The following is a 54,522-nucleotide window of genomic DNA, read 5'->3' as shown; positions in this document are numbered from 1 at the left end:
TCCAGCACCGACCTGCGCATCGCGGCCGCCAACCTCAGCCGCGCCCGCGTGCAAATCGAGGAAGCGCAGAACGCCGGTGGCTTCACCACGACCGCCGAGGCGGGCGCGCAGCGCTTGCAGGAGTCTGCCGAATCCTACCTGCAGGGCGTGAAGATCCCGGTGGCCAACGTCGGCAGCCTGGCGTTGAGCACTTCCTACCAGTTTGACTTGTGGGGCACCTTGAAGCGCGGCGTCGAGGCCTCCCAGGCCAACGCCGACGCGGCCCAGGCCGCCGCCGACACCGCGCGCATTACCCTGGTGGCGGAAGTGGTGCGTTCCTACACGCAAATCTGCGCTGCCAACGAAGAACGGCACATTGCCCAGAAGTCTTTGGACCTGCAGATGCAGGGCGTGCAGTTGACCCAACGGCTGCGTGACGCTGGCCGTGGTGACGAAACCCAGGTGACGCGCACCCAGACGCAGTTCAAGTCGTTGCGTGCCGACCTGCCCAAGTTCGAGGCCCAGCGCCAGGCCGGGTTGTACACCCTGGCCATGCTGCTGGCCAAGCCGGTCAACCAGCTGCCGGCGGGCACCGCCGACTGCGCCGAGCTGCCGAAGATCGCCCAGGTGATGCCCGTGGGTGACGGGGCCGCGCTGCTCAAGCGCCGCCCTGACGTGCGCCAGGCCGAGCGCAAACTGGCCGCTGCCACCGCCGAGATCGGCGTGGCCACCGGCCAGCTGTACCCCAACATCAGCTTCGGTGCCACCGTGGGTTCGGTGGGCTTCCTCAAGGACTTGGGCGAAGACACCGCCAACCGCTGGGGCTTCGGCCCGCTGATCACCTGGACCATCCCGGGCAACCAGGCCCGCGCCCGCGTGCGTGAATCCGAGGTGGCCACCCAGGCGGCCCTGGCGCACTTCGATGGCGTGGTACTGAATGCCGTGCGCGAAGCCCAGACCGGCCTTGCCCAATACACCGCCCTGCTGGAGCGCCGCGACGCCCTGGCCGACGCCGAGCAATCGGCCCGCCAGGCTGCCGACCAGACCCACCGCTTCTTCCTGGCCGGCCGCGAATCCTTCCTGGCCGACCTGCAGGCCACCAAGACCTACACCGACGTGACCGCCCAGCTGTCCGCCGCCAATACCCAGGTGGCGATGCAGCAGATCAACGTGTTCCTGGCGTTGGGTGGCGGTTGGGAAACCCAGCAGCATCAAACCACCCCGTAGCAGCTGCCGCCAGGCGGCGTCCCAGGCTTACACCGTGGTGCTGCCGGACGCAGCCTTCGGCAGCTGCTACGGGAGGTGTTGCCCGCGATATCTCGTAGCAGCTGCCGCCAGGCGGCGTCTTGGGCTTGCACCGTGGCGCTGCCGGACGCAGCCTTCGGCAGCTGCTACGGGAGGTGTTGCCCGCGATATCTTGTAGCAGCTGCCGCCAGGCGGCGTCCCGGGCTTGCACCGTGGCGCTGCCGGACGCAGCCTTCGGCAGCTGCTACGGGAGGTGTTGCCCGCGATATCTCGTAGCAGCTGCCGCCAGGCGGCGTCTTGGGCTTACACCGTGGCGCTGCCGGACGCAGCCTTCGGCAGCTGCTACGGGAGGCGGCGTCTGGCGTGTCAGGGTTTGGCGGACAGGTCGGCCATGCCCTTGAGCAGTTCGATGGGCAGCGGGAAGACGATGGTCGAGGTCTTGTCGCCGGCGATGGCGCTCAGGGTCTGCATGTAGCGCAACTGCATGGCGCCCGGCTGGCGGCCGAGCATTTCGGCGGCCTGGGCGAGTTTCTCCGAGGCCTGCAGCTCGCCCTCGGCGTGGATCACCTTGGCGCGGCGCTCGCGCTCGGCTTCGGCCTGTTTGGCGATGGCCCGTACCATCGATTCATTGAGGTCCACGTGCTTGATCTCGACGTTGGCCACCTTGATGCCCCACACGTCGGTCTGTGCGTCCAGCACCTGCTGGATGTCCATGTTCAGCCGCTCGCGTTCGGCCAGCAACTCGTCCAGCTCATGCTTGCCCAGCACCGCACGCAAGGTGGTCTGCGCCAGTTGGCTGGTGGCCATCAGGAAGTCCTCGACCTGGATGATCGCCTTCTGCGGGTCCAGCACGCGGAAGTACAGCACGGCATTGACCTTCACCGACACGTTGTCGCGGGTGATGACATCCTGGGGCGGCACGTCCAGCACCACGGTGCGCAGGTCGACGCGCACCATCTGTTGCACCACCGGGATCAGGATGATCAGCCCCGGGCCTTTCACCTGCCAGAAGCGCCCCAGCTGGAACACCACGCCGCGCTCGTATTCACGCAATATCCGAAAGGTGGACAGCGCCAGCAGGAACAGCACCACCAGCACGGCGGTGTAGCCGATTTCGATGAACATGGTTCACGCTCCCGTGGGCGGTTTCGCCGCGGCCACTTCCAGCTGCACGCCGCGGCGGGCCAGCACCTTCACGGGCTCGCCCTGTTGCAGTGGCGCCTCGCAGCGTACCTGCCATTGCTCGCCTTGCAGCTGCACCCAGCCGGCGCAGGGGTTGTCCGATTGCAGCGCCGACACCGGCGTCACCTGGCCTACCAGTTCGCTGTCGCCACCCACCGGCCGCCGCCGTGCCGCGCTGATGGCCATGGCCAGCACCGTGATCACCAGCACCACCGCCACGGCTGCCATGGCCAACAACAGCGTGCCCGACACCGCGATATCCGGCCCCTGGGCATCCACCAGCACCACCACGCCCAGCAACAGCACCACCAGGCCACCCACGCCCAGCACGCCATAGGTCGGCAGCAGCGCTTCGATGGCCAGCATGACCAGGCCGAAAAGGATCAACCCGACTGCCGCCTGGTTGACGGTCAGCACAATCACAGCGCCCACATGAACCTCCGGGGTTGCCCCTCGACGCCAGCGTCAAAGTTACCTTTAATAAGAGTTTAGTTGACCCCGAGGGTACCCACATGGAATCGCCCAGCCATAGCCTGCCCGCCCTGTTCGATCAGCTGGGCCTGGCGTCCTCGCCGGTGGAAATCGAGCGTTTCGTCACCAGCCACTCGCCCCTCAAGCCCGGCCTGAAACTGCATGAGGCGTTCTTCTGGACACCTGCCCAGGCCGCCTTCCTGCGCGACGAAATCCTCGAGGACGCCGACTGGGCGGAAGTCATCGACCAGCTCAACGAACTGCTGCACAAAGTGCGCTGACCCTGCCGCTTATCCGCTGCCGCCGTGCTTTTGACTTTTGCAGGCAACACTCGCCGCAAGCTGTCCTATGCTCTGATTTATCGGGTTCCTGTGGTCTGTTCATGACCGCGCGGCGGTACTCACGCGGATTCTTTCAGTCATCACTGGCCCCGGGTCAATGGGATGATAATAACTATGAAAGATTCCTATGCTCCTGGCTTCTGGTGCGCCACCACGGCGCTCGGATTGATCACTGCCACCTACTTCTACGGGGTCGTCCAGGCCCATCAAATCGAGCAGGCCCTGGTGTTCTTCAATAGCGCGCTGGGCCTGATCGGCGTGCTGGCGATGGCGGTACTGGCCTGGTCGGCGCACGAAAACGCCCAGCTGAAAAAACGACGAGAAACCCAGGGCCACACCCTGGTACGCATCTGGGACACCAAGGTTGCCCTGCGCAAGGTCGAGACCGTGTTCGACCGTTATTTCTGGGGCAGCTACTGGCAACCCGGGCGCACCTTCCAGGAGGTGATGGGCGACCTGGCGGGCACGCCGCTGGAGAAATCCCTGGAGGCGCTGAAGCGCCAGTGCGAGGGGCTCGACGAGGAGATCCACGACAGCCAATGGCACTGGCTGGACAACGCCCGCGAGCTGTCCACCGTGGCCACGGCGCTGGCGCGCCAGCGCTACCTGCTGGACTTCTGCGACCCGCGCACCACCATCAAGGGCGGTGCGGTGGTGGACCGCGAGATGGAGACCCTGGTGTACACCTGGTCGGCCCGGTTGCGTGCGTTCGATCATCAGCTCGATGAGCTTGAGACCGAATATAACGTGTGATGCCTGACGCGGCCTTCGGCCGCTGCTACGGGGCGGGATCCGTATTGACGTTATCGCGACGTCATTATCTTACCGGCCCGTAGCAGCGGCCGCAGGCCGCGTCCGGGGTTCAGAACCGATAACTCAAGGTCGCCGCCACGTTGCGCTCCTCGCCCACGTAGCAGAAGTTCAGGCTGGCACAGGTGGCCACGTACTTCTCGTTGGTCAGGTTGTTGGCGTTCACCCGCAGGTCCAGGCCCTTGAGGCCCAGCTTGCCCAGGTCGTAGCCCACCGAGGCATCGTAGAGGGTATAGGCCGGCACCTTCGTGGTGTTCTCGGCATCGGCCCAGCTGTACCCCACGTACCGCACGCCAGCACCCAGGCGCAGGCCATCCAGCGCGCCTTCGCTGAATTTGTAGTCCGCCCACATCGACGCCATCTGCCGCGGCGCCTGGGTGGGCGAGTTGCCCTTGTTCTCGATGAGGTTGTCGGCGGTGCTCAGGGTGCTGATCATCGACTTGGTGTACTTGAGGTCGGTGAAGGTGTAGCTGCCCAGCAGTTTCAGGTTGTCGGTGAGTTGCAGGTGCGCTTCCAGCTCCACGCCCTGGGAACGCACGGCGCCGATGGCGCGGTAGAAGTTTTCCTGGGGCAGCTTGGTGGCCAGGTTTTCCTGGTCGATGCGGAACACCGAGGCGGTGTAGAGGTTGTCCGAGCCCGGCGGTTGGTACTTCAGGCCGGCCTCCCACTGGGTGCCGTCGGTGGGCGGCAGCGGGTTGCCGCTGGCGTCGGAGTAGGAGTTGGGGTTGAACGACTCCGAGTAGCTGAGGTACGGCGCGATGCCGTTGTCGAACAGGTAGAGCACGCCGGCGCGGGTGGTCAGCTTGCTGCGCTCGTCGCTGATGGTGGTGCCCAGCGGGCGGTTGTATTCGGCGATGCGGTTTTCATCCGAGGTCTTCACCCAGTCCTGGCGCACGCCCAGGGAGAAACGCCATTTGTCCAGCTCGATCAGGTCCTGCAGGTACACGCCGGTCTGCTGCAGGCGGCGCAAGTAGCTGGTGGGGCTGTAGTAGCTGATGGTGGAGTTGCCGTACACCGGGTTGAAGGCATCGATGGGCGCCAGCGAGCCGCTGGTCCAGTCGACCACGGTCTTGCGCCATTGATAGTCCACGCCCAGCAGGGTGGTGTGTTTGGCGGCGCCGGTGAAGTATTCGGCCTGCAGCATGTTGTCGATGATGAACGAGTGCAGCTTCTCGCTGGCACCCGAGTAGTAGCGGTTCAGCTCATTGCTGCTGGGCGACACCCAGCCGTAGCCGTAGACCTGGGCCAGGTCGACCTTGGAATCCAGGTAGCGGAAGTTCTGCCGCGCGGTGAAGACGTCGTTGAAGCGATGCTCGAACTGGTAGCCGAACGACTGCTGGTCGCGGCTGTAATGATCCACCCCAGGTTCGCCCTCGAAGAAGTGCTCGGAGATGCGCTGGCCATTGTGCTGGTGCAGCAGGCCGTCGGCAGGCAGGCCGCCGTGGTAGCCGCCCTCGGGGTCGTGCTGCAGGTAGGCCTGCAGGGTCAGCGAGGTGTCTTCGTCGAAGTCGATGCTCAGGGTGGGCGCGATGGCGTAGCGCTTTTCTTCGTTGTGGTCGAACTGGGTGTCAGCCTCGTGGGTGAGGCCGGTGACGCGGTAGGCAATGCGCTTGTCGTCATCCAGCGGGCCGCTGAAGTCGAAGCCCACGCCGTGCTGGCCCTGGGTGCCGACGGTGGCCTGGATCTCGTGGTAGGCCTCGTACAGCGGCTTCTTGGTGGTCAGCGCCACCAGGCCGCCGGGCGAGCTGCGGCCGTAGAGCACTGACGATGGCCCTTTCAGAATGTCGACCCGCTCGAGAAAGTACGGGTCGATCTGCATGGTGCTGTAGGTGCCGCTGTCGCCCATGGACTTGAGGCCGTCGATGTAGATGTTGTCCACCGAGCCGTCGTTGAAGCCGCGCATGGCCACGTAGTCGTAGCGGTGCGTGGCGCCGTAGGGGTTGGTCAGCACGCCGGGGGTGTAGCGCATGGTCTGCGACACGGTTTGCGCGCCCTGGTCGTCCATCTGCTGGCGGGTGACCACCGACACGCTTTGCGAGGTTTCCAGCAGGGCGGTGCTGGTCTTGGTGGCCACCTGGCTGTGGGTGGCGTTATAGCCGTCCATGCTGCCCAGCGCGTTGCCCAGGGCAAAGCCACGGACGTCGGTGCTGGGCAGGGTCATGGCCTGGTCCTGGGTGGCTTGCAGGATGAAGCTGGCACCGTCGGCGCTGCTGGCGCGCAGGCCGCTGCCGGCCAGCAGGGTGCTCAAGCCCTGTTCGATGCCGTAGCTGCCGTGCAGCCCAGGGCTTTGCTTGCCCTGGGTCTGCGCCGGGGTGGCGGCCAGGGTGATGCCGGCCTGGCGGGCGAACTGGTTCAGCGCATCCCCCAGGCTGCCGGCGGCGATGTCGTAGCTGCGGTTGGCGGCCTGGCGGGTGTCGACAGCGGCGGCGTGGGCCGCCAGGGGCAGGGCGGCCAGGCCCATGGCGGTGGACAGCAGCAGGGAGAGTGCGGGGGTTTTGCCGGTCATGGTGCGGTTCCAAAGGGGCATGAACAGGTTGATTACTGTCCAAGCCGGTTGGCGCGGCAAAACCCGCCAAAAATTTTTTCGGCGCTCACGCCGCTTCCAGCTGCACCCAGAACCGCGTGCGGGTGTGCACCTGCACCGGCAGGGTCTGTGGCAGCAGGGCCAGCAGCGCGTCGGTGTCGGCCAGGCGGAAGACGCCGGACAGGCGCAGGTCGGCGATCCCGCTGGCGCAGCCCAGGTAGCCGTGGCGGTAGCGCCCCACTTCCTCGAGGAACGCCTGCAGGCGCATGTCGCGGGTGACGATCAGGCCGTCGGCCCAGGCACCCATGTCCATGTCCGGGCGGGCGATGAGGCGCAGGCCCTGCTGGTCCAGCTGCCAGCTCTGGCCCGCCTGGGCCCAGGTCAGCGCGCCGCCCTGGGCCGGGTAGATCGCGACCTTGCCGCTGGTCACGCTCAGGCGCGTGCAGGTGCCCTGCTGGCGCACGCTGAAACGACCTTGCGCGGTTTCGAACAGGCCGTCGCGGTTGCTCACCTGGAACGGGCGCGAGTCGGGCTGGCAGCTGATCATAATTTCGCCATGCCTGAGGCTGACCAGCCGTTGCCGGGCGTTGAAGCGCAGGTCGGCGGCGCTGTGAGTGTTGAGCTGCAGCTGCGAGCCATCGGGCAGGTTGAAGCGGCGTTGTTCGCCGACGCCGGTGGCGAAGTCCGATGACCACTGTTGCCATTGCTCAAGGTCGCGGCCCAACCAGCCGGCGCTGCCCAGCAGCGCCACCACGCCCAGCAGCTTCAGCGCCTGGCGCCGGCCCAGGCGCTGGGCGCTGGCTTCCAGTGCCTGGCCGGCACCTGGCACGGCGCGGTAGTGGCTGGCCACTTCCTGGCTCATGGCCTGGATGCGCTGCCAGGCCAGCTCGTGGCGCTGGTCGGCCGCGCGCCAGTCGGCGCACTGGCGTTGCAGGCGCGGGCTGGCGCGTTCGCTGCCCATGCGCAGCATCCAGTCGATGGCCTGGCGCACCATCTGCGGGTCGGGCGCGGCGCCCGGTTCAGTGTTCATAGCGCAGCACGTAGCAGTGGTAGAGCGCGTCAGCGACGTAGCGCTCCACCGAGCGCAGGGAAATGCCCATCTGTGCGGCGATGTCCTGGTGGCGCATGCCTTCGCACTGGGACAGCAGGAACGCCTTGCGCACCTTGGGTTTCAGGCCGTCGAGCAGGCGCGCGATGCCTTCCAGCAGCTCCAGCAGCAGCGCGCGGGTTTCCAGGCACGGCACCTGGGCGGCGGGCAGGTGGGCGATGGTTTCCAGGTAGGCGCGGTGCAGTTCCTCGCGGCGCCAGTGGTCAATCACCAGGCCCCGGGCGATGGTGCGCAGGAACGCGCGGGGGGCGCTCAGCTCCAGGCGTTCGGTGCGCTGCAGCAGGCGCAGGAAGGTGTCTTGGGCCAGGTCCGCGGCATCGGCGGCGTTGCCCAGCCGGCTGCGCAGCCAGGCGTTGAGCCAGCCGTGGTGGTGATGGTAGAGCGAGTGCACGGCATTTTCTTGGGAGGGCATGAGGATGCGCTGCGCGAAACTGCATGAATGATAATTAGTCTTATTTTCATGAAGCTTTGCACATTTTGCAACAACCCGGACGCGGCAGGTGCCCGTAGCAGCGGCCGCCAGGCCGCGTCCGCAATCACCGCGTGCTATTCGAACAGCTTGCGGGCGTTACCCATGGCGTCATCGGCAAAGCCCTGCAGGAACTGCTTGAACCCAGGCAGGGCCTCGGCACCGCCCTTCGCAGGCTCCCCCTGGATGGTCCACAACGCCCGGGACCTGCCCGGGCCATCGGCGAATACCTCCATGGAGGCCCACAGGTTGCCGATGTCCAGGGTGGTGTAGATCAGGCTCCAGGTCATGCGCCGCGCCTGGCTGTCATGGCTGTTGAGTTGCTCGACGACAATGTTCTCGCCATCGGCGAAGTGCTTGATGCGCAGTGCGCGCGGCCCTTCGCCGAGCATGTCGATGCGCGCCAGCGCCGGGATGAACTTGTGGAAACCGGCAAAGTTGCCAACCAGCGCCCACACCGCAGCGGCATCGGCGTTGATGGCCACTTCGGCGCTGACGGTGCAGCCCTGGGGGTGACGGATCAGGGTATCGGGTACGAGTGCGTTCATGGTGCTTCTCCTTGGGGTGGGGATAACTCAGATGAACTGGATTTCCTTCAGGTACGCGCAACCCTTGCGCAGCAGCGCCGGGGTCTTGCTGGGGTAGCGCTCGCCCATGCGCTGCACGCCGTCGCGGGCGTTGCCGTGGTCGATGCGCGAGATGTCGCCGATGTCCTCTTCGAAGCCGTCGAGGTAGAAGCCCAGCACGCCGAACAGCGCGTTGTCGGCGTCCACCCGGCCCAGCTGCTGTTGCCACTGGGCCACGCTGACCAGCTCGAAGTCGCGCCCCGCCTCGCGGAACGCCGCCACGTAGCTGGCCCAGCTCAACGGTTCGGGGTTGTGCAGGTTGAACACCGCGTGGCGGGCCTGGTAGCGGCTGCTGTGGAAGGCCAGGAAGCGCGCCAGGAAATCCACCGGCATCAGGTCGAAGTTGAGGCTCAGCGCCGGCACCTGGCCCAGCTGCAGCGAGCCCTTGAGCATCAGCATCAACCGGTTGCGGTGCGGCTGGCACACCCCGGTGTGGCTGTTGAAGGTGATGTTGCCGGGGCGGTAGAGGTTGGCCCACACACCTTGCTCGCGGGCGCGCTGGAGGATGCGTTCGGCCACCCACTTGGACAGGTTGTAGCCGTTGCGGATGTAGATGGGCGGAGTGTCGGCCGGCGGTTCCTCGCGCACGTTGCCGTCGGCGTCGATGACGCTGGAGGCCGACAGGGTAGAGACGAAATTGAAGATTTTCTTGCAGCGCCCTTCGCACAGGCGCAGGCAGTGGAACACCGGCTCTACGTTGCTGGCCGCCAGCGCCTCGTAGTCGAGCACGTGGTTGACCACCGCGGCATTGTGGATCAGTGCGCCGTAGCGCTGGTCGATATCCGCGTACACCGCATCGCTCAAGCCCAGTTTTGGCTGGGTGATGTCGGCGGCGTGCACGCGCACGCGGCTGAGGTCCAGGTGCTGCAGGCGGTTCTCCTCCAGCGCCTGCTGGAAGCGTTCGCTGGCGCTGGCGCCGGGCTGCGCACGCACCAGGCACGCCACCTCGGTGGCGCCCCAGGCCAGCAGCGCCTCGACGATGTGCACGCCGAGGAAACTGTTGGCGCCGGTGACCACCACCTTGTGCACGTCGCCCAGGCGGTCCATGGGCAGGGCGCGGATATCCAGTTCGCGGAAGGCGTCGCTCAAGGCCTGGGCGCTGACCTGGCGCACCTGGTCCTGCACGCCGGCCACCAGTTCGGCCAGGCGCTGCAGCGTCGGCTGTTCGATGAAGCGGTTGATGGATATCCCCGTGCCGAAGCGCTCGCGAATCTGCAGCAGCATCTGCGACAGCAGGATGGAATGGCCGCCCAGGTTGAAGAAGCTGTCCTGGGTGCAGATCTGCTCGCCAGGCAGTTCCAGCAATTCGCTCCACAACGCCAGCAGTTTGGCTTCGGCGGCGTTGCTGGGCGCTTGTCGTGGCTTGTCGTGGGCCGCTGCCTGGGGTATCGCCAGCAGCGCACGGCGGTCGACCTTGCCGTTCGGGGTGGCCGGCAGCACGGCCAGTTCGCTGTAGTGCAGCGGGCGCATGTAGTCGGCGAGGTGGGCCTGGGCGTGAGCCGTCAGGTGCGCCAGCGCGTCGGCCTGGCGCGGCTGGGCGACGAACGCCAGCAGGCGCTTTTGCGCGTCCACCACCACGGCCACCTGGCCGAACTGGCCGCTGGCGCGCAGGCAGTGCTCGACCTCCTCGGGCTCGACGCGGAAGCCGCGGATCTTCACCTGATTGTCCCGCCGCCCGGCCAGGGCAATGCCGTCGTCGCACCACTGGCCGATATCGCCGGTGCGGTAGGCGGCCAGTCGCTGGCCATCGGGCAACGCCAGGCTAACGAAGCGCTGCGCGCTCAAGGCCGGGTTGTTCAGGTAGCCCAGGCCGGTGCCGGTGCCGGCGATGTACAGCTCGCCGGGGGTGTTGTCGGCGACCGGCTGGCCGTCTTCGTCGAGGATCAACACCTGCGTGTTGGCGATGGGCTGGCCCAGCAGGCGCGGGTTATCCCCCGGCTGCATGCGGCGGGTGGTCGCCAGGATCGTGGTTTCCGTGGGGCCGTAGATATTGTGCAACTGGCAGCGGCCGGCGAAGTTGGCCAGCACCGCCGGCTCGCACACGTCGCCGCCGGTGACCAGGTGCTGCAACGCCAGCGGCCGGTCGGCGGGCAGGATGCTCAGCAGCGCGGGCGGCAGGAACGCGTGGCTGACCTCCAGGCCATTGATGAGCGCCACCAGTTGCTCGGGGTCGCGGCGCTGGTCTTCGTTGGGCAGCACCAGGGTTACCCCGGCGATGAAGGTGGGCAGGATGTCGAGCAGCGAGGCGTCGAAGCCGATGGTGGAAAACTGCAGCACCCGGCTCTGGCTGCCCAGCGCCACATGCTGGCGGTACCAGGCCTGGAAGCTGTTGAGGTTGGCGTGGCTGAGCAGCACGCCCTTGGGCTGCCCGGTGGTGCCGGAGGTGTAAATGGCCACCGCGGGCACCTCGCTGCCCGGCGTTTGATCGAACAACAAAGTGCGCGTGGCCGCTGGCAGTCCCTCAACCCCCAGGCAGGCCATGCCTTGCGCTTGAAACGGAGCGCTGCCGCTGTGCAGCAACAGGGCGGCGCCGGCGTTTTCGGCGATCGCCTGCAGCCGCCGGGGCGGGTGGCTGGGGTCCATGGGCAGGAACACGGCGCCGCTACCCAGCACCGCCAGCAGCGCGGCATACAGCGCCGGCGACTTGCCCAGGCACACGCCGATCACTGGGGGCTGGGCGCGGTCCAGCCAGGGTTGCAGGGCACTGCGTATCGCCAGCGCCTGGGCATGCAGCTGCCCGTAGCTCAGACTGCCATCGCTCCACAGCAACGCTGGCTGGCGCGCATGGCGCAGCAGGCTGGCCTGTAGCTGTTCCACCAGTGCCGGCTGCGCGCTGTCCAGCCATTGCGGTTGTCGGGTCTGGTTGAAGGGGTGTTGGTAGGCCAGCACCTCAAGGGCCTGCAACCCCTGCTGGCCGGCCAGCCCCGCGGCGTCGCAGGCCGGCCAGCGGGCGAAGTGCTGCGGGTCGCGGGACAGGCGGCTGACCTCCAGAGTCAGCCGCTCCACCAGGCTGTCGATGACCTGCGCGCTGAGCATGGCGCCGTTGCCGCTGGGCGGCGTTGCCAGGGCCTGGCAAATAATCAGCCGCTGGGCCTGGGCGCTGCCCGCCCAGCATTGCCACTGCACGCTGGGCAGTGGCGCCGTACCGTTGGCCAGGCTGACCCGCAGGCCCAGGTGCAGGCAGCGGGCGCCAGCGGGCACGGGGGCGCTGCCGTCCTCGATCAGCAGGTCGGCGGGGCCGCCGGCTTCGTCCACCTGGTGCCCGTACTCGCGCAAGGCGGCGCCCAAGGCCTGCAAGGCCCGGCTGGAACCGCACAAGATGATCTGCAGACGTCTCATGATCTTCTCCTTGAATCAGCTCAGGTAAGCGGCCAGGGCATCGCGCACGCAGGGGCTATCGAGCATCGAACTGCCCTGGAAAAACCGCAGGATGTTGGCCAGCAACGGGTGCTGGTGGTTGATGGGGTAGGCCAGGGCCTGCACTTCCTCGGCCAGGGCCCGACGTACGCCGGTATCGGCATGCAGGTGCTCGATCAGGCTCAGGTCGAAGGCCTGCTGGATATCGTTGGTCAGGTAGCGCTCGATGAAGGTCGGCAGCATCCGCGCCAGGTGCGCCTGGTCGGCGGCGGGCGCCGCTTGCCAGTAGATGCGCACCAGGCGGGTCCAGAACGTCGAGTGCCGACCTTCGTCCAGCAGGTGGTCGGCCATCAGCCCCTTGATCGAGTCTTTCACCGTGGCGTCGCGGGCGAACGCGGCCACGTCGTTGGTCAGGGTGTTTTCGGCGATCGCCACGCAGATCAGCTCGCCGGCCTGGCGCAGCCCTTCGGGCAGTTGCGCCAGTGCCGCCGGGATGGCCCGGCTCAGTTCGATTTCACTGGGCAGGCCGATGGGCTCTATGCCTGTCAGCTCGATGGTCTGCTGCATGAAATCCATGGCCACCAGGGCGTGGTAGTCCTCGTCCACCACCACGGTCATGGCGTCGTAACGGCAGGCAAAGGGCAGCGCCATGGCGAACCGCCCGCGAGCGATGGCGCCGGCGGTATGGTTGACGATCTCGGTCTCGAAAATCACCACGTCGTGGATGAACTTGTACAGGCTCTGCACCAGGGCGAAGTCGCGCAACTGCGGGCACTCGCGCTCAAAGGTGGCGCTGAGCACCAGCGGCTGGCGGCTGACCGGGTAGATCAGCCGCTGGTCGTCCTCCACCCGCCGTCGCGGCCGGGTGCGGATGGTCGCCCGGCTCTCCCAGGCGTCGGCGAACGAGCGGTAGTCGGCGGCGTTCATGCGCTCACCCCGGCGCGGGCGTGCAGGGTCGCCCGCAGCCCGTTCCACAACGCCATGCGGCTTTCGATGGCCGCCAGCGCCGCCTCGTGCACTTCCTGTTGGCGCTGCGGGTCATCGTTAACCAGGCGGTCCAGCAGCGATTGCGCGGCCGGGCCGTGGTCGTCCGAGTCGACCTCGATGTGCCGTTGCAGGTAATAGTGCAGGGTAGGGGCCTGTTCCCGGGGTATTTGCCAGTCGTCCAGCAGTTGCTGGAACATCTGCGGAATGACGCTCTCGCGGCCATGCAGGAACGCTGCCGCGACCATGTGGGCCGGCGCGTGCAGGGCGGTGTCCAGGGTGTTGCAGACAAACCGTACCGCCGCCGGGGGGGCGTTGACGCTGTGCAGGGCGGTCAGGTAGTTGACGCCTTCGGCCTGCAGCTGCACGAAGCGCTCGATAGGCCCGGTATCGGCACCAATCTCGCGCATGGCGTCCAGGTACAGTTCGAAGTGGCTGTAGTGGCCTTCGAGCAGGTGGTCGTCGGTTTCTTCCCCCAGCACAATCTCGTTGATCAGCCTGGCGGCCTTGGGGTCTCGTGGTGGCAGCCAGGGCAGGCTGACGCAGGTCAGTTCACGTTGCAGGCGCTTGGTCAGGGACATGAAATCCCATACCGCAAATACATGGGTTTCCATGAAACGCTGCAATATGGGCAACGAGTTGATCTCGGCAAAGATCGGGTGGGCACCCAGTTCGTTTTTCTTTTGTTCAAGCACAACGTTTTGAAAGGTCATGGCACTTCCTCACTGTTTCGAACAGGTCGTCAACGGAATTAACTTTGTCTGCGGCAGTCAACTCGAAAGCGGCTGAATATCTCCTTTGTTTTCGTGGGTAAATGTAAAATATTGTTATTGGCTAAATGGGTGCTGTTGGGTGCTGCCCTCCAGCCCTTTCAACGCTAGACCATGAAGTTGTTTTTGTTCAAATAAAATCGTTAAAAAACAACAAGTTATGATTTTAAAAACAATAAGGTTTCGCTAAAACCGGCGTCGCCAGTTTTAGAGGCGCAAGCGCTCCCCTTTCAACGTTTTACGGTCAAAATCAATAACAGCGAGTGAATGCATCACTCGGAGCACTCGAAGTTTTGGGGTGGGGGGTTTTATTTAATCGAGGGACAAGCCCGGCGCGCGTTGCTCCTGCATGGGTGACTGTCGGCGGCCCATAGTTTGTATGGGCTGGTCACGGCCCTGAGGCCAAGGCAAAGAGTGTGCGTTAAATGGTCAGATTGCCATCAGGGGGCGATTACAGGAGGTAAGCAAGCGGAGAGTCAGGCGCTGAGCAGGCCCAGATGGGTATTGATGATATGTAGCAGGCGCTGGCGCTGGCTGTGCACGAAGAAATGGTCGCCCGGCAGCTCGATCAGCTCGAATTCACGCGCGGTAAAACCTTGCCACGGCAGCATGTTGGCCATGGGTTCCAACGGGTCCTCACTGCCGTACAGGGCCGTCAGTGGCACATGCAGTGAATGCCCGACGGTGTCTGACCAGGATTCAGCCAGTTGCAGGTCGCGGCGCAGCATGGGTTCGACCTGGGCGACAAAGTGAGGGTCGGACGACTGTTGGGGGGTAATGGCGTTCAGGGCTTCGAGGGCCCGGAACAATTGCCGGCCAGGCAATTGATGCAGCAACGGAGTGCGTGGGGAAGTGTCGGGGCTGCGGCAGGCGGCGATGAACAGGTGCCGGGTCTGGCGAGGGAAGGCGCGGATGGCCCGCTTGGCGATCTCGTAGGCAATGCTGCCGCCCAGGCAATGGCCGAACATGGCGTGGGGCTCGGCCAGCAGCGGCTTGAGCTGGGCGAAGGTCTGCTCAAGTAACCGCGGCCAGTCGTCCAAGGCCGGTTCGTCGGCCCGTGCGCCGTGGCCGGGCAGGCAAACCGTGACCAACTCGATGTGGTCTTCGAGGTCTTCGGCCAACTGCAACAGCTGCGCCGGGTCGGCCCCCGCGCACGAGAAGCAGATCAGGCGCATCAGCGTGGGCTGCCCGGAATTGGCGACCAGCAACCATGGGTTGTTTTGAACGTGCACGGCCTTTCCCCCGCCCGGGCCGTGCCGGGCATGTCTTACCGGGGCCGCGCCGCCTCCCTGGGCGCGGCGCCCGTTCAATCCGGCTGGCGAGTGTCGAGATAATGCCGGATGGTTGCGGATGCGTTGTTCAGGTGCCGTTGCAGCACGGTGACCGCGCGTTCGACGTCGCGGTCCTGCACGGCATCCACCAGTTCAATGTGGTCATCCTGGGTGGGCTTGCCCAAGCCCATGGACGACAGGTGGAAGCGCAGGAAACGTTCTTCCTCGTTCAGCTCCTGCTCGATCAGCCGCAGCAGCTTGCGGTTGCTGGAGCCGGCATACAAGGACAGGTGAAACAGGCGGTTCAGGCGGCCCAGCTCGCTGAGGTTGGTCTCGGTGTCGAGCTGATCGATGTAATGGCGCGCTTCGGCGATGTGCGCTTCGGTCAGGTTGGGCACCGACTGGCGCAGTGCCTCGGTTTCCAGCAGCAGGCGCAGGTTGTAGGTGTCCACGGCGTCTTCGCCGATCAGTGGCGCCACCACCGCGCCCTTGTGCATGACCACCTTGAGCAGTGACTGCGCTTCCAGCTGGCGCAAGGCCTCGCGCACCGGCATGCGGCTGACGCCGAACAGCGTGGCCAACTCCTGTTGGCGTACTGCCATGCCCGCGGGTAGTCGGCCGTCCAATATGGCGCTGCGCAGCTTCTCCTCGATAACTGACCGAGCCAGGTGGGCTGGAACCTGCTCGGTGCCCAGAATGGAGCTCAACGACTTTTTGGCTGTCACGATCGGGCTACCTGCATAAATGTAACGCAACGTGTAAAGGATCCAATAGAAGCTAGTGGGCCCCGGTGTTGCTGTCAAACGAGTGGCCAGATGGTTTTTTTGTACGGTCTGATTCGTACAGGCTGAAAACGTACCGTCACGTTCGAGTTTGTTATCGTGACGGAGTTTTCTCGACTTTGAAAGGTGGCGAATCGCCCAGTGTGTTGCCTGCTTAGACAGCCTGATAATTCGCCGATATGGCGTCTAAAAACCTTGTTTGGCGGGCAAAATCGTTAAAAAATGATTTTGTAGTGGTGCCGTGCGGCGATAGCGGTACACTGCTGCGTACCCTATTGATGATTTTTCCGAGGCGCGTACATGAAGTTTCGCTTTCTGCTCTGGGCCATGGGCATGTTGATGGCCCGGGCCAGCCGCACCAACCCCGCTTTCAGCCAGCAGCTCAAGGACCGCGACCTGGTGTTCCAGCTGCAGACCCTGGACGGCAAGGTGGCCCGGCATTTCATCGTCAAGGACATGCGCGTGACCAGCAAGGGCGGCACCGTGGCCGACCCGGCGTTCGCCATCGCCTTCAAGGACGCAGCCTTCGGCTATGAGACCCTGCAGGCCAAGAACAAGCAGCTGGCGTTCATGCAGGGTATCCAGGACAAGACCATCCAGATCAAGGGCAACCCGGCGCTGGTGATCTGGTTCCAGGGCATCATGAAATACCTGAAACCGAAGAAGAAATAAGCCCGTGGGAGCCGGCAAGCCGGCTCCCACACGGTCAGTGGTGGTTGAACTGCGAAGCCAGTTCGCGCAGCAGTACCTCGGCGTCCAGCACTTTGCTGACCACTTCCTCGGCCTTTTCGCGGCTCAGCCCCAGGCGCTCCAGCAGCTCGTCGGGAATGCCTTCGTCGGCGCCCGAACCGATGCCGCGGCTGCGCAGCAGGCGCACTGCCAGGCACACCAGGTTCGGGTACTGGGCGTAATCACCGTCGTAGCCTGGGTCGTGCTGGAAGCGCAGGGCGCTGGCCAACTCCTCGGGCATGTCCCAGAAACGCATCAGCCAGGCGCCGATCTGCTCGCGGGTGATGCCCAGCAGGTGCTGTTCCACGTAGCTGTGGCACAGGTGCGGGTTGACCTCCAGGTGGCGGCAGATCAGCGAGAAGTGCGGCGGGAACACGTGGGCCAGCAGCAGGTAGCCAAAGTTGTGCAGCAGGCCGGCCAGGTAGGTCAGCCCGGTTTCGGGGCGCTGCGCCCGCGGGATGGCGCGGGTCAGGCCTTCGATCACCGCAGCGGTGTAGATCGACTGCTGCCAGTATGGCGTGGCATGTTGCGGCTGGTCCTTGGGCAGGCTCAGGGTCTTGCCCAGGGCCAGGCCCAGCGCCAGGTTGATCACCAGGTCGAAGCCCAGCACGCGCACGATGGCGTCTTCCACCGAGCGAATCTTGCCCGGCGACGCGTAGTACGGCGAGGCCGCCCAGCTGACCACCTGCGCGGCCAGGGCCGGGTCGGTCTCCACCACGCCGGTGATGTCGTCGATGGTGGCGTTGGGGTCCACGCGCAGCTTGATGATTTTCTGCGCGGTTTCCGCCAGCGGCGGGATCTCGATGGTGGCTTCCAGGCGTTGCTGGATGCGCCGCGCGGTAAACGCCTGCACCGCCTGGGTGATTTCCTGGCGGTCGTCGTGGGGGCGGTCGAGGTTGGGGCGGATGCTGCCCAGCGGCTCGCCGAAGTTGCCGGCGCTGGCCTTGTTGAGCATCTTGCGGAAATCGTCGCGGGTGATTTCCAACAGCAGGCCCGGCTGGCCCGAATTGATCAGCAGGTCGCTGGCGTCCAGCAGCCGTTCGTCGTACAGGCAAGGCGAGCTGGTGAGTGCCGGCAGGCCGGGCAGCTGCTTGAGGTCGTGCTTGGCCAGCATCTTGTCCAGGCGATCAAGCGGCACGGCGGTGAGCCGGCGCCCGGTCAATTCCGCCAGACGGTTCAGGTCCAGCAGCTGATTCTGCGGGAACAACACCATGAGCGCGCCAACGGCATCGTTGAGCAGCACTGCCTGAACCTTGCGCGCAGGGTCCAGCTGCGGGTGGTCGAGCACCTCGCGATAGCTGATGACCAGCTTTCCCAGCATATCGTGAATGACAGACGGGGTGTGGGGGGTTGCGGTGTCCAGGGCAACTTCAGGCATGGTCTGTATCCATATTCCTACATGGCCGACAGTATACCCAGCTTGCAGGCGCTGCTGGATCCATCGTGCCAAGTCTTTTTTGAGCGTTACGTCGCAACCGCGGCGAAATAGCCGCGGTGGACGCGTTCCTAAACCTGTCCGTATTGCTGGCCGTGCCTCAGCCAGCGTTCCAGTAGCGGGTCGACGTGCGCAGGCCATTGCGCAAGCAAGGTCTGAGCCGCGTCCCGTACGGCTGGCAGCAGGTCGGCATCACGCATCAGGTCCGCCACCTTGAACTGTAGCAAACCGGTCTGGCGGGTACCGAGCATCTCGCCGGGCCCGCGCAGTTGCAGGTCTTTCTCGGCGATGACGAAGCCATCGTTTGTTTCGCGCATGATACCCAGGCGCTCGCGGCCGATCTGCGACAGGGGCGGGTGATACAGCAGCACGCAGTGGCTGACGGCGCTGCCACGACCTACCCGGCCGCGCAGCTGGTGCAATTGCGCCAGGCCCAGGCGCTCGGGGTTCTCGATGATCATCAGGCTGGAATTAGGCACGTCCACGCCGACTTCGATCACCGTGGTAGCCACCAGCAATTGCAGTTCGCCGGCCTTGAACTGCGCCATGATCTCGGCTTTTTCCGCCGGTTTCATGCGCCCGTGGATTAGGCCCACGCGCAGTTCGCCCAGGGCGCTGGTCAGTTCCTCGAAGGTGGTTTCGGCGGCCTGGCAGGTCAGCTCCTCGGATTCTTCGATCAGGGTGCACACCCAATAGGCCTGGCGGCCTTCGGCGCAGGCAGCGCGCACCCGCTCGACCACCTCCAGGCGCCGGCTGTCGGCCACCAGCACGGTGTTCACCGGGGTGCGGCCGGGCGGCAGTTCGTCGAGCACCGAGGTGTCAAGGTCGGCGTAGGCGCTCATGGCCAGGGTACGCGGGATGGGCGTGGCGGTCATGATCAGCTGGTGCGGGCACATGCGCCCGCCCACGCCCTTCTGGCGCAGGGCCAGGCGCTGCTGCACGCCGAAGCGGTGCTGTTCGTCGATGATCACCAGCGCCAGGTTGGCGAACTTCACTTCGTCCTGGAACAGCGCGTGGGTGCCGACCACCATGGGCGCGCCGGCCGCGATCTGTTCCAGGGCGGCGACCCGCGCCTTGCCCTTGAGCTTGCCGGCCAGCCAGGCTACTTCGATGCCCAGCGGCTCGAGCCAGCGCTTGAAGGTGATGAAATGCTGTTCGGCAAGGATTTCCGTGGGGGCCATCAGCGCCACCTGGTAACCGGCTTCCAGTGCTTGCAAGGCGGCCAGCGCCGCGACCACGGTCTTGCCCGCGCCCACGTCACCCTGCACCAGGCGCAGCATGGGCTCGCGCTGGCTGAGGTCGTAGGCGATTTCCTTGCCCACCCGTTGCTGCGCGCCGGTAGGGGCGAAGCCCAGGTTGGCCAGGTACTGCTTGGGCAGGCGCTTGGCCACGGGCAGCGCGGGCGCGCGCAGGGCCCGCAGGCTGTCACGCAGGCGTGCCTGGGACAGCTGGTGGGTCAGCAGCTCCTCGAAGGCCAGGCGGTGCTGGGCCCAATGGTGCCCCACGGCCAGCTCTTCCAGGTCGGCATCGGGCGGCGGGTGGTGCAGGTAGCGGATGGCCTCGTCCAGCGGCGCCAGTTGGTGCTCGCGGGCAAGCTCGGCGGGCAGCCAGTCGGGCAGGCTGCGCGGGCCGAGCATGGCCAGGGCCTGTTGCGACAGCTGCCGCAGCCGGGCCTGGGTCAGGCCTTCGGTGGTGGGGTAGATGGGCGTCAGCGTCTGTTCCACCGGCGCCGGCTCGTCGCCGGTGAGGGCGCGGTATTCGGGGTGGTAGATCTCCAGCCCCGAGGCACCAGGCCTGGCTTCGCCGTAGCAGCGCAGGTGGGTGCCGCGCTTCAGGGCTTCTTTCTGCGCGTTGCTGAAATGGTAGAAGCGCAGGCTCAGCGAACCGGTGCCGTCACCCAGGCGCACCAGCAGGCTGCGGCGCTTGCCCATGGCCACGTCGGCGCCGCTGACCACGCCCTCGATCACCGCGTCCTGGCCGGGGCGCAGGGCCCCGATGGGCACCACGCGGGTGCGGTCCTGATAGCGCAGGGGCAGGTGGAACAGCACGTCCTGAAGATTTTCCAGGCCCACCTTGGTGAGCTTTTCGGCCATGGCCTCGCCAATGCCCTTGAGGGCGGTGACCGCTACCTTGGACAGCTCGGTCATGTGGCGACTTTGCTCAACGGCGTCGGCTTGGCCACGGAGCACAGGCGGATGGAGTCAGCGAGGATCTCGATGGCCTTGGGCCGCGGGAAGCTGGCACGCCAGGCGATGGCCACGGTGCGGAACGGCGACGGCGGGGTGAGCGGGCGCACGTCGATCACGCCGGGGGCGTAGTGGTGGCTGTGCACCGCCGACAACGGCAGGATCGACACGCCCAGGCCGGACGCGACCATGTGGCGAATGGTTTCCAGCGAGCTGGATTCCACCGTGGTGTGCTTGGCGCCTTCGGTGCCCTTCACCAGGGTCGGGCAGGCTTCGAGCACCTGGTCGCGGAAGCAGTGGCCTTCGCCCAGCAACAGCAGGCTCTTGTCGTTGAGCAGCGACGAGTCGATGGTCTCTTTCTGGGTCCACGGGTGGCCAGCGGGCATCAGCACGTAGAACGGCTCGTCGTACAGCGGCAGCGTCAGCACATCGGCCTCGTTGAACGGTAGGGCGATGATCACTGCGTCCAGTTCGCCATTGCGCAGCTTGTCGCGCAGGATGTGGGTGAAGTTTTCCTCGATGTACAACGGCATCTGCGGGGCGACCCGGTGCAGTTGTGGGATGAGGTGCGGGAACAGGTATGGGCCGACGGTGTAGATGGCACCGACCTTCAGGGGCGCGGTCAGTTGGTTCTTGCCGGCCTGGGCCAGCTCGCGGATGCCCTGGGCCTGTTCAAGGACCTTCTGGGCCTGGGCGACGATGCCCTCGCCAACCGGGGTCAGGCGCACGGCGCTCTTGCTGCGCTCGAAAATAAGCACACCCAGTTCATCTTCGAGTTTCTTGACCCCCACCGACAAGGTCGGCTGGCTGACATGGCAACGCTCGGCGGCGTGGCCAAAGTGCTGCTCCTGGGCGAGGGTGACGATGTAGCGCAATTCTGTGAGAGTCATAACGTGCGTCCATGAAGTTGCGGGCCCAGCATAGCGGCTGCAATCGATAGACGCACGTTATCAAGGTTGCATCTGTATGTCAGAAACAGATATTCATCTTTTGTCCAGCGAGTAGACGAACGGCGCTACCACTTCCAGGCTGCCGTTGTTCAGCAGCTCCTTGGGCGGCGGCGGCAACGGCTGTGCCCGGCGGATCATGTCCAGGGTCGCGCGGTCCAGCGCTGCGCTGCCCGAACCACCGGCCAGCTCGTACGACAGCACCTTGCCTTCGGCGTCCACCACGAAGCGCAGGCGGTTCACGCCCTGCATGCCGCGGCGACGAGCGTCCTCGGGGTACTTCTTGTACTTGGCCAGGTGGCGCAACAGGTCACCCTGCCAGTTGGGCAGCGCGTTGCTGTTGGACGGCATCTGCGGCTGGGCCACGGGGGCCTTGGGCGCAGAGTCCTTCGCCGGGGCGGTGTCGACGACCTTCTCCGAAGGTGGCGTTTCCTGCGGCGGTTCCGGCTTCTTCTCAGGCTTGGGCGGCTGTGGCTTGGGCTTGGGTTTTGGCTTTTCCTGCTTGGGAATCGCAATCGTCGGCTTCGGCGCCTCGGCCAGCTTGGGCAGTGGCAGTTCCTCTACCGGGGTTGGCGGCGTGGGCGGCGTGATCACCTTGGGCGGTGGTGGCGGCGCCACTTCCGGCACTGGCGCCATTTCCACCATCATTGCCATGGGCGGCAACTCCGGTGGTGGCGCGGCGTGCCAGTTCAGCGCCAGGGCGATGGCCAGGGCATGCACCCCCAGCACCACCGCCAGGCTACCGCCGTAACGCGTCAGCTTATGGCGCGTCGTGATCATTTCTTCCCTACCGTCTCAAGGCCTACCAGGCCAACCTTCAGGTAGCCGGCGCCGCGCAGGGCGTTCATCACGTCCATCAGGTCGCCGTAGTCGACGCTCTTGTCAGCCTGGAAGAAGATCGTGGTGTCCTTCTTGCCCTTGGTCTTGGCGTCGAGCACCGGGCCCAGTTGGGCGCGGTCGATCCTGTCGTCACCCAGGTACAGGCTCTGGTCGGCCTTGACGCTGAGGAACAGTGGCTTTTCCGGTCGTGGCGCCGGCTTCGCCGTGGAGGCGGGCAGGTCTACCTTGATGTCAACGGTGGCCAGGGGGGCTGCGACCATGAAGATGATCAGCAGCACCAGCATCACGTCAATGAAGGGCGTGACGTTGATTTCGTGGTTCTCGGCGAGGTCGTCGCCACCTTCGTTCAGGTGCAGACCCATGGATTAACCCACCTTCACCATGTGTGGCGAAGCGCTGCGCTCGCCTGGCTGGTGGTCCAGGTCACGGCTGACCAGCAGCAGTACCTGGGCGGATGCGTCGGAAACCTGGGCCTTGTAGCCGGCGATGGAGCGGGCGAAGACGTTGTAGATCACTACCGCTGGAATAGCGGCAACCAGGCCCAGGGCGGTGGCCAGCAGGGCTTCGGCGATGCCGGGGGCAACCACGGCCAGGTTGGTGGTCTGGGTCTTGGCGATGCCGATGAAGCTGTTCATGATGCCCCACACGGTGCCGAACAGGCCGACGAACGGCGCAGTGGAACCGATGGTAGCCAGCACGCCGGTGCCGTTGCTCATGTTGCGGCCGCAGGCGGCAACCAGGCGCTCCAGGCGGAAGCTCACGCGCTCCTTGATGCCTTCCTTTTCGCGGGCGTTGGCTGACAGGTGCATCTCTTCCAGGGCGTCGTGCACCAGCAGGTGGGCCAGGGTGCCGGACTTGCTGGCGGTTTCGCTGGCAGCGGCAAGCGTGGTGGCCTTCTTCAGCTGGGCGATCTCGCCACGCAGGCGGCGCTTGGCGCCCAGCAGCTCGAAGCCTTTGGCGATCCAGATGGTCCAGGTGATGATGGAGGCGATGGCCAGGCCGATCATCACGATCTTCACGATGATGTCAGCGTTCTGGAACATGCCCCACGGCGACAGGTCGTGGCCCAGGCCGAAGCCGGTTTCAACGACAGGCTCGGCTGCGGCGTCGTCGGCAGGCTGTGCGTCAGTGGCGGCTGGCAGGGCAGTGGTGTCCGCAGCGGCTGGCGCTGGCGCGGCCACGGCGGCGGCCGGCGCGGCCTGGTGGGCCTGGGCAGCCGGTTCGTCGGCGAAGGCCGCCGGGGTCAGGGCCAGGCCGATCATCAGGGCGGCAATACCGCGCCAAGGGCGTGTACGAGAGGGCGAAACGCTAGGGCGATTAGGAGTCATGCTGGCCGGACCTTAGAGGAGTAAGGAGTGGATGTCCTTCCAGGCCTCGAGAGCGGGCCGAGAACAAAATGGGCCGTTATTATTGCAAGTAATTCTTGTTAACAAAAGCGATACGCTGGATTTTTTTCCTGCAATTTGTCGCTATTGTGGTATCCAGAGCAGTGTGCTGCGTTGATTCAGGAGTAAGGAAATGCCCGTGCCAAGCGTTTTGATCATTGGATGTGGCGATGTCGGCGGCCGCCTGGCCAGGCAGCTGCTTGCGCTCAATTGGCAGGTCCACGGGTTGCGCCGGCAGGTGGCCAGGCTGCCCCAGGGCGTGCTGCCGGTGGCCGGCGACCTGGCCGCGGAGCAATGCCCGGCGGGCTGGCCCCAGGGGCCCATCGACTACGTGGTGTACTGCGTGGCGGCCAGCCAGCATGACGAGGCCGGGTATCAGGCGGCTTACGTCGACGGGCTGACCCGGGTGGTAGGTTGGCTCAAGGACAACCGGCAGGCGCCCCAGCGGCTGGTGTTCGTGTCCAGCAGCAGCGTGTATGCGCAATCGGGTGGGGAGTGGATTGACGAATATTCACCCACCGAGCCCACCGCGTATTCCGGCCGCCTGATGCTGCAAGCCGAGCAGGTGGCCCGGGTCAGCGGCTGGCCGGCCACTATCGTGCGCCTGACCGGCATTTACGGCCCTGGCCGCGAGCGGCTGCTGGAGCAGGTACGCCAAGGCTATCGGGTAGCCCACGAGCCTGCGCTGTTCGGCAACCGCATCCACAGCGACGATGCCGCCGGGCTGCTGGCGTTTCTGTTGCAGCAGGATGTGCAGGGCGAACCGGTAGCCAGTTGCTACCTGGGCGTGGACGACAAGCCGGCGCCGCTGGCCGAGGTGGTGGAGTGGTTGCGGGCGCGCCTGGGCGTGCAGGGCTGGGCGGAGGAGGCCAGCGTGCGCCGCAACGGCAACAAGCGCTGCAGCAATGCCCGGGCCCGGGCGTTGGGGTGGGCGCCGCAGTACCCCAGCTATCGCGAGGGCTATGAAGCCATCCTCTCCACTCCCCTGTAGCAGCGGCCCTTAGGCCGCGTCATGGGCACCGCGGTTAGGCAGGCTCACCGCCGGACGCCGCCTGCGGCAGCTGCTACGGGAAGAGGGGTTATTGCTTCTTTAGCAGCCAGCGGCGGGCGCCGGCCTTGAAGCTGGGCATCTCGTCGGCCTGGGCCTGGTTGACCACCTCGAAGATTTCCAGCTGCTTGCCGTCACGCTTGAAGATGTACGGCGCGCCTTGCTTGTTCAGCTCGATCCACATGCTGTCGGCATCGCCGGTCATGGTCGCGCAGTCGCCCGCCAGGCACAGGGCATAGCGGTCGGCGTTGGGGAAGCCGGCCAGTTGGCCGTTGGCCATGAAATGCACCACGCCGCCTTCGCCGGCGCCTTCGACGATCTTCCATTCGCCACCCAGGTAGGCGGCATACAGCGCCTGCTCGAAGCTGCTGCCCAGTGGGGCGCCAGGGTCGACGCTGGTCTTGGGCTTGACGAACACCTGCTTGGGGCCCGACTGGCTGGCCGCCAGGATCAGCTCGTCGTCATCGGTGGTCAGTTGCAGCTGCTGGTGGCCCTGGAAATCGGCCGCCCATTTGCCTTTGCCCAACGGTTGCAGGTTGCCCTGGGCACGTTCAAAGCCGTTGCTGAAGCTGACCTGGCCAGCCTTGCTGTTGAGCTGCCATTCCAGCACCGGGCCATTGGCGCCCAGGGCGTCGCGCAGGCCTTGGCCCTTGGCGGCGGTATCGATGGCTTTCTGGTTGATCCAGACCCCGCTGGGGTCGACATTGCTGTGACTGGCGCAGCCGCTCAGTAGGGCGGCCAGCAACGGCAGGACAAGCGCGTGGCGCATGTAGGGAATCCTTCCGGGGAGGGGAAAGGCGAACCGCCTGGCGCTTCGCCGTACTCGGTTTACTCGACGACCAGGATGGCGTCCATTTCAACCTGTGCACCGCGTGGCAGTGCGGCCACGCCGATGGCGGCGCGGGCTGGGTATGGCTGCTCGAAGTAGCGGCCCATTACCTCGTTGACCTTGGCGAAGTGGCTCAGGTCGGTCAGGAAGATGTTCAGCTTGACGATGTCCTTGAACGAACCGCCGGCTGCTTCGGCCACGGCCTTCAGGTTTTCGAAGACCTGTACGGTCTGGGCTTCGAAACCTTCCACCAGTTCCATGGTTTTCGGGTCCAGCGGGATCTGCCCGGACATGTAGACGGTGTTGCCCGCCTTGATGGCCTGGGAGTAGGTGCCGATGGCGGCCGGGGCCTTGTCGCTGGTGATAACGGTCTTGGTCATTGGTGACTCCTTGGCAGGGGGAAGGCCGCGTTACGCACGCATCCGCGTGATACGGATGACGCCGGTCAGCGCCCGCAGTTTCTTGATCACGCGAGCCAGGTGCACGCGGTCGTGCACGCTGACGACCAACTGGACCACGCTGATGCGACCATCGCGCTCGTCCATGCTGATCTTTTCGATATTGCCATCGGCGGCGTTGACGCTGCTGGCCAGCAGGGCAATCAGGCCGCGCTGGTGCTCGAGCTCCACGCGCAGCTCGACATTGAATTCGCCCGTGACGTCCTTGGCCCAGGAAAGCTGGATGCACTTTTCCGGGTTGTGGCGGATTTCACTGATGTTGCGGCAGTTTTCCAGGTGCACGACCATGCCCTTGCCCGCCGACAGGTGGCCGACGATAGGGTCGCCCGGGATCGGTGTGCAGCACTTGGCGTAGCTGAGCACCAGGCCTTCGGTGCCGCGGATGGCCAGCGGGCCTTCCGGGCTGGGCAATTGCTCGCCTTCGCTGGCCAGCAGGCGGCGCGCCACCACGTAGGCCATGCGGTTGCCCAGGCCGATGTCCTCGAGCAGGTCTTCGATCTGCTCCAGGCGGTATTCGGCCAGCATGGCGTGCACGCGTTCAGCGGGAATGTTTTCCAGGGCACTGTCGAAGCCGTTGAGCACCTTGTTCAGCAGGCGTTCGCCCAGGCTGATGGACTCGGAGCGGCGCTGCAGCTTCAGCGCGTGGCGAATGTGCGTGCGCGCCTTGCCGGTGACCACGAAATTGAGCCAGGCCGGGTTCGGCCGTGCGCCCGGCGCGCTGACGATTTCCACCGTGGAGCCGCTTTGCAGCGGTTCGGACAGTGGCGCCAAGCGGCGGTTGATGCGGCAGGCGATGCAGCTGTTGCCCACGTCGGTGTGCACCGCGTAGGCGAAGTCGACAGCCGTGGAGCCTTTGGGCAGCTCCATGATGCGGCCCTTGGGCGTGAACACGTAGACCTCGTCCGGGAACAGGTCGATCTTCACGCTTTCGATGAATTCCAGGGAGTTGCCGGCACGTTGCTGCATTTCCAGCACGCCCTTGACCCACTGGCGGGCACGGGCATGGGTGCCCTTGGGCTGTTCGTCGTCGCTGGACTTGTACAGCCAATGGGCGGCGATGCCGTTGTTGGCCATCTCTTCCATTTCACGGGTACGGATCTGGATCTCGATCGGTACGCCGTGCATGCCGAACAGCGTGGTGTGCAGCGACTGGTAGCCGTTGGCCTTGGGTATCGCGATGTAATCCTTGAAGCGCCCAGGCAACGGTTTGTACAAATTATGCACGGCGCCGAGCACGCGGTAGCAGGTGTCGACCTTGTCCACCACGATGCGGAAGGCGTACACGTCCATGATCTCGTTGAAGGCGCGGCGCTTGCCGCGCATCTTCTTGTAGATGCCATAGATGTGCTTCTGGCGGCCGCTGACGTCGCCCTCGATGCCGTCCACGGCCAGGCAATGGCTCAGGGACTGCTCGATCTTCTGGACGATCTCCTTGCGGTTGCCGCGGGCGCGCTTCACCGCCTGGTAGATGCGCGCGGAGCGCATGGGGTACATGGCCTTGAAGCCCAGGTCCTCGAATTCCACGCGCACGTTGTGCATGCCCAGCCGGTTGGCGATGGGGGCGTAGATTTCCAGGGTTTCCTTGGCGATACGCCGGCGTTTTTCGCCGGACAGCACTTCCAGGGTGCGCATGTTGTGCAGGCGGTCGGCCAGCTTGACCAGGATCACGCGAATGTCGCGTGCCATGGCCATCGCCATCTTCTGGAAGTTCTCGGCCTGGGCCTCGGCCTTGGTCTCGAAGTTCATCTGGGTCAGCTTGCTGACCCCATCCACCAGTTCCGCCACGGTCTCGCCAAACTGCGAGCTGAGGGCTTCCTTGGCGATGCCGGTGTCTTCGATCACGTCATGCAGCATGGCCGCCATCAGGCTCTGATGGTCCATGTGCATGTCGGCAAGAATGTTTGCCACCGCCAGCGGATGCGTGACGTAAGGCTCGCCGCTGCGGCGGCGTTGGCCGTCGTGGGCTTGTTCGGCGTAGAAGTACGCCCGGCGGACCAGGTTGACCTGGTCGGCACCGAGGTAGGTCGATAAGCGATCGGCGAGGGCGTCTATGCTCGGCATGATGACTCCTGCCGTAGGCTGTGTTCCCGCGCCGTGCTACGTCGACCAGGCATAGGCTTAGACGGCCTCGTTGGACTCGTCCTCGAACGCTGCGAACAGCGGTTCGTCCTCGACGATTTCGGCGTTGGCGATGAACTCGTAGCTCATCAGGCCTTCGGCGATTTCGCGCAGGGCCACAACGGTAGGCTTGTCGTTTTCCCACTGGACCAGGGGCTCTTTGCCGCCGGTGGCCAGTTGACGGGCACGCTTGGTAGAGAGCATGACCAGCTCAAAGCGGTTTTCCACGTGTTCTAGACAGTCTTCAACGGTTACGCGGGCCATGGTCTTCCTCGTAGCAAATGCAGTATGCGCGCAGCCCGGATGGGCGAGCGGACTCGATAGTTTAAAAAATCACCAGCGTTTAGGGAAGCGCTGATTTTCAAACAGCTCGCCAGGGCGCTGCGTAGACACCTCAACGGTAACCTATCGCAGCGCGGAAAGCTTCATTCAAGCCAGTAATTGGCTCAATAGATCGGTAAAACGACCCTGTTGCTGGGCTTGTTCCAGGGTATTGGCGCGGAAAATCGCCTTCAGGTCGTCCAGCGCGGTGGCGAAATCGTCGTTGATCACCAGGTAGTCGTACTCGACGTAGTGGCTCATCTCGCTGACGGCTTCGCGCATGCGCCCGTCGATGATCTCGTCGCTGTCCTGGCCACGGTTGGTCAGGCGCTGGCGCAAGGCCTGCTGGGTTGGCGGCAGGATGAAGATGGAGCGCGCCGCCGGCATCAGCTTGCGCACCTGCTGGGCGCCCTGCCAGTCGATTTCCAGGATCAGGTCGTGGCCTTCGTCCAGGGTCTGCTGCAGGGTGCTCTGCGAGGTGCCGTAGAGGTTGCCGAACACTTCGGCCTGCTCCAGGAAGTCGCCGTGCTCGATCATGCGCACGAACTCGGCACGATCGACGAAGTGGTAGTTCACGCCGTTCACCTCGCCCGGGCGCATGGCGCGGGTGGTGTGCGAGACCGAGACACGAATGTTCGGCTGCGCGTTGATCAGCGCATTGACCAGGCTGGTCTTGCCCGCGCCCGAAGGGGCGGAAACGATGTACAGGGTGCCGGTGCTGTGGTTCATTCTGCGGTTGCCTTACTCAATATTCTGCACTTGTTCACGCATCTGCTCGATCAACACCTTGAGGTTGACCGCAGCCTGGGTGCTGCGCGGGTCGAAGGCCTTGGAGCCCAGTGTGTTTGCTTCGCGGTTGAGTTCCTGCATCAGGAAGTCCAGGCGCCGGCCTGCCGCGCCGCCAGCCTTGAGCACGCGCCGCACCTCGGTGACGTGGGTGCTGAGGCGGTCCAGCTCTTCGGCGACATCGCTCTTCTGCGCCAGCAGCACCATTTCCTGCTCCAGGCGCTGGGGGTCGAGCTCGGCCTGCATGTCGGCGAAGCGGTCGAGGATCTTCTGGCGCTGCACGGCCAGCATGTGTGGCACCTGGCTGCGCAGGGTCTTGACCTCGGTGGCCATGGCGTCGAGGCGGTCGTTGATCAGCCGGGCCAGCTCGGCCCCTTCGCGGTCGCGGCCGGCCTTGAGTTCCTTGAGCGCTTCGTTGAACAGCTCGATGGCTTCCTGGTTCAGCGCCTGCGGGTCGGCGGCGTCGGCCACCAGCACGCCGGGCCAGCCCAGCACTTCCAGCGGGTTGAGCGCGGCGGGCTGCTTGATCAGGCTGGCGACGGTCTCGGCGGCGGCCACTAGTTGCGCGGCGCGTTCGCGGTCGACCTGCAGCGGCTTGCCGCTGTTCACCTCGCAGAAGCGCAGGGTGCATTCCACCTTGCCGCGCGAGATGCCCTGGCGCAGTGCTTCGCGCACGGCGATTTCCAGGTCGCGGAAGGCTTCGGGCAGGCGCAGGTGCGGTTCCAGGTAGCGGTGGTTGACCGAGCGCAATTCCCAGCTGAGGGTCCCCTGGGTGCCCGCCCGTTCGACGCGGGCGAAGGCGGTCATGCTGTGCACCATGGGAGTACCTCGCAGAAAGGGAATGAAAGCCGTACGGCTGCAAAGGCGCAGGATTGTAGCGCACCGGTGCGCTGGCGCCCAAACCATTGCTGTTACAGCATGTCGACCGTCTGGCTGAAAAATGTTTCCCCTGGCCCGCGCGCCATGGTGTTGCAACTCAAGTCGGGCATTAAATGACCACAGGTCTTATAATGCTCGGCAGTTTTCGTTCCTCAGTACAGGTATCCCAGATGAAACGTCCAAGTGGTCGCGCTGCCGATCAGCTCCGCTCGATCCGCATCACCCGCAACTACACCAAGCACGCCGAAGGGTCTGTACTGGTCGAGTTCGGTGACACCAAGGTTATCTGCACGGTCAGCGTCGAGAATGGCGTGCCGCGCTTCCTGAAGGGCCAGGGCCAGGGTTGGCTGACCGCCGAGTACGGCATGCTGCCGCGTGCCACCGGCGAGCGTAACCAGCGCGAAGCGAGCAAGGGCAAGCAGGGCGGCCGCACCCTGGAAATCCAGCGCCTGATCGGCCGTTCGCTGCGCGCAGCCCTGGACATGTCCAAGCTGGGCGACGTCACCCTGTACGTCGACTGCGACGTGATCCAGGCCGACGGCGGCACCCGCACCGCGTCCATCACCGGCGCCATGGTGGCCCTGGTCGACGCGCTGAAAGTGATCAAGAAGCGTGGCGGCCTGAAAGGCGGCGACCCGCTCAAGCACATGATCTCCGCCGTCTCGGTGGGCATGTACCAGGGCGAGCCGGTGCTGGACCTGGACTACCTGGAAGACTCGGCTGCCGAGACCGACCTGAACGTGGTGATGACCAGCGCTGGTGGTTTCATCGAAGTGCAGGGCACCGCCGAAGGCGCGCCGTTCCAGCCGCAAGAGCTGAACGCCATGCTGGCGTTGGCGCAGAAAGGCATGGTCGAGCTGTTCGAGCTGCAGCAAGCTGCGTTGGCTGACTGATAGCGTCGGACGCCGCCTTCGGCAGCTGCTACGGGCGGCGTCCGAACCCACAAAAAAGCCGACCCAAGGGTCGGCTTTTTCGCGCCTCGACCATTCAGATGGTCAAGGTCCAGTCATAGTCCACGATGAACGGGGCATGCTGGGAGAAGCGCGGCTGGCGTGGCAGGCGAGCGCTGCGCACGAAGCGTCGCAGGCCTGGGGTCAGCAGCTGGTAGTCGAAGCGCCAGCCCAGGTTGAGCATCTCGGCCTGTTCGTTATCGGGCCACCAGCTGTACTGGTCGCCTTCGCGGCTGACTTCGCGCAGGGCATCCACGTAGCCCATGTTGCCAACGATCTCGTCCATCCAGGCACGTTCCGGCGCCAGGAAGCCGGGCGACTGCTGGCTGTCGCGCCAGTTCTTGATGTCCAGCTTCTGCTGCGCCACATACAGCGAGCCGCAGTAGATGTACTCGCGGCGCTTGCGGCGCTGCTTGTCCAGGTACTTGCCGAAGTCGTCCATCAACTTGAACTTCTGGTTCAAGTCTTCATCGCCATTCTGGCCCGAAGGCAACAGCAGGGTGGCGATGCTCAATTTGTCGAAGTCTGCTTGCAGGTAGCGCCCGTAGCGGTCGGCTGTCTCGAAGCCGAGGCCGCTGATTACCGCCTTGGGTTGCAACCGCGAGTAAAGTGCCACGCCACCTTGGGTGGGCACTTCGGCATCGCAGGCATAAAGGAAGTAGCCATCCAGTTGGAAGGCTGGATCGTCCAGTTCAAAGGCGGAGGCACGAGTATCCTGCAGGCAGATGACGTCGGCATTCTGTGCCTGCAGCCAACTGAGCAAACCACGCTCGACTGCGGCATGAATACCATTAACGTTCACACTGATGATCCGCATAAATGGCCCCAAAAATCTCGTGCGTGTATGATACCCGAGCTCAACTCAATTAGCTAAAGCCGTGGTATTCGGGACTTTTTATGCACGCCTATCAACGCGACTTCATTCGTTTTGCCATCGATCGCGGGGTACTGCGTTTCGGTGAGTTCACCCTGAAATCCGGGCGCACCAGTCCTTATTTCTTCAATGCCGGCCTGTTCAACAGCGGTACTGCCCTGGCCCAGCTGGGTAAATACTACGCGGCCGCCGTGGTTGAAAGCGGTATCGCCTTCGACGTGCTGTTTGGCCCAGCCTACAAGGGTATTCCCCTGGCAGCGGCCACCGCAGTGCAGCTGGCCGAGCACCATGGCATCGATATTCCGTGGTGCTTCAACCGCAAGGAAGCCAAGGATCACGGCGAAGGTGGCAGCCTGGTGGGCTCGCCGCTGGAAGGCGACATCCTGATCATCGACGACGTGATCACTGCAGGCACCGCCATTCGCGAAGTGATGCAGATCATCACTGCCCAGAATGCCAAGGCTGCCGGCGTGCTGATCGCCTTGAACCGCCAGGAGCGCGGCAACGGCGAGCTGTCGGCCATCCAGGAAGTGGAGCGTGACTTCGGCATTCCAGTAGTCAGCATCGTGTCCCTGGACCAGGTGCTGGAGTTCCTGGCCGACGACGCCGAGCTCAAGCAACACCTGCCGGCCGTGCAGGCCTACCGCGCCCAGTTCGGTATCTGACTGGGTGACTGCCGTGCGAGGTTTCGCCACGTGCTGCCTGCTGGCGGCGTTGGCGGCCTCGCCCGCGTGGGCTGCCGACGGCCCGCCGCTGGTGTTCTACCGCTACGTGGACAGCCACGGGGTGACCGTGCTGGACCGCCAGGGCGTGCCGCCTGAATACGTCGGCAAAGGCTATGAAGTGCTCAACGCCCAGGGCCGCGTGGTGCAGACCGTGCCGCCCGCCCCCAGCGCCGACGAATTGCGCCAGCAGCAGGCGGCCAGCGCCCAGGCGGCGGCGGACAACCAACTATTGCATCTCTACCCCAGCCTCAGTGAACTCGACCGTGCCAGGGCGCAGCGCCTTGCCGAGATCGATGGTATGGTGGCGATCGCGAATGGCAACCTGGTGACCATGCAAGGGCAGCGCAACAGTTTGCAGGCGCAGGCGGCGGAGCTGGAGCGCAACGGCCAGCCGGTGCCGCAGGAGCTGCTGGAACAGATGAAGGCCATCGAAGGCCAGCGTGCGGATGTCAGCGCGCGGATCGTCAACTACCAGGCCACGCGGCAGCAGATCGACCAGCAGTTTGCCCGGGACCGGGCGCGGTTGGCGAAGCTGTTGGGCAATTGAGCGGAGCCTGACGCGGCCTGGCGGCCGCGTCAGGTGGCAATCAATGACGCTTGCGGTTGCTGATCATGGTGCCCATGCCGATATCGGTGAAGATTTCCAGCAGGGTGGCGTTGGGTACGCGGCCATCGATGATGTGCGAGCTGGTCACGCCGCCCTGCACCGCTTCCAGCGCGCAACGGATCTTGGGCAGCATGCCGCCGTAGATGGTGCCGTCGGCGATCAGCGCGTTCACCTGTTCGGTGTTCAGGCCGGTCAGCACGTTGCCCTGCTTGTCCATCAGGCCGGCGATGTTGGTCAGCAGCATCAGCTTCTCGGCCTTCAGCGCCTCGGCGACCTTGCCGGCCACCAGGTCAGCGTTGATGTTGTAGGACTCGCCGTCCGGGCCCACGCCGATCGGCGCGATCACCGGAATGAAGTCGCCCTTCACCAGCATGTTCAGCAGGTCGGTGTTCACGCCGACCACTTCGCCCACGTGGCCGATGTCGATGATTTCCGGCTTGGTCATTTCCGGGGTCTGGCGGGTGACCTGCAGTTTTTTCGCGCGGATCAGCTCCGCGTCCTTGCCAGTCAGGCCGATGGCGCTGCCGCCGTGGCGGTTGATCAGGTTGACGATGTCCTTGTTCACCTGGCCGCCGAGGACCATTTCCACCACGTCCATGGTCTGGGCGTCGGTCACGCGCATGCCGTCGATGAACTCGCTCTTGATCGACAGGCGGTTGAGCAGGTCACCGATCTGCGGGCCACCACCGTGGACGACCACCGGGTTGATGCCCACGGCCTTCATCAGCACGATGTCGCGGGCAAAGCCGGTCTTGAGCTCTTCGCTCTCCATGGCGTTGCCGCCGTACTTGATCACCAGCGTCTTGCCGACGAAGCGGCGGATGTAGGGCAGCGCTTCGGACAGTACCTTGGCGACGTTGGTGGCGGCATCACGTTCGAGGGTCATGCAGGGCTCCAGTGAAACAATCAGAACGGTAATTGGAGATCAGGGGCGATTTTTTGCAGCTCTGCGCGGAAAACGTCCTGGATGCGCTCGAGTTCCGCCTGGTCGTCGGCCTCGAAACGCAGCACCAGCACAGGTGTGGTGTTGGAGGCGCGTACCAGCCCCCAGCCCTTGGGATAGTCCACCCGCACACCGTCGATGGTGGTCAGGTTGGCGTCGCCCCAGTGTGCGTCGCGTTGCAGAGCATCAATGATGCTGAATTTACCCTCGTCGGTCACATGTATATTGAGTTCGGGGGTAGAAATATCGTTCGGGAACGCCGCGAACAGCGCTTCGGCGCTGTCTTTGCCCTGGCTGAGTATCTCCAGCAGCCGCGCGGCGCTGTAGATGCCGTCGTCGAAGCCGTACCAGCGCTCCTTGAAGAAGATGTGCCCACTCATCTCGCCCGCCAGCAGCGCGCCGGTGAGCTTCATGTGCTTCTTGATCAGCGAGTGGCCGGTCTTCCACATGACGGGGCGGCCGCCGTAGCTGCTGATCAGCGGGCTGAGGCGGCGGCTGCACTTGACGTCGAAGATCACGTCGGCGCCCGGGTTGCGGGCCACCACGTCCCTTGCAAACAGCATCAGCAGGCGGTCGGGGTACACCACGGTGCCGGTGTTGGTTACCACGCCCACGCGGTCGCCGTCGCCGTCGAAGGCCAGGCCCAGGTCGGCGCCGGTCTCGCGCACCTTGGCAATCAGGTCCTCGAGGTTCTCGAGCTTGCCCGGGTCGGGGTGATGGTTGGGGAAGTTGCCGTCCACTTCGCAGAACAGCGGGATGACCTCGCAGCCCAGCGCTTCGATCAGCTGCGGGGCGATGACGCCGGCGGCGCCGTTGCCGCAGTCCACCACCACCTTCAGCCGACGCGCCAGGACGATGTCGTCGCGAATGCGCTGTACATAGCGGTCCAGTATCTCGACCTGCTCGACCGTGCCCTGGCCGCTGGCCAGGTCGTTGTCCTTCAGGCGCTGGTGCAGGGCCAGGATCTGCTCGTTGGCGAGGGTGTCGCCGGCGATGACGATCTTGAAGCCGTTGTAGTCGCGCGGGTTGTGGCTGCCGGTCAGCATCACGCCGGACTTGCCGGCCAGCACGTTGGCGGCGAAGTACAGCGCCGGGGTCGGCACCAGGCCGACGTCGGTGACGTGGCAGCCGCAGTCGGCGATGCCCTGGATCAGCTGTTGCACCAGCACCGGGCCGGACAGCCGGCCATCGCGACCCACGGCCACGTTGGGCTCGCCCTGGGCCAGGCTCTGCGAGCCAATGGCGCGGCCGATCCAGTAGGCGGCCTCGGCGGTCAGGGTGTCGCCGAACACACCGCGGATGTCGTAGGCGCGGAAAATGCTCTCGGGAAGCCGGGGGGCGACGTGCGCTTGGCCATTCATTGCGTTGCGGGGCTCCATGTTCTTGGGGGCCTGGTCGTGCGTGGGAAACGCTGGTTCGAGCAGGCCGGGGTCCGTGGGCAGTGGCACGGCAGGCGCAACTGGCGAGGCGTGGCGATTACCCTGCAGCGACAGCCGGGCGAGGCTTGCCGCCACCACGTTGAGCTCTGGCAGGCTCAGGCTGAAGGCTTTGACGGCTTTTCCGCCCGAGAGTTCTTGGATCAGCTGGGTCAATTGCCGGGCATCGCCCGCCAGTTGCTCGCGCAGGCGCCGGGCCAGCATGCCCAGGGCCAGCCAGGCGCCGCCGATGGCGAGCAGCAGGGCCAGCGGCCAGAACACCAGGCTGCGCCACTGCAGCGCCGGCTTGAACAGAGTGCCGGGGGTGAAGACCAGGGTCCAGTTGCCGGCGGTGACCGGGTAATGGTCGTCCAGCACCGCGGTGCCGGTCTTGAACAGGCTCTGCGCCGCGCCCTGGCCAAAGCGTTGCTGCAGCTCCACTTCGCCGAAATCGGCGGGCAGGGCCGCGAATGCCGTGGTCAGGGCGCCGAGGTCGAAACTCAGCAGCAGGGTGCCCAGCACGGTGGTGCCGCTGGCGTCATGGATGGGCGCCAGGCTGTACACCAGCCAGCGCTCGCCGACTTTCTGCGCCTGCAGCAGCGGCCGCGCGCCGGCCTCGACCTGGCGAATCAGGTCCAGGCTGACGAAATTGACTGGCGAGGGGCGGTTGTTGTCCAGCGCTGCCTGGCCGCGGGCGACGGCGTAGGCGTCCACCAGCCCGGGCAGGTAGTCCAGCGCGGCCAGCAGGGCGCCGGGCTGCGCGGTGGCCTGGGTGGCGTGCAGCACTTCCTGCTGGTGGGTGGCGCTGTCGGTCTGCGCCACCAGGACGGCCGCCTGCTTCTGCAGTTCCAGGCCCTGGTTGCTGGCGGCGACCTGCGCCATCGAGCGATACAGCGCGGCTGGCGACGGGCTGGGCAGGCCAAGGCCCACCAGCACGGTCGCCACGGCCAGCCCCATCACCGCCACCCACAGGGCGCTGCGGATCTGGGGCGCACTGGTGTCAGTGGCGCGGACCTGGCCGCCAGCTGTGAAATCGTTCACTGCGCATCTCCCTTTGACGCTCGGCTAGCCGGCCGCGATTTTGCTGTTACTCCAGCGTAGTCAATGGCTGCCGGAGTGGCCGAACCCCCCAGCACCACGCTGGGTTTCGTCGAATGTATCGACCAGTTCGAAGTGAGCTTGAACCACCGGCACCAGCACCAGCTGGGCGATGCGCTCGCCGACGGCGATGTTGAAGGCGGTCTGGCCACGGTTCCAGCACGACACCATCAGCTCGCCCTGGTAGTCGGAGTCGATCAGGCCCACCAGGTTGCCCAGCACGATGCCGTGTTTGTGGCCCAGGCCCGAGCGCGGCAGGATCATGGCCGCAAGGCCCGGGTCGCCGATGTAGATGGACAGGCCGGTAGGAATCAGCAGGGTCTGGCCCGGCTCAAGGACAGTGTCTTCCTTGAGCATGGCGCGCAGGTCCAGGCCGGCGGAGCCGGGGGTGGCGTACTGCGGCAGGGGGAATTCGCTGCCGATGCGTGGGTCGAGAATCTTGGCTTGCAAAGCGTGCATGGTTAAACCTGGTCGAGCCGTTGGGCGATGAAGGAAACGATCTGGCGGGCAATCTTGCCCTTGCTGGTCTGGCTGAACACCGTGGTGTTGAGCCCGCGGTCAATCAGGCTGACCGCGTTTTCCTCGCTGTTGAAGCCGATGCTGGGGTTGGCCACGTCATTGGCGACAATCAAGTCGAGGTTCTTGTCTTTGAGCTTGCGTGCGGCGTAGTCGAGCAGGTGCTCGGTCTCGGCGGCAAAGCCGACGCTGAAGGGGCGGTCGGGACGCGTGGCGATAGTGGCCAGGATGTCCGGGTTGCGCACCATTTGCAGGAGAAGGCCGTCGCCGTTTGTAGGGTCTTTCTTCAATTTCTGTGCGGCAACCACCTCAGGGCGATAGTCAGCCACCGCAGCCGAGGCAATGAACACGTCGCAGGGGATCGCGGCCTCGCAGGCGGCCAGCATGTCGCGGGCGCTGACCACGTCGATGCGGTTGACCCGGTCCGGCGTGGGCAGGTGCACCGGGCCGCTGATCAGCGTCACCCGGGCGCCGGCTTCCACCGCGGCCTCGGCCAGGGCGAAGCCCATCTTGCCGGAGCTGTGGTTGGTGATGTAGCGCACCGGGTCGATGTTTTCCTGGGTGGGGCCGGCGGTGATCACCACATGCTTGCCGGTCAGCACCTGGCGCTGGAAGCAGTCGGCGGCGCACTGGGCCAGCTCGGTGGCTTCCAGCATGCGGCCCAGGCCGATGTCGCCGCAGGCCTGGCTGCCGGCCGCAGGGCCGAACACTTTCATGTCGCGGCTTTGCAGCAGTTGCAGGTTGGCCTGGGTGGCCGGGTCGCGCCACATGGCCTGGTTCATGGCCGGGGCCAGGGCCACGGTGGCGTCGGTGGCCAGCACCAGGGTGGTCAGCAGGTCGTTGGCCAGGCCTTGGGCCAGGCGCGCGATCAGGTCGGCGGTAGCGGGTGCGATCAGCACCAGGTCGGCCCACTTGGCCAGTTCGATGTGGCCCATGGCGGCTTCGGCCGCCGGGTCCAGCAGGTCCAGGTGCACGGGGTGGCCCGACAGGGCCTGCATGGTCAGCGGGGTAATGAATTCGGCGCCGCCGCGGGTCATGACCACGCGCACTTCGGCGCCCTGGTCCAGAAGCCTGCGAACCAGCTCGGCGCTCTTGTAGGCGGCGATGCCGCCGCCGACGCCCAGAACGATGCGTTTTCGATACAGCCGCTGCATAGGCCTGCCTTCAGATCCAGTGATTACGCTCGGTGATGGCACCTCCCCGGGCCGGCTCACCGTGCAAAAAAGATGGGCTAAGATAGCACAGCGCCAAGCAGGGAGCAGCGCACACACAGGCAAGGAGATGCCATGAGTATTCGTGATTGGCCGGCGGCGGAACGGCCGCGGGAAAAGCTGTTGAAGCACGGGGCAGCGGCCCTTTCGGACGCCGAGTTGCTGGCGATATTCCTGCGCACCGGGGTGGCCGGCAAAAGCGCGGTGGACCTTGCGCGTACGCTGCTGGAGGGTTTTGGCAGCCTGCGTGCGCTGCTGGAGGCCGAGCAGAAGACCTTCAGCAGCCATTTGGGGTTGGGGTCGGCCAAGTTCGCCCAGTTGCAGGCGGTGCTGGAAATGGCCCGTCGCCACCTGGCCGAGCGCCTGACCCGTGATTCGGCCCTGGAAAGCCCGCGTGCCGTCCGCGACTACCTCAAGGCCATGCTGCGGCACGAGCCCCACGAGGTGTTTGGCTGCCTGTTCCTGGACACCAAGCACCGGGTGCTGGCTTTCGAGGTGCTGTTTCGCGGCTCCATCGACGGTGCCACGGTGTACCCCCGGCAGGTGGTCAAGCGTGCGTTGGCCTACAACGCCGCGGCGCTGATCCTGTGCCACAACCACCCTTCGGGCAACCCGGCCCCCAGCCAGGCCGACCGCGTGCTGACCCAGCGCCTCAAGGAAGCCCTGGGCCTGGTGGAGGTGCGGGTGCTGGACCACATCATCATTGGCGAGGGGGAGCCGCTGTCGATGGTGGAGTATGGTTGGCTTTGAGCCGGTGGCCGCGCCAGGGCTTATCGCAGCGCCCGGGGACGCGGCCTGTGGCCGCTGCTACGGGGTTAGGCCAAAGCCACCTCGCGTAGCAGCTGCCGAAGGCTGCGTCCGGCGCCACCACGGTACTAGGCTTTACCAGTCTTCCGGGCGTTCGGCGTGTTGGTGCAGGATCCGATAGACCAGCAGGGCGCTGCCCTTGACGCTATACACCGCGCGGTAAGGGTATTTCGAGAAGATCAGTTCCCTGCAATCGGGAATGTCGGAAGCCCGGCCGAGCTGGGGGAAGGCTTCAAGCGCGGCAAGCGCCTCGAGCACGCTGAAAACGACGGCTTCGGCCCTTTCGTTGCCAATCAAGCGAGCGTAATGCTCGAAAATGCCCTCGAGGTCACTTTCCGCCTTGCTGGTCAATGCGATTCTTGGCACGCGCTTCCCACTTAGCCTTCACGGCATCCAATTCGGTCAGGTTGCCTGCTTCCGCGTCCGCGATCCCTTCGGCTACGGCGCGAAAATGCCAGGATTCGGCTTCAACATAACGAGCCAGGGCGCGTTTCAGATGGTACTGGCGGTCACGGTCGGTTGCCGCGGCCAACTGGTCGAGTTGGTCGATCAGGTCGGGTTCCACGCGGAAGGACAGCACAGGTGAGGCCATGGTAGCACTCCAGAAATAGCACGTATACGTTGTCTACAGGTGTCGACGGTAGGGCCGGCTGTCACCAATGTCAACGTTTTGCCGAATATTTCAACCAAACGTCACGCCGCCCCCGCCGTCACCTCGAACTGCCCCACCAGCTGCTGCAGCTTGCTGGCATTGAGCTTCACCCGCTCGGCGCTGTGCTGCAGCACCACCACGGTCTGGCGCATGTCGCCGCTGGCCTGGTCCACCTGCTTGATGGTCTGGCCGCAGTCCAGGCTCTTTTCGTTGAGCTGCTGAATGATGCCGAAGAGGTTGTCCACGGCTTCGTGCAGGTGCACGTTCTCCGAGGAGGCGTTTTCGGCCAGGCGCAGGCTGTCGTCGACGTTCTGCACGCCGCCTTCCATGAACGCCACGGCGTTGCGGGTTTCGTTCTGCAGGCCCTCGACCATGCTGCGGATCTGCCCGGCCGCCTGGGCGGTGCGGCTGGCCAGGGTGCGGACTTCGTCGGCGACCACGGCGAAGCCACGACCGTTTTCACCGGCGCGGGCGGCTTCGATGGCGGCGTTCAGGGCCAGCAGGTTGGTCTGGTTGGTGATGTCGGTGATCAGCCCGGTGAAGGTGCCGATCTCGCTCATGCGCTTGTCCAGCTCCTGCACGCTGGCGGCGGAGCGCTGCACCACGTCGCGGATGGACTGGGTGCCGGCCTGCACCGAGGCGAACTGCGCCTGGGCGCGCAGCACCACCTCGTCCATGGCGCGCTTCATCTGCTCGGCGGTCAGCGACGCCTGCTGGATCTCGCCCAGCTGGCCTTCGACGATGATCATCATGCGGTGGATGGCCTGGGCCACGTCGTTGGAGGTCTGCCCGGCCATGCGGCTCTTGCCCAGCATCATCTCGTTGGTCTGGCCCACCGAATGGGACGCGGCGATGACCTGGCCCACCACGGCGTCGAGGTTGTCGATGAAGCTGTTGATCCAGCGGCCCATGTCGCCGGTCTCGTCGTTGGCCAGGGTGCCGGTGTCCAGGCGCTGGCGCAGGTTGCCCTCGCCTTCGGCAATGGTGCGGATGACGTCGGTCATGCCTTCCAGGCGCGCGGCCAGGCGCTTGGGCCCCAGGGCGCTGAACAGCCAGGCGGCCAGCAGGATGCTGCCGGCCTGGATCAGGTCGATGAAGGTCTGTGCCAGGCCGCTGTAGTGCTGCACGGCGAAGTTGCAGGCAAACAGCGCGGCCATGGTCGCCAGGTACGGCTTCATCAGGCCGTGGGTCAGCGAGCGGCGGCGGTAGACCTCTTCCAGGTCGGCCTCGCACATCATGCCCCAGCGGTCTGGCGAGCCGGGCAGCTGGAAGGTCACGCCCTTGCCGATCACGGGGATGTGGCGGTAGTCGGAATAGCCGGGGTAGCTGACGAACAGGTTGCTGCCGGCGCGCATGGTTTCGCGGATGCCGGGGTGCAGCTGGCCGGTGGCGGGGTCGGTGAAGCGCAGTTCCAGCTCGGTGTGGCGCTGCACGCGCACGGTGCCGAAGGCAGTGCGCACGCCGTCCTTGAGGTTGTCGCCACCGGTGAAGGTGCCGTCCTCGAAGCGTGACCGCGACAGCGCGGTACCGGGCGCCACGGCGGGGTCGAACTGCGGGCGCACCATGAACAGGTAGTTGTCGCCGGACTCGGGGTAGATGTGCCCGGCTTCGCGCTGGATCAGGTCGCCCAGCACGTCGTTGGGCACCCGCCCGCACAGGCAACCGACGACGTTGCCGTGCTGGCTGAGCGGCTGGTAGAACATCAGCGTCACCTCGTCGTGGAAGCGCGAGGTCGAGGGGCCTGCTTGCAGGGTCAGCGGGTCAACGTAGGGGCCATGCAGAAACGGCGCTTTCAAGCCTGCCTTGAGGGCGGCCGGGTTCACCTGGCGGTTTGCCGGGCCGGCGAACGTGCTGGCCAGCAGCGCGCCGCTGGCGTCGATCACGAACAGCTCGGAGAACGATGGCGCCTGGCGCAGTTTGTCGGCCAGCAACCCGGCGTCCACCCCGCCGGGCTCGCGCGCCAGCACTGCGGCCAGTTCGCCCAGGTGCTGCCATTGCTCCTGTGCCCAGCTGTGCAGCAGCTTCACACGGGTGTCGGCGATGGCTTCGAAGGTTTTTTCCAGGGTGTGGCCAGCGCCGCTGTTCCAGTGGCAGGCCCAGCGCATGGCCAGCTTGCCGGTCTTGCCGAACCAGGGCAGCCAGCGGCGCTCGGCGGGGGAAAGCTGCATGGAGTCGCTACGCAGGGTCATGGCCATTCCTTACATTGACTACAAAGGATGACCTGGTGATAGCAAATTGCCTGCCACGTCGTTTTCCGGCCAATCGACGGCGTTTGCAGAACAACCTGGCGGCTTGTTTCGCCCCTGAAACGTGCAGGGCCGCGATGCGGCCCTGATTTGGTGCAATTACTCCAAGCGCATCAAGGGCTTACCGTGACCTTGGCAAAGTCCTGGCGGCCAAACGGGCTGACCTCGTAGCCCTTCACGCTGCTGCGCGCCAGCACGGCGGCGGTCGGGTGTGCCAGTGGCACCCACAGCGCCTGCTCCTGGATCTGCTGCTGCGCCTGCAGGTACAGGCGGCTGCGCACGCCCTGGTCGCCGGTGGTCTTGCCGGCGGTGATCAGCTTGTCCAGCGACGGCTCGCAGTAGCGGGCGAAGTTGGTGCCCGACTGCACGGCGGCGCAGGAAAACTGCGGGGTCAGGAAGTTGTCCGGGTCGCCGTTGTCGCCGGCCCAGCCCATGAACAGCAGGTCGTGCTCGCCGGCCTTGGCGCGGCGGATCAACTCGCCCCACTCGATCACGCGGATGTCGGCCTTGATGCCGACCTTGCCCAGGTCAGCCTGGAGCATCTGTGCGCCCAGGCTGGGGTTGGGATTGAGCAGGCTGCCGGAAGGGCGGGTCCAGATGGTGGTGCTGAAGCCATTTGCAAGGCCGGCCTTGGCGAGCAGGTCGCGGGCCTTGGCCGGGTCATAGCTGTAGCCGGGCAGGTCCTTGGCGTAGCTCCAGGTGTTGGGCGGGTAGGGGCCGTTGGCGGCGGTCGCGGTGTCTTCGAACACTGCCTTGAGGTAGTTGGCCTTGTCGAAGGCCAGGTTGATGGCCTGGCGCACCTGGGGCTTGTCCAGCGGCGGGTGCTGGCTGTTGATGGCCACGAACGCGGTCATGAAGGCCGGGGTCTTGATCACCTGCAGGGCGCTGTCGCTGCTGGCCGCGGCGATGTCCAGCGGCTTGGGCGACAGGGCGATCTGGCACTCGTTGCGCTTGAGTTTCTGCAGGCGCACGGTGGGGTCGCCGGTGATGGCGAAGATCAGCGGGTCGACCGCCGGCTTGCCACGGAAGTAGCTGGGGTTGGCGCGGTAGCGCACCACGGCGTCCTTCTGGAAGCGGCCAAAGACGAAGGGGCCGGTGCCGATGGGCTGGCTGTTGAGCTTGTCCTGGGCGTTGGCGCGCAGCAGCTGGTCAGCGTACTCCGACGAGTAGATGGACGCGAAGCCCATGGTCAGGGTGGCCAGGAACGTCGAGTCGGGGTGGTTGAGGGTGAAGCGCACGGTCAGCGGGTCCACCGCGTCGACCTTCTTGATCAGGTCGGGCAACTGCATCGACTGGGCGTGGGGGAAGCCGCTCTGGGCCACCTTGTGCCACGGGTTGCCGGCGTCGAGCATGCGCTGGAAGCTGAACACCACGTCTTCGGCGCTGAGATCACGGGTGGGGCTGAAGTACTCGGTCTTGTGGAACTTCACCCCGGGGTGCAGCTTGAACTCGTAGGTCAGGCCGTCGGTGGACAGGGTCCAGCTGTCGGCCAGGCTTGGGACAACCTTGCCCTGGGCGGTATCGTAGTCCACCAGGCGGTTCATCAGCACGTCGGCCGAGGCGTTGGTGGTGGTCAGGGAGTTGTATTGCACCACGTCGAAGCCCTCGGGGCTGGCTTCGGTGCACACGGTCAGCGGGGCCGCATGGGCCAGCAGCGGGCTGAAAAGGGGAGCGAGCAGCAGCGGCAAAGTCGCTAGGCGCATGGTGGGATCCTTGGCTGATTGATGACCCATCTGCCAGTGCAGTCTGGAGAAAGGTCCTACCCTAGTGATCTCTGGCGCCGTTGACCATCCAAATTTTCGTTGCCGGTGCGACGAGCGGTTCAGGGCCAGCGCGCCCTGTAACGGCGGCCTTTGCGCTGCGGCGAGGGCTTTGGCGCGGAATTGAAAGTGCGGTCGGAGTTGTTGCACGCAGGTCTTTCTGGTATAAAGCAGCGCTCTTTTCTAGGGGCCCGGATCCTTCGCCGACAGGCGAGGCTGGTAAGACCCCTGAAGAAACGCGGCGCCTGGCGCCAAGACTGAGAGATAAGCGGCCAACCCATGCCGGGTTGGGCATGTGGTTTTAGAGGGCTGAGGCATGTCGAGAGTATGTCAAGTTACCGGTAAGGGTCCGGTGACTGGGAATAACATTTCCCACGCAAACAACAAAACCCGTCGTCGTTTCCTGCCGAACCTGCAGCATCACCGCTTCTGGGTCGAGTCCGAGAAGCGTTTCGTGCGTCTGCGCGTATCCGCCAAAGGCATGCGTATCATCGACAAGCGCGGCATTGATGTCGTGCTGGCCGAAATCCGCGCTGCTGGCGCCAAGGTCTAAGGGAGCAAAATCATGCGTGAATTGATTCGTTTGATTTCGAGTGCCGGTACTGGTCATTTCTACACTACCGACAAGAACAAGCGTACTACCCCGGACAAAATCGAGATCAAGAAATATGATCCGGTTGTTCGCAAGCACGTGATGTACAAAGAAGGCAAAATCAAGTAATTGATTTTCGCCCGAAAAAAAAGGCCCGCATCTCACGATGCGGGCCTTTTTTTTGCGTCAGGATCAGCCGAAATGGAGCGATGCAACCTGGCCGTCGGCGTTCACTGAAATGTGAATGCGCTGAGGGTCGTACTCGCGCGTGGAGATCTCGCCTGGCCCAACGATACGTGTTCGGTGGGTCAGTTCGGCAATGTAGGTTTTGACGCAAGGCACGTACGGCGTACCGATCAAATGCTGGAGCAAGGCAACGATCTGTTCATTGGTCATAGTGCTACTTCCTTGTATGGATAGTCCGGATGGACTACCCATCATGCACCGGCCTTCCTGGCTACTCGCAGCGGGTAGCCCTGCCCTTGTGGCCGTGTCAGGCTTTTTGCTCGAACATCACGTAGATCTTGCGGCACGGCTCCAGCACCTCCCAGGTGCCACGGAAGCCTGCCGGGATCACGAAGCGGTCGCCCACCCGCAGGGTCTTGGCGTTGCCGTCCAGGTCGCGCAGCACGGACACGCCTTGCACGATCTCACAGTACTCATGCTCGGTATAGTTGACGGTCCACTGGCCCACTTCGCCTTCCCACACGCCCGCGCCAAATTGCTCGCAGGGGCTTGAGTAGTGGTGGTGGACCTTTTGCGCAGGGTCGCCCTTGAGAATCTTTTCCGCGGCGGGGCGGTAGTGATCGGCTGGCGTGGTGGCCAGGGCAAAGTCGACGATGGTGGCGATGCTCATGGGCGAATCCTCCTCAGTTGTCCAATAAAACAAACATGACACGGCTTTTTACTGTTTGTTGTCAAATATATTGAAAATTCGGGTCCGGGTGGTTTAGGGTAACGGATGCCGTGAGTCGCGATTCCGGACCGGCACTATTCGCAAGCGTGCGCGATTATGCTTCGCGGGCGCTGTAAATCAATAAGAGGAGGGGATACGTATGACCACTTTGACTCGTGCGGACTGGGAACAACGTGCCCGGGATGTGAAGATTGAAGGCCGTGCATTCATCAACGGTGAATACACCGCGGCCGCTTCCGGCGCCACGTTCGAGTGCCTGAGCCCGGTCGACGGTCGCCTCCTGGCGCAGGTTGCCAGCTGTGACCTGGCGGACGCCCAGCGCGCCGTGGAAAACGCCCGTAGCACCTTCAACAGCGGCGTCTGGTCGCGCCTGGCCCCGGCCAAGCGCAAGGCCACCATGATTCGCTTCGCCGGCCTGCTGAAGCAGAACGCCCAGGAGCTGGCGCTGCTGGAAACCCTGGACATGGGCAAGCCGATCAGCGACTCGCTGAACATTGACGTGGCCGGCGCCGCCAACGCGCTGTCCTGGAGCGGCGAGGCCATCGACAAGATCTACGACGAGGTCGCCGCCACCCCGCATGACCAGCTGGGTCTGGTGACCCGCGAGCCAGTGGGCGTCGTGGCCGCCATCGTGCCGTGGAACTTCCCGCTGATGATGGCTTGCTGGAAACTGGGCCCGGCGCTGTCCACCGGTAACTCGGTAATCCTCAAACCGTCGGAAAAGTCGCCGCTGACCGCCATCCGCATCGCCGAACTGGCCATCGAGGCCGGCATTCCGAAGGGCGTGTTCAACGTGCTGCCAGGCTACGGCCACACCGTGGGCAAGGCCCTGGCGCTGCACATGGACGTGGACACCCTGGTGTTCACCGGCTCCACCAAAATCGCCAAGCAGCTGATGATCTACGCTGGCGAGTCGAACATGAAGCGCGTGTGGCTGGAAGCCGGCGGCAAGAGCCCGAACATCGTGTTCGCCGATGCCCCGGACCTGAAGGCTGCTGCCGAGTCGGCTGCCAGCGCCATTGCCTTCAACCAGGGCGAAGTCTGCACCGCCGGCTCGCGCCTGCTGGTGGAGCGTTCCATCAAGGATCAATTCCTGCCGCTGGTGCTTGAAGCGCTGAAGGCCTGGAAGCCGGGCAACCCGCTGGACCCTGAAACCACCGTCGGTGCGCTGGTGGACACCCAGCAGATGAACACCGTGCTGTCCTACATCGAGGCTGGCCACAGCGATGGCGCCAAGCTGCTGGTGGGCGGCAAGCGCATCCTCGAAGAAACCGGCGGCACCTACGTGGAGCCGACCATCTTCGACGGCGTGGACAACGCCATGCGCATCGCTCAGGAAGAGATCTTCGGGCCAGTGCTGTCGGTGATTGCCTTCGACAGCGTCGAGGAAGCCATCAACATCGCCAACGACACCCCGTACGGCCTGGCCGCCGCGGTGTGGACCTCGGACATCTCCAAGGGCCACCTGACCGCCAAGGCGCTGCGCGCCGGCAGCGTGTGGGTGAACCAGTACGACGGTGGCGACATGACCGCGCCGTTCGGTGGCTTCAAGCAGTCGGGCAACGGCCGCGACAAGTCGCTGCACGCGTTCGACAAGTACACCGAGCTGAAGGCGACCTGGATCAAGCTGTAAACAACCCTGTAGCCGCTGCCGCCAGGCTGCGCCGGCCTTCTGCCACGCTGGAGATTTCCGGCGTATATCAAAGCCAGCGCAGCCTTCGGCAGCGGCTACGAGATCTTCGACACAGCCGGGCCTTCCGCAGGGGAGGCCCGGCTGTGTCGTCTTGGCAGTTATCCACAGGAGCGTGGAAATGCGTTGGGGAACCTATTTCGCCGTGCTGAGCGCCGTGTTGAGCGTAGGCCTGGCGTTGGGCGTGAGCATGCCGCTGGTGTCGCTGCGCCTGGAAGGCTGGGGCTACGGCAGCTTCGCCATCGGCGTCATGGCGTCGATGCCGGCCATTGGCGTGCTGGCCGGCGCCGGCCTGGCCAGCCGCCTGGCGGCGCGCTTTGGCACGGCGCAGCTGATGCGCCTGTGCCTGTGGGGCGGGGCGCTGTCCGTCGGCCTGCTGGCGCTGCTACCCAGCTACCCGGTGTGGCTGGCGCTGCGTCTGCTGATCGGCATGGTGCTGACCATCGTCTTCATCCTCGGCGAAAGCTGGATCAACCAGATCGTCGTGGAGCAGTGGCGCGGCCGGCTGGTGGCGCTGTATGGCAGCAGCTATGCGCTGAGCCAGCTGTGCGGGCCGTTGCTGCTGGGCGCCGTGGGTACCGACCAGGACTACGGTTTCTGGGTGGGCGTGGCCTTGCTGGTGGTGTCGCCCTTGCTGCTGTTGGGCCGCAGCGGCGCGCCCAGCGCCGAGGCCTGCAGCGTCACCCTGCGCGACCTGGCCGGCTTCTGCCGGCGCCTGCCGGTGATTGCCTGGGCCATTTCGCTGTTTGCCGCTTTCGAGGCGATGATTCTCACGCTGTTGCCGGTGTATTGCCTGCAGCAGGGTTTCACCGCCCAGATCGCGCTGTTCATGGTCAGCACCGTGGTGGTGGGCGACGCGCTGTTGCAGCTGCCGATTGGCGCCCTGGCCGACCGCATGTCGCGGCGCACGCTGTTCTTTGGCTGCGCGGTGGCCTTGATGCTGTCCAGCCTGGCGATCCCGCTGTTGATCGAGACGATTGCCATCTGGCCGCTGTGGGTGATTTTCGGCGCCAGCGCCGGTGGCCTGTTCACCTTGTCGCTGGTGCTGATTGGCGAGCGCTACCGGGATGACGCGCTGGTGCGCGCCAACGCCCACGTGGCGCAGCTGTGGGGCATCGGCTGCCTGATCGGGCCGGTGCTGGCCGGGGCCGGCAGCCAGTGGGTGAGCGGGCATGCGCTGCCGCTGTTGATGGCTGCCGGCGCGTTTGGCCTGGTGCTGCTGGCGCGCAAACCCCATGCGCTGGAGCTGCCGGCCTGACGACGCCCAGGTACCCAATCCCGTAGCCGCTGCCGCAGGCTGCGCTGGCCGTATGCCTCGCTGGAGATTTGCAGGGGTCATGCTGGCCAGCGCAGTCTGGCGGCAGCGGCTACGGGTGTGCAGGCGTCAGAGCATCTTCTCCAGGCCGATGGCTTTGCTCATCCAGGCATTGAAGCGCCGCCACAGGTCTCCCGGCTCGGTGGTCAGGGTGTGCAGGTGATGGTTGTCTTCCGTCACCCACACCACCTTGCCGTCCTGCAGCACCGCCTGGTAGCTGAGCGCCGGCGCCATGCCCTGCAGCGCCAGCTCGCGGGTGCGCTCGGCCAGTTCCGGGCTGTGCACCAGCACGCCTACCTCGGTGTTCCACAGCACCGAGCGCGCATCGAAATTGAACGAGCCGATGAACACCCGCTGGCGGTCGAAGATCATGGCCTTGCTGTGCAGGCTGGAGTCGGAGCTGCCGTGGAAGCCCAGCAGCTTGCGCTTGGGCTGTTCGCCCGGCTGGCGGCGCAGTTCGTACAGCTTCACGCCGTGCTCCAGCAGCGCCTTGCGGTAGGGCGCGTAGCCGCCGTGCACGGCGGGCACGTCGGTGGCTTCCAGGGAGTTGGTCAGCAGGCTGACCGACACCCCGGCGTCGGCGCGGCCGGTCAGGTACAACAGGCCCGGCTCGCGGGGCACGAAATACGCCGAGATCAGCATCAGCTCCTGGTGCACATTGGCCAGCTGCGGCGCCAGTTGCGTGGTGAGCAGCAGGTGCGGGTCGGGCTCATCCACCGCCAGCACCTTGCTGGGGGCGTCCCACAGCACCTGGCTGTCGGCCCAGATCAGCTCGTTGCGCCAGGTGGCCATTTGCGGTTCGAAGCGGTAGCTCATCATCCGCTGGTACAGCGCCGGGCGCTGCTCGCGGGCGTCGGCGAGCCAGGCTTCCAGGCGCCCGCGGGTCTTCACCAGGTCCTTGGGCGAGGGCTTGAAATACAGGAACTCGCCGATGGGCCGGCTCAGGGCGCTGTTCCAGTACTGGTCGAAACTTTCCCCCAGGTGGGCGGCGGCGGGGCCGACGCTGAGCAGGTCGATGTCGGTGAAATTGAGGTTGGCCTCGGCGTCGAAATATTCGTCGCCCAGGTTGCGACCGCCGACAATCGCCATGCTGTCGTCGGCGATCCACAGCTTGTTGTGCATGCGCCGGTGCTGCTGCGACAGGTTGAACAACCGGCCCATGGCCCGCGTGGCGCCGGTGGCGCGGCCCAGGTGCAGCGGGTTGAACAGGCGGATCTGGATGTTGGGGTGCTCGGCCAGGGTGGCGATGATGTCGTCCAGGCCGTCGCTGGTGGTGTCGTCCAGCAGGATGCGGATGCGCACGCCACGGTCAGCGGCCTTGAGCAGTTCGTGCACCAGCGCGCGGGTGCTCAGGCCGTCATGGACGATGTAGTACTGCAGGTCCAGGCTCTTCTGCGCGTTGCGGATCAGCTCGGCGCGGGCGCGAAACGCCTCCGGGCCGTTGGGCAGCAGGCGGAAGCCGGACAACCCCTGGTGGTCCGCCACCTGGGCCTGCACCGACCGGCCGAACGCCGACTGGTCGGCGGGCAAGGCCTGGCTGGGTTGACGGTGGCTGCCACTGGTGGCGCAGCCGGCCAGCAGGGCGGTCATCAGCAGTGGCAACAGCCAGTGGTTTCGCAACTCGGGCATCCTTCAAGGCAGGGCAGGCGTGGCTATGACTCCAGCAGCCGGGGAAAAGTCATTCAGTGGCGTGGTCAATCTCTGCGATCAGCCGCTTGGCCGTCTCCCCGACCTTGCGCACCGCGTCTTCGATTTCCCGGGTGGCGCGCGCGGCGAAGTTCATCCGCAGGCAGTTCCGGTATTTGCCCGAGGCCGAGAAAATACTGCCCACGGCGATCTGCACGTTCTGCTCCAGTAAAGCGCGGTTCAGCCGCTGCGTATCAAAACTTTCCGGCAGCTCCACCCACAGCATGAACCCGCCTTGGGGGCGGCTGGCGCGGGTGCCCGCGGGAAAATAACGGCTCACCCAGTCGATCATCAAGTCGCGCGAGCGCTGGTACTGGCTGCGCATGCGCCGCAGGTGCGGTTCGAAGCAGCCCTCCTTGAGGAAGTCGGCGATGGCCAGTTGCGGCTGGGTGGCGGTGCAGCCGGTGCTGATGTACTTCATGTGCAGCACCCGCTCCAGGTAGCGCCCCGGCGCCACCCAACCGATGCGCAGGCCAGGCGCCAGGCTCTTGGAGAACGAGCTGCACAGCAGCACGCGGCCGTCCTCGTCGAACGACTTGATGGTCCGCGGCCGCGGGTAGGTGTAGGCCAGGTCGCCGTAGACGTCGTCCTCGATGATGGCCACGTCGTAGCGCTGGGCCAGGGTCAGCAACGCCCGCTTGCGCGCCTCGGGCATCACGTAGCCCAGCGGGTTGTTGCAGTTGGGGGTCAGTTGTATGAGCTTCACCGGCCACTGCTCCAGGGCCAGCTCCAGGGCTTCCAGGCTGATGCCGGTGATGGGGTCGGTGGGAATTTCCAGGGCTTTCATGCCCAGGCCCTTGAGGGTCTGCATGGCGCCGAAGAAGCTGGGCGAGTCGACGGCGACGATGTCCCCCGGCTGGCACACGGCGCGCACGCTGGCCGACAACGCCTCGTGGCAGCCGGTGGTGATCACCAGGTCGCTGGCCTGCAGCTGGCAGCCGGAGTCCAGCAGCAGCCGCGCGACCTGGGTGCGCAGGGCTTCGGTGCCGTTGACGGTGTCGTAGTACAGCCCCGGCATGTCCTGGCGCCGCGACAGCTGCGCCAGGCTGCGCAGCAAAGGCTTGAGCGTGGGCGTGTCGACGTCGGGCATGCCGCGCCCCAGCTGCACCACGTCCTTGCGCGGCACGCTGCGGATCAGTTCGCTGACCTGGTCCCACTGCGAGATGTCCACCGGCCGTTGCGCCGGGCGGCCCACCACCGGCAGCGCCGGCAGCTCGCGGGCGCTGGGCACGAAATAGCCGGACTTGGGGCGCGGCGCCGCCAGGCCGTTGTCTTCCAGCACCCGGTAGGCCTGCTGCACCGTGCTCAGGCTGACGCCGTGCTCGGCGCTCAGCGCGCGCACCGAGGGCAGGCGGTCGCCGGGGCGATAGAAACCCTGCTCGATGCGCGAGCCCAGCAGTTCGGCAAGATTCACGTAGAGGGTCATGGCGTACTCCCGGCGGCGTGTGCGGACCATACAGATGGCGCTGAATTGCAGCGATACAGACCGCGTTCGGGCGGATCTGTATGGCGAATATACCTGTTTTTTGGATCTGTAAGGTCGGCTGTATTGGGCGGATCATGAATCCGTACCCACACCAACACCAAGGAGCAAGGTCATGAACGGCTTGAGCGATGTGCGTCTGCTGCTGCGCAGCCAGGAACTCCAGGCATGTGATGCCCAAGGGCGGCGCGTGCGCTCGGCCCCTGAAGGCCTGGAGTTCTGGAGCCTGATGTGGCACCGCCTGACCACCCGCCGGGCCTTGCTGGAGCTGGATGCCGACCAGTTGCGTGACATCGGCGTGTCTGCCAGTGAGGCGCGGGTCGAGGGGCTGAAGCCGTTCTGGAAGGAGTGAAGGACCGGCGGGGCTTTCGTCGGGCGCCGCCGGGCAGGCAAAATGGCGGTTCGCGTCGACAGGTACCGCCCCATGAGCTGCAACCGCCACAAGATTCTCTTCCTGCGTGAGCAGATCCCTTCCTTCGAGTGCGTGCCGGGTTGCCACGATTGCTGCGGCCCGGTCACCACCTCGTCCGAGGAGATGGCCCGCCTGCCGCGCAAGACCGCGGCCGAGCAGGAAGCGGCACTGGCCGAGCTGAACTGTGTGCACCTGGGGCCCAACGGCTGCACGGTGTATGAGGAGCGGCCGCTGATCTGCCGGCTGTTCGGCACCACCGAAAGCCTGCCGTGCCCCAATGGCCGGCGCCCGGCAGAGCTGATTCACCCGTTGGCGGAAAAGGCCGTGCACACCTTCATCGCCAGCACGCGCCAGGTGCTGGTCTAGCCTGGTCCCCGTAGCAGCGGCCCAAAGGCCGCGTCACAAGCCCCCCGACGCAGCCTGGCGGCAGCTGCTACGAGTTAGTCAGGGATCGGCAGGTTCAGGCTTTCCTTCACCTCTTCCATCACGATGTAGCTCTTGGACTCGCGCACGTGCGGCAGCTTCAGCAGGATGTCGCCCAGCAGCTTGCGGTACGAGGCCATCTCCGAGATACGCGCCTTCACCAGGTAGTCGAAATCGCCCGACACCAGGTGGCACTCCAGCACGTGGGGCAGCTTGAGCACCGCGCGGCGGAATTCCTCGAAGGTATCGCCCGACTTGTAGTCCAGGCTGATCTCCACGAACACCAGCAGGCTGCCCTTGAGGTGCTGCGGGTTGAGGCGGGCGTTGTAGCCCATGATGATCCCTTCGCGCTCCAGGCGGCGCACGCGCTCGGTGCAGGGCGTGGTCGACAGCCCCACCTTTTCCCCCAGTTCAGTGAACGAAATACGCCCGTCGGCCTGCAGGATGCGCAGGATATTACGGTCGATCTTGTCCAGCTCACGTTTGCTCTGATGCTGGGTACGCATAGGCGATGCCCCTCCGTAAAAGCGGTTTTTGCCGAGAATTCTCGCCAATAATAGGACGTTATATAGTGAATAGCACTGGCTGATGTTTTTTAAACTGCGCGCATCTTCGCAATAAACAACAAATGTCAGCGGTTATCCGCGTTGAGGGATTGAGCATGCGAGTTCTGGTACTTGGTAGCGGTGTGATAGGTACCGCCAGTGCCTATTATCTGGCGCGGCAGGGCTTTGAAGTGACGGTGGTAGACCGTCAGAACGCCGTTGCCATGGAAACCAGCTTCGCCAACGCCGGCCAGGTCTCGCCGGGCTACGCCTCGCCGTGGGCCGCCCCGGGCGTGCCGCTCAAGGCCATCAAGTGGCTGCTGGAGCGCCACGCGCCCCTGGCCATCAAGGCCACCGCCGACATCGACCAGTACCTGTGGATGGCGCAGATGCTGCGCAACTGCACCGCCAGCCGCTACGCGGTGAACAAGGAACGCATGGTGCGCCTGTCCGAGTACAGCCGCGACTGCCTCGATGAACTGCGCGCCGAGACCGGCATCGCCTACGAAGGCCGCACCCTGGGCACCACCCAGCTGTTCCGCACCCAGGCGCAGCTGGACAACGCCGCCAAGGACATCGCCGTGCTGGAGCAATCCGGCGTGCCCTACGAGCTGCTCGACCGCGACGGCATCGCCCGCGTCGAGCCGGCCCTGGCTGGCGTCACCAACATCCTCGCCGGTGCCCTGCGCCTGCCCAACGACCAGACCGGCGACTGCCAGATGTTCACCACCAGGCTGGCGCAGATGGCCGTGGACCTGGGCGTGGAGTTCCGCTTCGGGCAGAACATCGAGCGCCTGGACTTCGCCGGCGACCGGGTCAACGGCGTGGTCATCGACGGCAAGCTGGAAACCGCCGACCGCTACGTGTTGGCGCTGGGCAGCTACTCGCCGCAGCTGCTCAAGCCGCTGGGCATTCGCGCGCCGGTGTACCCGCTCAAGGGCTACTCGCTGACCGTGCCCATCACCAACCCGGCCATGGCACCGACCTCGACCATCCTGGATGAAAGCTTCAAAGTTGCCATCACCCGTTTCGACAACCGCATCCGCGTGGGCGGCATGGCCGAGATCGCCGGTTTCGACCTGTCGCTGAACCCGCGTCGGCGTGAAACGCTGGAGATGATCGTCAACGATCTTTATCCTCACGGCGGTGACCTGAACCAGGCAAGTTTCTGGACCGGCCTGCGCCCCACCACCCCCGATGGCACGCCCATCGTCGGTGCCACGCCGTTGCGCAATCTGTTCCTCAACACCGGCCACGGCACGCTCGGCTGGACCATGGCCTGCGGCTCCGGCCGCTTCCTGGCTGACCTGATGGCGCGCAAGAAGCCGCAAATCAGCGCCGAAGGCCTCGATATTTCCCGTTACGGCAAACACCAGGAGACTGCAAAGCATGTCAATCCAGCGCCAGCTCACCAATGAGCGCATGAGTCAGATCGTCACCCACAACGGCACCGTTTACCTTGCCGGGCAGGTGGGCGATAGCATGGAGGCCGGGATTGAGCAGCAGACCCGTGAAACCCTCAACAACATCGAGCGCCTGCTGGACCTGGCCGGCACCGACAAGTCGCGCCTGCTGTCGGTGACCATCTACCTGAAGGACATCGACGCCCACTTCGCCGGCATGAACAGCGTCTGGGACCAGTGGCTGCCCAAGGGTGTGGCACCGGCCCGGGCCACGGTCGAGGCCAAGCTGTGCGAGCCGGAAATCCTCGTCGAGCTGTCGGTGGTCGCCGCACTGCCCTGAGAAAAACCTTGTGCCCGGTAGTGGCTGCCACCA

Annotated in this window: 54 protein-coding genes (1 of these 54 only partly in view); 17 read left to right on the top strand and 37 right to left on the bottom strand. The window is 65.2% G+C overall.

The genetic code is table 11. The features are described from left to right. Positions 1-1,206: the 3' portion of an efflux transporter outer membrane subunit gene (locus AC0Z2B_RS17055; RefSeq protein WP_476298188.1), read on the top strand. It extends 231 nt beyond the left edge of the window; the window shows 1,206 of its 1,437 coding nt (coding positions 232-1,437); the start codon falls outside the window, past its left edge; the stop codon is at positions 1,204-1,206. 384 nt (positions 1,207-1,590) lie between these two features. Here AC0Z2B_RS17055 and AC0Z2B_RS17050 read toward each other — a convergent pair whose 3' ends face one another. Further along, a complete protein-coding gene (locus tag AC0Z2B_RS17050) occupies positions 1,591-2,349 on the bottom strand; it encodes a slipin family protein (RefSeq protein WP_416421798.1) in 759 nt (252 codons plus the stop codon). Between the two features lie 3 nt (positions 2,350-2,352). Continuing rightward, positions 2,353-2,838, bottom strand: coding sequence for an NfeD family protein (locus tag AC0Z2B_RS17045; protein WP_473005039.1), 486 nt, complete (start codon positions 2,836-2,838; stop codon positions 2,353-2,355). 80 nt (positions 2,839-2,918) lie between these two features. On the opposite strand from AC0Z2B_RS17045, the gene AC0Z2B_RS17040 reads away from it, so the two are divergent. Continuing rightward, positions 2,919-3,158 carry a DUF2789 domain-containing protein gene (locus tag AC0Z2B_RS17040; RefSeq protein ID WP_027980809.1) on the top strand — a complete coding sequence of 80 codons (240 nt, stop codon included), beginning with the start codon at positions 2,919-2,921 and terminating at the stop codon, positions 3,156-3,158. A gap of 174 nt (positions 3,159-3,332) precedes the next feature. After that, positions 3,333-3,971, top strand: coding sequence for an NADH:ubiquinone oxidoreductase subunit N (locus AC0Z2B_RS17035; protein ID WP_473005040.1), 639 nt, complete (start codon positions 3,333-3,335; stop codon positions 3,969-3,971). Between the two features lie 109 nt (positions 3,972-4,080). Here the strand turns inward: AC0Z2B_RS17035 and AC0Z2B_RS17030 are convergent, their stop codons facing one another. The 9 genes from AC0Z2B_RS17030 to AC0Z2B_RS16990 form a co-directional block, all read right to left on the bottom strand. Then, entirely contained in the window at positions 4,081-6,534 is a 2,454-nt protein-coding gene (locus tag AC0Z2B_RS17030) for a TonB-dependent siderophore receptor (protein WP_476298186.1), read from the bottom strand. An 85-nt stretch (positions 6,535-6,619) separates the two neighbouring features. Continuing rightward, positions 6,620-7,582 (bottom strand): FecR domain-containing protein, encoded by a 963-nt coding sequence (locus AC0Z2B_RS17025; protein WP_476298184.1) that lies wholly within the window; start codon positions 7,580-7,582, stop codon positions 6,620-6,622. After that, positions 7,572-8,072 carry a sigma-70 family RNA polymerase sigma factor gene (locus tag AC0Z2B_RS17020; protein WP_476298182.1) on the bottom strand — a complete coding sequence of 167 codons (501 nt, stop codon included), beginning with the start codon at positions 8,070-8,072 and terminating at the stop codon, positions 7,572-7,574. The genes AC0Z2B_RS17025 and AC0Z2B_RS17020 overlap by 11 nt, the downstream gene beginning before the upstream one ends. Positions 8,073-8,206: 134 nt before the next feature. Next, positions 8,207-8,677 (bottom strand): SRPBCC family protein, encoded by a 471-nt coding sequence (locus AC0Z2B_RS17015; RefSeq protein ID WP_476298180.1) that lies wholly within the window; start codon positions 8,675-8,677, stop codon positions 8,207-8,209. A 27-nt stretch (positions 8,678-8,704) separates the two neighbouring features. Continuing rightward, positions 8,705-12,094, bottom strand: coding sequence for an amino acid adenylation domain-containing protein (locus AC0Z2B_RS17010; protein WP_476298178.1), 3,390 nt, complete (start codon positions 12,092-12,094; stop codon positions 8,705-8,707). Between the two features lie 15 nt (positions 12,095-12,109). Next, positions 12,110-13,039 carry a diiron oxygenase gene (locus AC0Z2B_RS17005; protein WP_476298176.1) on the bottom strand — a complete coding sequence of 310 codons (930 nt, stop codon included), beginning with the start codon at positions 13,037-13,039 and terminating at the stop codon, positions 12,110-12,112. Beyond that, positions 13,036-13,809, bottom strand: coding sequence for a DUF3050 domain-containing protein (locus tag AC0Z2B_RS17000; protein ID WP_476298174.1), 774 nt, complete (start codon positions 13,807-13,809; stop codon positions 13,036-13,038). The genes AC0Z2B_RS17005 and AC0Z2B_RS17000 overlap by 4 nt, the downstream gene beginning before the upstream one ends. 533 nt (positions 13,810-14,342) lie before the next feature. Then, positions 14,343-15,098, bottom strand: coding sequence for a thioesterase II family protein (locus tag AC0Z2B_RS16995; RefSeq protein WP_476298172.1), 756 nt, complete (start codon positions 15,096-15,098; stop codon positions 14,343-14,345). Positions 15,099-15,172: 74 nt separating this feature from the next. Further along, a complete protein-coding gene (locus AC0Z2B_RS16990) occupies positions 15,173-15,862 on the bottom strand; it encodes a GntR family transcriptional regulator (protein WP_416421809.1) in 690 nt (229 codons plus the stop codon). Positions 15,863-16,219: 357 nt separating this feature from the next. Here AC0Z2B_RS16990 and AC0Z2B_RS16985 point away from each other — a divergent pair, with 357 nt between their 5' ends. Further along, the gene (locus tag AC0Z2B_RS16985) at positions 16,220-16,591 is read left to right on the top strand and encodes a helicase (protein WP_416421810.1); all 372 of its coding nucleotides are present in this window, start codon (positions 16,220-16,222) and stop codon (positions 16,589-16,591) included. Positions 16,592-16,625: 34 nt separating this feature from the next. Here AC0Z2B_RS16985 and AC0Z2B_RS16980 read toward each other — a convergent pair whose 3' ends face one another. From AC0Z2B_RS16980 to exbB, 6 genes are all read right to left on the bottom strand, one after another. Further along, complete coding sequence (locus AC0Z2B_RS16980; protein ID WP_476298170.1) at positions 16,626-18,026, bottom strand: aminoacyl-tRNA deacylase and HDOD domain-containing protein; 1,401 nt, start codon at positions 18,024-18,026, stop codon at positions 16,626-16,628. A gap of 128 nt (positions 18,027-18,154) precedes the next feature. Continuing rightward, positions 18,155-20,230 (bottom strand): ATP-dependent DNA helicase RecG, encoded by a 2,076-nt coding sequence (gene recG, locus AC0Z2B_RS16975; RefSeq protein ID WP_473005049.1) that lies wholly within the window; start codon positions 20,228-20,230, stop codon positions 18,155-18,157. Continuing rightward, on the bottom strand, positions 20,227-21,159 hold the full coding sequence (locus tag AC0Z2B_RS16970) for a hydrogen peroxide-inducible genes activator (RefSeq protein WP_416421813.1): 933 nt from the start codon (positions 21,157-21,159) through the stop codon (positions 20,227-20,229). Before AC0Z2B_RS16970 ends, recG begins: the two co-directional genes overlap by 4 nt. Before the next feature lie 93 nt (positions 21,160-21,252). Then, positions 21,253-21,996: an energy transducer TonB gene (locus AC0Z2B_RS16965; protein WP_416421814.1), complete on the bottom strand. Its 744-nt coding sequence runs from the start codon at positions 21,994-21,996 to the stop codon at positions 21,253-21,255. Then, on the bottom strand, positions 21,993-22,418 hold the full coding sequence (gene exbD, locus AC0Z2B_RS16960) for a TonB system transport protein ExbD (protein WP_476298168.1): 426 nt from the start codon (positions 22,416-22,418) through the stop codon (positions 21,993-21,995). Before exbD ends, AC0Z2B_RS16965 begins: the two co-directional genes overlap by 4 nt. A 3-nt stretch (positions 22,419-22,421) precedes the next feature. Then, a complete protein-coding gene (exbB, locus tag AC0Z2B_RS16955) occupies positions 22,422-23,384 on the bottom strand; it encodes a tonB-system energizer ExbB (RefSeq protein WP_416421816.1) in 963 nt (320 codons plus the stop codon). 190 nt (positions 23,385-23,574) lie between these two features. On the opposite strand from exbB, the gene AC0Z2B_RS16950 reads away from it, so the two are divergent. After that, positions 23,575-24,432, top strand: a complete 858-nt coding sequence (locus AC0Z2B_RS16950) for an SDR family oxidoreductase (RefSeq protein ID WP_476298166.1) — start codon at positions 23,575-23,577, stop codon at positions 24,430-24,432. Between the two features lie 88 nt (positions 24,433-24,520). On the opposite strand, the gene AC0Z2B_RS16945 is transcribed toward AC0Z2B_RS16950, so the two are convergent. From AC0Z2B_RS16945 to AC0Z2B_RS16920, 6 genes are all read right to left on the bottom strand, one after another. Beyond that, positions 24,521-25,258, bottom strand: coding sequence for a hypothetical protein (locus tag AC0Z2B_RS16945; protein WP_416421818.1), 738 nt, complete (start codon positions 25,256-25,258; stop codon positions 24,521-24,523). Between the two features lie 59 nt (positions 25,259-25,317). Next, entirely contained in the window at positions 25,318-25,698 is a 381-nt protein-coding gene (locus tag AC0Z2B_RS16940) for a RidA family protein (RefSeq protein ID WP_008366837.1), read from the bottom strand. Between the two features lie 30 nt (positions 25,699-25,728). Continuing rightward, the gene (gene spoT, locus AC0Z2B_RS16935; RefSeq protein ID WP_416421819.1) at positions 25,729-27,837 is read right to left on the bottom strand and encodes a bifunctional GTP diphosphokinase/guanosine-3',5'-bis pyrophosphate 3'-pyrophosphohydrolase; all 2,109 of its coding nucleotides are present in this window, start codon (positions 27,835-27,837) and stop codon (positions 25,729-25,731) included. Between the two features lie 57 nt (positions 27,838-27,894). After that, positions 27,895-28,158 (bottom strand): DNA-directed RNA polymerase subunit omega, encoded by a 264-nt coding sequence (gene rpoZ / locus AC0Z2B_RS16930; RefSeq protein ID WP_003177259.1) that lies wholly within the window; start codon positions 28,156-28,158, stop codon positions 27,895-27,897. A gap of 165 nt (positions 28,159-28,323) precedes the next feature. Further along, positions 28,324-28,944, bottom strand: a complete 621-nt coding sequence (gene gmk, locus AC0Z2B_RS16925; RefSeq protein ID WP_416421820.1) for a guanylate kinase — start codon at positions 28,942-28,944, stop codon at positions 28,324-28,326. A 12-nt stretch (positions 28,945-28,956) separates the two neighbouring features. Further along, a complete protein-coding gene (locus AC0Z2B_RS16920) occupies positions 28,957-29,820 on the bottom strand; it encodes a YicC/YloC family endoribonuclease (protein ID WP_473005052.1) in 864 nt (287 codons plus the stop codon). 230 nt (positions 29,821-30,050) lie between these two features. Here AC0Z2B_RS16920 and rph point away from each other — a divergent pair, with 230 nt between their 5' ends. Continuing rightward, on the top strand, positions 30,051-30,773 hold the full coding sequence (rph, locus tag AC0Z2B_RS16915; RefSeq protein ID WP_476298163.1) for a ribonuclease PH: 723 nt from the start codon (positions 30,051-30,053) through the stop codon (positions 30,771-30,773). Positions 30,774-30,867: 94 nt separating this feature from the next. Here the strand turns inward: rph and AC0Z2B_RS16910 are convergent, their stop codons facing one another. Beyond that, positions 30,868-31,647 carry an exodeoxyribonuclease III gene (locus AC0Z2B_RS16910; protein ID WP_008366828.1) on the bottom strand — a complete coding sequence of 260 codons (780 nt, stop codon included), beginning with the start codon at positions 31,645-31,647 and terminating at the stop codon, positions 30,868-30,870. 80 nt (positions 31,648-31,727) lie between these two features. On the opposite strand from AC0Z2B_RS16910, the gene pyrE reads away from it, so the two are divergent. Then, positions 31,728-32,369, top strand: a complete 642-nt coding sequence (gene pyrE, locus AC0Z2B_RS16905) for an orotate phosphoribosyltransferase (protein ID WP_416421823.1) — start codon at positions 31,728-31,730, stop codon at positions 32,367-32,369. Positions 32,370-32,373: 4 nt separating this feature from the next. Further along, entirely contained in the window at positions 32,374-32,976 is a 603-nt protein-coding gene (locus AC0Z2B_RS16900) for a DUF4124 domain-containing protein (protein WP_476298161.1), read from the top strand. A 40-nt stretch (positions 32,977-33,016) separates the two neighbouring features. Here the strand turns inward: AC0Z2B_RS16900 and argB are convergent, their stop codons facing one another. Genes argB through coaBC form a run of 4 tightly spaced genes read right to left on the bottom strand, consistent with a single transcriptional unit; the run spans position 33,017 to position 38,162 of the window. Next, positions 33,017-33,922 (bottom strand): acetylglutamate kinase, encoded by a 906-nt coding sequence (argB, locus tag AC0Z2B_RS16895; protein WP_008366823.1) that lies wholly within the window; start codon positions 33,920-33,922, stop codon positions 33,017-33,019. A 20-nt stretch (positions 33,923-33,942) separates the two neighbouring features. Next, positions 33,943-36,435 (bottom strand): phosphomannomutase/phosphoglucomutase, encoded by a 2,493-nt coding sequence (locus AC0Z2B_RS16890; RefSeq protein ID WP_476298159.1) that lies wholly within the window; start codon positions 36,433-36,435, stop codon positions 33,943-33,945. Between the two features lie 60 nt (positions 36,436-36,495). Beyond that, positions 36,496-36,951 carry a dUTP diphosphatase gene (gene dut / locus AC0Z2B_RS16885; protein WP_476298157.1) on the bottom strand — a complete coding sequence of 152 codons (456 nt, stop codon included), beginning with the start codon at positions 36,949-36,951 and terminating at the stop codon, positions 36,496-36,498. A gap of 2 nt (positions 36,952-36,953) precedes the next feature. Continuing rightward, positions 36,954-38,162, bottom strand: coding sequence for a bifunctional phosphopantothenoylcysteine decarboxylase/phosphopantothenate--cysteine ligase CoaBC (coaBC, locus tag AC0Z2B_RS16880; protein ID WP_416421826.1), 1,209 nt, complete (start codon positions 38,160-38,162; stop codon positions 36,954-36,956). A 132-nt stretch (positions 38,163-38,294) separates the two neighbouring features. Here coaBC and radC point away from each other — a divergent pair, with 132 nt between their 5' ends. Further along, positions 38,295-38,969: a RadC family protein gene (gene radC, locus AC0Z2B_RS16875; RefSeq protein ID WP_476298155.1), complete on the top strand. Its 675-nt coding sequence runs from the start codon at positions 38,295-38,297 to the stop codon at positions 38,967-38,969. Positions 38,970-39,101: 132 nt separating this feature from the next. Here radC and AC0Z2B_RS16870 read toward each other — a convergent pair whose 3' ends face one another. The 4 genes from AC0Z2B_RS16870 to AC0Z2B_RS16855 all read right to left on the bottom strand — a co-directional run bounded on the left by AC0Z2B_RS16870 (position 39,102) and on the right by AC0Z2B_RS16855 (position 43,627). Then, a complete protein-coding gene (locus tag AC0Z2B_RS16870) occupies positions 39,102-39,377 on the bottom strand; it encodes a type II toxin-antitoxin system RelE/ParE family toxin (RefSeq protein WP_476298153.1) in 276 nt (91 codons plus the stop codon). After that, complete coding sequence (locus AC0Z2B_RS16865; protein WP_416421829.1) at positions 39,355-39,618, bottom strand: CopG family ribbon-helix-helix protein; 264 nt, start codon at positions 39,616-39,618, stop codon at positions 39,355-39,357. Before AC0Z2B_RS16865 ends, AC0Z2B_RS16870 begins: the two co-directional genes overlap by 23 nt. Positions 39,619-39,719: 101 nt before the next feature. Then, the gene (locus AC0Z2B_RS16860) at positions 39,720-41,867 is read right to left on the bottom strand and encodes a methyl-accepting chemotaxis protein (RefSeq protein WP_476298151.1); all 2,148 of its coding nucleotides are present in this window, start codon (positions 41,865-41,867) and stop codon (positions 39,720-39,722) included. A 170-nt stretch (positions 41,868-42,037) separates the two neighbouring features. Further along, positions 42,038-43,627 (bottom strand): ABC transporter substrate-binding protein, encoded by a 1,590-nt coding sequence (locus AC0Z2B_RS16855; RefSeq protein WP_476298149.1) that lies wholly within the window; start codon positions 43,625-43,627, stop codon positions 42,038-42,040. Between the two features lie 373 nt (positions 43,628-44,000). Here AC0Z2B_RS16855 and rpmB point away from each other — a divergent pair, with 373 nt between their 5' ends. Then, on the top strand, positions 44,001-44,237 hold the full coding sequence (rpmB, locus tag AC0Z2B_RS16850; protein ID WP_008366806.1) for a 50S ribosomal protein L28: 237 nt from the start codon (positions 44,001-44,003) through the stop codon (positions 44,235-44,237). A gap of 12 nt (positions 44,238-44,249) precedes the next feature. Then, a complete protein-coding gene (rpmG, locus tag AC0Z2B_RS16845; RefSeq protein ID WP_016772554.1) occupies positions 44,250-44,405 on the top strand; it encodes a 50S ribosomal protein L33 in 156 nt (51 codons plus the stop codon). 63 nt (positions 44,406-44,468) lie between these two features. On the opposite strand, the gene AC0Z2B_RS16840 is transcribed toward rpmG, so the two are convergent. Together AC0Z2B_RS16840 and AC0Z2B_RS16835 are read right to left on the bottom strand one after the other, a co-directional pair. After that, positions 44,469-44,672 carry an I78 family peptidase inhibitor gene (locus tag AC0Z2B_RS16840; RefSeq protein ID WP_476298147.1) on the bottom strand — a complete coding sequence of 68 codons (204 nt, stop codon included), beginning with the start codon at positions 44,670-44,672 and terminating at the stop codon, positions 44,469-44,471. A 97-nt stretch (positions 44,673-44,769) separates the two neighbouring features. Continuing rightward, the gene (locus AC0Z2B_RS16835; protein WP_416421832.1) at positions 44,770-45,132 is read right to left on the bottom strand and encodes a cupin domain-containing protein; all 363 of its coding nucleotides are present in this window, start codon (positions 45,130-45,132) and stop codon (positions 44,770-44,772) included. Positions 45,133-45,331: 199 nt separating this feature from the next. Here AC0Z2B_RS16835 and AC0Z2B_RS16830 point away from each other — a divergent pair, with 199 nt between their 5' ends. Continuing rightward, positions 45,332-46,825: an aldehyde dehydrogenase gene (locus AC0Z2B_RS16830; RefSeq protein WP_476298145.1), complete on the top strand. Its 1,494-nt coding sequence runs from the start codon at positions 45,332-45,334 to the stop codon at positions 46,823-46,825. Between the two features lie 178 nt (positions 46,826-47,003). Next, positions 47,004-48,140: an MFS transporter gene (locus AC0Z2B_RS16825; RefSeq protein WP_476298143.1), complete on the top strand. Its 1,137-nt coding sequence runs from the start codon at positions 47,004-47,006 to the stop codon at positions 48,138-48,140. A 126-nt stretch (positions 48,141-48,266) separates the two neighbouring features. Here AC0Z2B_RS16825 and AC0Z2B_RS16820 read toward each other — a convergent pair whose 3' ends face one another. Further along, the gene (locus tag AC0Z2B_RS16820; RefSeq protein WP_416421835.1) at positions 48,267-49,826 is read right to left on the bottom strand and encodes a phospholipase D family protein; all 1,560 of its coding nucleotides are present in this window, start codon (positions 49,824-49,826) and stop codon (positions 48,267-48,269) included. Between the two features lie 49 nt (positions 49,827-49,875). Further along, positions 49,876-51,309, bottom strand: a complete 1,434-nt coding sequence (locus AC0Z2B_RS16815; RefSeq protein WP_416421836.1) for an aminotransferase-like domain-containing protein — start codon at positions 51,307-51,309, stop codon at positions 49,876-49,878. Positions 51,310-51,481: 172 nt separating this feature from the next. Between AC0Z2B_RS16815 and AC0Z2B_RS16810 the strand changes: the two genes are divergently transcribed. Continuing rightward, on the top strand, positions 51,482-51,718 hold the full coding sequence (locus AC0Z2B_RS16810; RefSeq protein WP_476298141.1) for a DUF1127 domain-containing protein: 237 nt from the start codon (positions 51,482-51,484) through the stop codon (positions 51,716-51,718). Positions 51,719-51,790: 72 nt separating this feature from the next. Next, positions 51,791-52,144 (top strand): YkgJ family cysteine cluster protein, encoded by a 354-nt coding sequence (locus AC0Z2B_RS16805; protein ID WP_476298139.1) that lies wholly within the window; start codon positions 51,791-51,793, stop codon positions 52,142-52,144. A gap of 74 nt (positions 52,145-52,218) precedes the next feature. Here the strand turns inward: AC0Z2B_RS16805 and dadR are convergent, their stop codons facing one another. Further along, a complete protein-coding gene (dadR, locus tag AC0Z2B_RS16800) occupies positions 52,219-52,707 on the bottom strand; it encodes a transcriptional regulator DadR (RefSeq protein ID WP_008366790.1) in 489 nt (162 codons plus the stop codon). 155 nt (positions 52,708-52,862) lie between these two features. On the opposite strand from dadR, the gene dadA reads away from it, so the two are divergent. Beyond that, positions 52,863-54,164, top strand: a complete 1,302-nt coding sequence (gene dadA / locus AC0Z2B_RS16795; RefSeq protein ID WP_473005059.1) for a D-amino acid dehydrogenase — start codon at positions 52,863-52,865, stop codon at positions 54,162-54,164. After that, positions 54,136-54,489, top strand: coding sequence for a RidA family protein (locus AC0Z2B_RS16790; protein WP_416421840.1), 354 nt, complete (start codon positions 54,136-54,138; stop codon positions 54,487-54,489). Before dadA ends, AC0Z2B_RS16790 begins: the two co-directional genes overlap by 29 nt. Positions 54,490-54,522 lie beyond the last annotated feature (33 nt).

This window comes from Pseudomonas sp. GYB4201, from assembly GCF_056312595.1.
Note: the sequence above shows the minus strand (reverse complement) of the source record. Positions and strands in the feature narration are given on the sequence as shown.

Excerpts from the sequence above, each read along its gene's own strand:
- AC0Z2B_RS17050 (WP_416421798.1), bottom strand. The coding sequence starts at position 2,349 with ATGTTCATCGAAATCGGCTACACCGCCGTGCTGGTGGTGCTGTTCCTG.
- AC0Z2B_RS17040 (WP_027980809.1), top strand. The coding sequence starts at position 2,919 with ATGGAATCGCCCAGCCATAGCCTGCCCGCCCTGTTCGATCAGCTGGGC.
- AC0Z2B_RS17035 (WP_473005040.1), top strand. The coding sequence starts at position 3,333 with ATGAAAGATTCCTATGCTCCTGGCTTCTGGTGCGCCACCACGGCGCTC.
- AC0Z2B_RS17030 (WP_476298186.1), bottom strand. The coding sequence starts at position 6,534 with ATGACCGGCAAAACCCCCGCACTCTCCCTGCTGCTGTCCACCGCCATG.
- AC0Z2B_RS17025 (WP_476298184.1), bottom strand. The coding sequence starts at position 7,582 with ATGAACACTGAACCGGGCGCCGCGCCCGACCCGCAGATGGTGCGCCAG.
- AC0Z2B_RS17020 (WP_476298182.1), bottom strand. The coding sequence starts at position 8,072 with ATGCCCTCCCAAGAAAATGCCGTGCACTCGCTCTACCATCACCACCAC.
- AC0Z2B_RS17015 (WP_476298180.1), bottom strand. The coding sequence starts at position 8,677 with ATGAACGCACTCGTACCCGATACCCTGATCCGTCACCCCCAGGGCTGC.
- AC0Z2B_RS17010 (WP_476298178.1), bottom strand. The coding sequence starts at position 12,094 with ATGAGACGTCTGCAGATCATCTTGTGCGGTTCCAGCCGGGCCTTGCAG.
- AC0Z2B_RS17005 (WP_476298176.1), bottom strand. The coding sequence starts at position 13,039 with ATGAACGCCGCCGACTACCGCTCGTTCGCCGACGCCTGGGAGAGCCGG.
- AC0Z2B_RS17000 (WP_476298174.1), bottom strand. The coding sequence starts at position 13,809 with ATGACCTTTCAAAACGTTGTGCTTGAACAAAAGAAAAACGAACTGGGT.
- AC0Z2B_RS16985 (WP_416421810.1), top strand. The coding sequence starts at position 16,220 with ATGAAGTTTCGCTTTCTGCTCTGGGCCATGGGCATGTTGATGGCCCGG.
- AC0Z2B_RS16980 (WP_476298170.1), bottom strand. The coding sequence starts at position 18,026 with ATGCCTGAAGTTGCCCTGGACACCGCAACCCCCCACACCCCGTCTGTC.
- recG (WP_473005049.1), bottom strand. The coding sequence starts at position 20,230 with ATGACCGAGCTGTCCAAGGTAGCGGTCACCGCCCTCAAGGGCATTGGC.
- AC0Z2B_RS16970 (WP_416421813.1), bottom strand. The coding sequence starts at position 21,159 with ATGACTCTCACAGAATTGCGCTACATCGTCACCCTCGCCCAGGAGCAG.
- AC0Z2B_RS16965 (WP_416421814.1), bottom strand. The coding sequence starts at position 21,996 with ATGATCACGACGCGCCATAAGCTGACGCGTTACGGCGGTAGCCTGGCG.
- exbD (WP_476298168.1), bottom strand. The coding sequence starts at position 22,418 with ATGGGTCTGCACCTGAACGAAGGTGGCGACGACCTCGCCGAGAACCAC.
- exbB (WP_416421816.1), bottom strand. The coding sequence starts at position 23,384 with ATGACTCCTAATCGCCCTAGCGTTTCGCCCTCTCGTACACGCCCTTGG.
- AC0Z2B_RS16950 (WP_476298166.1), top strand. The coding sequence starts at position 23,575 with ATGCCCGTGCCAAGCGTTTTGATCATTGGATGTGGCGATGTCGGCGGC.
- AC0Z2B_RS16945 (WP_416421818.1), bottom strand. The coding sequence starts at position 25,258 with ATGCGCCACGCGCTTGTCCTGCCGTTGCTGGCCGCCCTACTGAGCGGC.
- AC0Z2B_RS16940 (WP_008366837.1), bottom strand. The coding sequence starts at position 25,698 with ATGACCAAGACCGTTATCACCAGCGACAAGGCCCCGGCCGCCATCGGC.
- spoT (WP_416421819.1), bottom strand. The coding sequence starts at position 27,837 with ATGCCGAGCATAGACGCCCTCGCCGATCGCTTATCGACCTACCTCGGT.
- rpoZ (WP_003177259.1), bottom strand. The coding sequence starts at position 28,158 with ATGGCCCGCGTAACCGTTGAAGACTGTCTAGAACACGTGGAAAACCGC.
- gmk (WP_416421820.1), bottom strand. The coding sequence starts at position 28,944 with ATGAACCACAGCACCGGCACCCTGTACATCGTTTCCGCCCCTTCGGGC.
- AC0Z2B_RS16920 (WP_473005052.1), bottom strand. The coding sequence starts at position 29,820 with ATGGTGCACAGCATGACCGCCTTCGCCCGCGTCGAACGGGCGGGCACC.
- rph (WP_476298163.1), top strand. The coding sequence starts at position 30,051 with ATGAAACGTCCAAGTGGTCGCGCTGCCGATCAGCTCCGCTCGATCCGC.
- AC0Z2B_RS16910 (WP_008366828.1), bottom strand. The coding sequence starts at position 31,647 with ATGCGGATCATCAGTGTGAACGTTAATGGTATTCATGCCGCAGTCGAG.
- pyrE (WP_416421823.1), top strand. The coding sequence starts at position 31,728 with ATGCACGCCTATCAACGCGACTTCATTCGTTTTGCCATCGATCGCGGG.
- argB (WP_008366823.1), bottom strand. The coding sequence starts at position 33,922 with ATGACCCTCGAACGTGATGCCGCCACCAACGTCGCCAAGGTACTGTCC.
- dut (WP_476298157.1), bottom strand. The coding sequence starts at position 36,951 with ATGCACGCTTTGCAAGCCAAGATTCTCGACCCACGCATCGGCAGCGAA.
- coaBC (WP_416421826.1), bottom strand. The coding sequence starts at position 38,162 with ATGCAGCGGCTGTATCGAAAACGCATCGTTCTGGGCGTCGGCGGCGGC.
- radC (WP_476298155.1), top strand. The coding sequence starts at position 38,295 with ATGAGTATTCGTGATTGGCCGGCGGCGGAACGGCCGCGGGAAAAGCTG.
- AC0Z2B_RS16865 (WP_416421829.1), bottom strand. The coding sequence starts at position 39,618 with ATGGCCTCACCTGTGCTGTCCTTCCGCGTGGAACCCGACCTGATCGAC.
- AC0Z2B_RS16860 (WP_476298151.1), bottom strand. The coding sequence starts at position 41,867 with ATGACCCTGCGTAGCGACTCCATGCAGCTTTCCCCCGCCGAGCGCCGC.
- AC0Z2B_RS16855 (WP_476298149.1), bottom strand. The coding sequence starts at position 43,627 with ATGCGCCTAGCGACTTTGCCGCTGCTGCTCGCTCCCCTTTTCAGCCCG.
- rpmB (WP_008366806.1), top strand. The coding sequence starts at position 44,001 with ATGTCGAGAGTATGTCAAGTTACCGGTAAGGGTCCGGTGACTGGGAAT.
- rpmG (WP_016772554.1), top strand. The coding sequence starts at position 44,250 with ATGCGTGAATTGATTCGTTTGATTTCGAGTGCCGGTACTGGTCATTTC.
- AC0Z2B_RS16840 (WP_476298147.1), bottom strand. The coding sequence starts at position 44,672 with ATGACCAATGAACAGATCGTTGCCTTGCTCCAGCATTTGATCGGTACG.
- AC0Z2B_RS16835 (WP_416421832.1), bottom strand. The coding sequence starts at position 45,132 with ATGAGCATCGCCACCATCGTCGACTTTGCCCTGGCCACCACGCCAGCC.
- AC0Z2B_RS16830 (WP_476298145.1), top strand. The coding sequence starts at position 45,332 with ATGACCACTTTGACTCGTGCGGACTGGGAACAACGTGCCCGGGATGTG.
- AC0Z2B_RS16825 (WP_476298143.1), top strand. The coding sequence starts at position 47,004 with ATGCGTTGGGGAACCTATTTCGCCGTGCTGAGCGCCGTGTTGAGCGTA.
- AC0Z2B_RS16820 (WP_416421835.1), bottom strand. The coding sequence starts at position 49,826 with ATGCCCGAGTTGCGAAACCACTGGCTGTTGCCACTGCTGATGACCGCC.
- AC0Z2B_RS16815 (WP_416421836.1), bottom strand. The coding sequence starts at position 51,309 with ATGACCCTCTACGTGAATCTTGCCGAACTGCTGGGCTCGCGCATCGAG.
- AC0Z2B_RS16810 (WP_476298141.1), top strand. The coding sequence starts at position 51,482 with ATGAACGGCTTGAGCGATGTGCGTCTGCTGCTGCGCAGCCAGGAACTC.
- AC0Z2B_RS16805 (WP_476298139.1), top strand. The coding sequence starts at position 51,791 with ATGAGCTGCAACCGCCACAAGATTCTCTTCCTGCGTGAGCAGATCCCT.
- dadR (WP_008366790.1), bottom strand. The coding sequence starts at position 52,707 with ATGCGTACCCAGCATCAGAGCAAACGTGAGCTGGACAAGATCGACCGT.
- dadA (WP_473005059.1), top strand. The coding sequence starts at position 52,863 with ATGCGAGTTCTGGTACTTGGTAGCGGTGTGATAGGTACCGCCAGTGCC.
- AC0Z2B_RS16790 (WP_416421840.1), top strand. The coding sequence starts at position 54,136 with ATGTCAATCCAGCGCCAGCTCACCAATGAGCGCATGAGTCAGATCGTC.